Below are 55,670 nucleotides of genomic sequence, written 5' to 3' on the forward strand. Positions count from 1 at the left end.
CGACTTGTCGGTCCCAGCGGCGAGCAGGTCGGGATTGTTCCGCTTGCCAAGGCCCTGGAGCTTGCGCAGGAGTACGACCTCGACCTCGTCGAGGTCGCGGCGAACGCCCGTCCGCCCGTGTGCAAGCTCATGGACTACGGGAAGTTCAAGTACGAGTCGGCCATGAAGGCCCGTGAGGCGCGCAAGAACCAGGCGCACACGGTCATCAAGGAGATGAAGCTCCGGCCGAAGATCGACCCGCACGACTACGACACCAAGAAGGGTCACGTCGTCCGGTTCCTCAAGCAGGGCGACAAGGTCAAGATCACGATCATGTTCCGTGGTCGCGAGCAGTCCCGGCCGGAGCTCGGCTACCGGCTGCTGCAGCGGCTGGCGGAGGATGTCCAGGACCTCGGGTTCGTCGAGTCGAACCCGAAGCAGGACGGCCGCAACATGATCATGGTCCTCGGTCCGCACAAGAAGAAGACCGAGGCGATGGCCGAGGCCCGCCAGGCACAGGAAGCCCGCAAGGCGGAGGCGAAGGCCAACCCCGGCAAGTCGCAGAACGCCGCGGCCGCCGAGGCCACGGCCGAGGCTCCCGCCGAGGCGTGACCCCCGGGGCCGCAGGCCCCAGGAGTATTCGATACAAGTACGACGCTCCACCGTGCCCGGTTTTCGTGACCGGGCACCGGAGCGCCACCGACGAGGAGAGAACGGCGCTATGCCGAAGAACAAGTCGCACAGCGGTGCCAGCAAGCGCTTCAAGATCACCGGCTCCGGCAAGGTGCTCCGCGAGCGCGCCGGCAAGCGCCACCTGCTCGAGCACAAGTCGTCCCGCGTGACGCGTCGCCTCACCGGCAACGCCGAGATGGCCCCGGGCGACGCCGCGAAGATCAAGAAGCTTCTCGGCAAGTGAGGCCGGGCGCCCAGCGCCTGATCCACCGACACCGGGACCCAATCGTTTCCGGGCCGTGTGCCGACCACCACGGCCCCGCTACAAGGAGTTAACAAGTGGCACGCGTCAAGCGGGCAGTCAACGCCCACAAGAAGCGCCGGGCGATCCTCGAGCAGGCCTCCGGCTACCGCGGTCAGCGTTCGCGCCTGTACCGCAAGGCCAAGGAGCAGGTCACCCACTCGCTGGTCTACAACTACAACGACCGCAAGAAGCGCAAGGGTGACTTCCGCCAGCTGTGGATCCAGCGCATCAACGCCGCTGCCCGCGCCAACGGCATCACGTACAACCGCTTCATCCAGGGTCTGAAGGCCGCCAACGTCGAGGTGGACCGCAAGATCCTCGCGGAGCTCGCCGTCAACGACGCGACCGCGTTCGCGGCGCTCGTCGAGGTGGCGCAGAAGGCGCTGCCGGCGGATGTCAACGCGCCCAAGGCCGCGTGAGCACCGCGTTGGCTTGAAGCCGACGTGAGTTTCCAGGACCCGCAGGCTGAAAGCTTGCGGGTCCTGTTGTGTGCGGTTCTCCGGTCGTCGTCCGGCCGCGGGGCCGTGTTGGCTGGCCGCGCAGTTCCCCGCGCCCCCGGGGGAGTTGCGCCTCCGTGTGTCGAGTACTTCCGAAGGTGACGAAGAAGATGGCCCCCGTCAGCCCTGAGCTGATCTCCCCCCGTTCCCCGCGTGTCGCTGCCGCCCGGCGGCTGGGGAAGCGGAACTTCCGGGGGAAGGAACGGCTGTTCCTCGCCGAGGGGCCGCAGGCCGTGCGGGAGGCCGCCGCGCACCGGGGGCGCGACGCCGCCACCCTCGCCGAGCTGTTCGCCACGCCCGAGGCGGCCGAGCGCTACGCCGGCATCGTCGGGGCGGCACGCGACGCCGGCGCCCGGGTCCACCTCGCCTCCGAGCAGGTCATCGCCGACATCTCCACCACCGTCACCCCGCAGGGCCTCGTCGGGGTGTGCCGGTTCCTGGACACGCCCTTCACGCAGATCGTCGCCGCCCGGCCCCGGCTCGTCGCCGTCCTCGCCCACGTACGCGACCCGGGGAACGCCGGCACCGTGCTGCGCTGCGCCGACGCCGCCGGGGCCGACGCCGTCGTCCTCACCGACGCCTCCGTCGACCTGTACAACCCCAAGGCCGTACGCGCCTCCGTCGGCTCCCTGTTCCATCTGCCCGTCGCCGTCGGCGTCCCCGTCGAACAGGCCGTCACGGGACTGCGCGACGCGGGCGTACGGCTGCTCGCCGCGGACGGGGCCGGGGACCGGGACCTCGACGACGAGCTCGACAAGGGCACCATGGGCGGCCCCACCGCCTGGGTCTTCGGCAACGAGGCCTGGGGGCTCCCCGAGGAGACCCGCGCCCTCACCGACGCCGTCGTCCGCGTCCCCATCCACGGAAAGGCCGAAAGCCTGAACCTGGCCACCGCCGCCGCCGTATGTCTCTATGCGTCGGCACGTGCACAGCGCGCCGCCGGAGGGTGCCGCTCCGTCACCATGAACTAGTAGGCTGACCAGCCCGGGGACCCTCCCCAAGCTCTCGGCCGGTCCCGAGCACGGGGCGCCCCGAGGAAGTTCCGAGAGGTGGGGTACGGGGATGAGCGTCGGCACGAGCAGCGCACCGGGAGCACAGCGGGCGGCCCGTCCGCCCGCGCCCCGGCCCGGTGATCTCGCCGAACTCGGCATCGACCCCGACCAGCTGCCCGACGGACTCGTCGTGGCCGACGAGCACGGACGGGTCATCTGCTTCAACCGGGCGGCCGTGCGCATCACGGCCGTACCCGCCGAGCAGGCCCTCGGACAGCCTCTGGAGACGGCCCTGCCGTTAGAGGACCTGGAGGGCCGCCGCTGGTGGCAGCTCACCGACCCCTACGGCGGTCTGGCCATCCGCGTGCGCCAGCCCGAGCGCAACCTGCTGCTGCCCGGCGGCCGCGAGGTCCTCGTCTCCGCGCGCTACGTCCGCACCCGGCCCACCGGACCCGTCCGCCGTCTCGTCGTCACGCTGCGCGACACCGAGGCCCGGCGCCGCACCGAGCGCAGCCACGCCGAGCTGATCGCCACCGTCGCCCACGAACTGCGCTCCCCGCTCACCTCCGTCAAGGGCTTCACCGCCACCCTGCTCGCCAAGTGGGAACGGTTCACCGACGACCAGAAGCGGCTGATGCTGGAGACCGTCGACGCCGACGCCGACCGCGTCACCCGGCTCATCGCCGAGCTGCTCGACATATCGCGCATCGACTCCGGCCGCCTGGAGGTGCGCCGTCAGCCCGTCGACATCGGGGCCGCCGTCGGACGCCACATCCAGGCCCACGTCGCCGCCGGGCAGCCGGCCGACCGTTTCCTGCTGCGGGTGGAGCACCCGCTGCCCGACCTGTGGGCCGACCCCGACAAGGTCGACCAGGTGCTGAGCAACCTGCTGGAAAATGCGGTGCGGCACGGCGAGGGAACCGTCACCATTGACATCGCGCCCTTGGTGTCGCCCCGCGAGCGGGAGGACGCCGGTACGTCGGTCACGGTGAGCGACGAGGGGCCCGGCATTCCGGAGGAGTCCATGAACCGCGTCTTCACCCGCTTCTGGCGGGGCAGCAAGCGCGGTGGCACGGGCCTCGGGCTGTACATCGTCAAGGGCATCGTCGAAGCCCACGGCGGTGCCATCACGGTCGGACGCGCCCCCGGCGGCGGCGCGCAGTTCCGATTTACGTTGCCCGTGGCGGCACCGGCGTATCTCACCTGAGACGCCCACGGCCCCCACGGGCGCCTTCGCGTTCCCTCACCCCGTTAGACTCGGCCTTTGGCACCTTTGCGTCCCGAGGACGAGAGCCGCGACGGCACCACGACGCGCGAGCAGCGAGTCGTCCACGAGTCGATGACGGGGACCATCAGCCAGCCAACGGAAGCACGGGAAGAGATGTCGGCACCCAATAAGTCGTACGACCCTGTCGAGGTCGAGGCGTTGAAACCGGAAGAGATCGAGCGCAGGCGGGACGAGGCGCTCACCGCCTTCGCCGCCGCGGACTCCCTCGACGCGCTCCAGGAGGCCAAGGTCGCCCACACCGGCGCCGCCTCCCCGCTGGCGCTGGCCAACCGGGAGATCGGCGCCCTGCCCCCGCACGCCAAGGCGGACGCCGGCAAGCGCGTCGGCCAGGCCCGCGGCGCCGTGAACAAGGCCCTCGCCGCCCGCCAGGCCGAACTCGAGGCCGAGCGCGACGCGCGCGTCCTGGTCGAGGAGAGCGTGGACGTCACGCTGCCCTACGACCGCGTACCGGCCGGCGCCCGGCACCCGCTCACCACGCTCTCCGAGCGCATCGAGGACATCTTCGTGGCCATGGGCTACGAGGTCGCCGAGGGCCCCGAGGTCGAGGCCGAGTGGTTCAACTTCGACGCCCTCAACATCGGCCCGGACCACCCCGCCCGCGGCGAGGCGGACACGTTCTTCGTGGCGGGCCCCGACGGCGGCGCGGACTCCGGAGTCGTGCTGCGCACCCACACCTCGCCCGTGCAGATCCGCTCCGCGCTCGACCGTGAGCTGCCGGTCTACGTGATCTGCCCCGGCCGGGTGTACCGCACCGACGAGCTGGACGCCACGCACACTCCGGTCTTCCACCAGGTCGAGCTGCTCGCGATCGACGAGGGCCTGACCATGGCGGACCTCAAGGGCACCCTGGACCACATGGTCCAGTCGCTGTTCGGCGCGGAGATGAAGACCCGGCTGCGGCCCAACTTCTTCCCCTTCACCGAGCCGTCCGCCGAGATGGACATGCTCTGCTACGTCTGCAAGGGCACGTCCGTCGGCAACCCCGACCGGCCCTGCCGCACCTGCTCGTCCGAGGGCTGGATCGAGCTCGGCGGCTGCGGCATGGTCAACCCGCGGGTGCTCACCGCCTGCGGCGTCGACCCGGAGAAGTACAGCGGCTTCGCCTTCGGGTTCGGCATCGAGCGGATGCTGATGTTCCGCCACAACGTCGAGGACATGCGAGACATGGTCGAGGGTGACGTCCGGTTCACCCGGCCGTTCGGGATGGAGATCTGATGCGGATCCCGCTTTCTTGGCTGCGGGAGTACGTCGACCTGCCGGCGACGGAGACCGGCCGTGACGTACAGGCCAAGCTGATTTCGGCCGGGCTCGAGGTCGAGACCGTCGAGCACCTCGGCGCCGACCTCAAGGGACCCCTGGTCGTCGGCCAGGTGCTGACCATCGAGGAGCTGGAGGGCTTCAAGAAGCCGATCCGCTTCTGCACCGTCGACGTCGGACAGGCCAACGGCACCGGTGAGCCCCAGGAGATCGTCTGCGGCGCCCGGAACTTCGCCGTCGGCGACAAGGTCGTCGTGGTCCTGCCCGGCGCCACCCTGCCCGGCGGCTTCTCGATCAGCGCCCGCAAGACCTACGGCAGGGTCTCCCAGGGCATGATCTGCTCCAGCGACGAGCTGGGCATGGGCGACGACGGCAGCAAGGGCATCATCGTGCTGCCGCCGGAGACCGAGGTCGGCAAGGACGCCATCGAGCTGCTGGAGCTGGTCGACGAGGTCCTGGACATCGCCGTCACCGCCAACCGCGGCGACTGCCTGTCCCTCCGGGGCGTGGCCCGCGAGACCGCCATCGCCTACGGGCTGCCGCTGCGCGACCCGGCCCTGCTCGACGTGCCCGGCCCGAACGAGTTCGGCTACCCGGTGAAGGTCTCCGACCCCCTCGGCTGCGACCGCTTCACCGCCCGCACCGTCACCGGTCTGAGCCCCGAGGCCCGCTCCCCGATCTGGCTCCAGCGCCGGCTCCAGAAGGTCGGCATGCGCCCGATCTCGCTCGCCGTCGACGTCACCAACTACGTGATGATGGAGCTCGGCCAGCCGCTGCACGCCTACGACCGCGCTCTGGTCCAGGGCACCATCGGCGTACGCCGGGCCGAGGAAGGCGAGAAGATCGTCACCCTCGACGGCGTCGAGCGGAAGCTGCACGCCGAGGACCTGGTCATCACCGACGACCGGGGCCCCATCGGGCTCGCGGGCGTCATGGGCGGCGCCGACACCGAGATCGCCGACCACAGCGACGCCGAGAAGGCCACGCGGGACGTGGTGATCGAGGCCGCCCACTTCGACCAGGTGTCCATCGCGCGCACCGCCCGCCGGCACAAGCTGTCCTCGGAGGCCTCCCGGCGCTTCGAGCGCGGCGTGGACCCGCAGGCCGCCAGCGCTGCCGCGCAGCGCACCGTGGACCTGCTGGTGCTGCTCGCCGGCGGCACCGCCGAGGCCGGCGTCACCGAGGTCGTCACCCCGACAGCGCCGCACACCGTCTCCGTCGCCGCCGACCACCCCGACAAGGTCGCGGGCGTGACCTACGGCCGGGAGACCGTCGTACGCCGCCTCCAGGAGGTCGGGTGCGATGTGTACGGGCAGGACGAGCTGATCGTCACCGTGCCGTCCTGGCGACCCGATCTCAGGGACCCCAACGACCTGGCCGAGGAGGTCATCCGGCTCGAGGGCTACGAGAACCTGCCCTCCACCCTGCCCAGGCCGCCGGCCGGCCGGGGCCTGACCTCCCGGCAGCGGCTGCACCGCCGCGTCGGCCGCGCGCTCGCCGGGGCCGGCTACGTCGAGGCGCCGAACTACCCGTTCGTCAGCGAGCAGGTCTTCGACCAGCTCGGCCTGGAGGCCGACGACCCGGCTCGCCGGGTCGTCAAGCTGGTCAACCCGCTCAGCGACGAGGAGCCCGCGCTGCGCACCTCGCTGCTGCCGGGACTGCTCGGCGCGTTGCGCCGCAACGACGGCCGGGGCTCGCACGACCTCGCGCTGTTCGAGACCGGCCTGGTCTTCCGGCCGCGCGAGGAGCGCACCGTCGCCGCGAACCTGCCCGTCGACCGCCGGCCGGGCGAGGAGGAGATCGCCGCGCTGAACGCCGCGCTGCCCGACCAGCCCCGGCACGTCGCCGTGGTCCTGGCGGGCGCCCGTGAGCAGGCCGGCTGGTGGGGCAGGGGCCGCCCGGCCGACTGGGCCGACGCGGTCGAGGCCGCCCGGACCGTCGCCCGCGAGGCTGGCGCCGGACTGGGCATCCGCAAGGGCCAGTACGGGCCGTGGCACCCGGGCCGCTGCGCGGAGCTGACCGTCACCGTGGACGGCGCCGAGCGCGTCGTCGGCCACGCCGGCGAGCTGCACCCGCGCGTCCTGAAGACCCTGGGCCTGCCCGCGCGCAGCTGCGCGATGGAGCTGGACCTGGACGTCCTGGAGCGGATCGGCGACACGACCCCGCAGGCGCCGTCCATCTCCACCTTCCCGGTCGCCACGCAGGACGTCGCCCTCATCGTCGACGCGTTCGTGCCGGCCGCGGAGGTCGAGGCCGCCCTGCGCGACGGCGCGGGTGAACTGCTGGAGTCCATCCGCCTGTTCGACGTGTACGAGAACGCCGAGCAGCTGGGCGAGGGCCGTAAGTCCCTGGCGTACGCGCTGCGTTTCCGCGCGGACGACCGGACGCTGACGGTCGACGAGGCGTCGGCGGCCCGCGAGGCGGCGGTCGCGCTGGCCACCGGCCGCACCGGGGCGGTACTGAGGAGCTGACGCTCCCTCAACCCCCCTGTCGGCCCTGAACGGGCCTCGTCCTCGAACGCCGGACGGGCTGGTGTGTCAGCCCCTCCGGCGTTTGACAGCGGGGGTCCGGGGGCAGCGACCCCGGGTTCGGGACGGGAAGGGGCGGGGGGCGACACCCTCCAGTGGTCACCTCACTCGTTCGGGTGACTATGGCGGGCGATACGTCCGGATCAGGCCATGCTGTCGACAGAATCGGACCGGCCTCGCGAGGCCGGTCTGCGCTGTCCGGGCCTATATGGGGGGCCATCGGCATGATCCGCTTCAAGCCCGGGGCTTCCCGCAAGGTGCCACCCCGGCTCGTCTCTCGGGCACTCACCCTCGCCGTACCCACGGCCTGGGGCGCCGCCGCGGTCGCCTACCGGCTGACCTGCCCGCTCGCCCGGGACGACGCCCTCGCGGCCCGGCTGGTCAGCAGCGCCGTCCTGTGCACGATCGGGACCGGCCTCGTGATGCACGTCCGGCGGGGCCTGCTGCGCGAACTGCGGCGGGCCCGCCGCATCGCGGAGACCGCGCAGAGCGTCGTACTCAGGCCACCGCCACCGCGGGTCGACGGCATCGCCGCCGCCGCGGTCCATCTGTCCGCCGACCGGGGCGCCCGGATCGGCGGCGATCTGTACGAGGTGATCGCCACCGAGCACGGTGTGCGGGCCGTCATCGGAGACGTCCGCGGACACGGGCTCGGGGCCGTGCGCACCGTCGCCGCCGTCCTCGGCAGCTTCCGCGAGGCCGTGCACGACGAGCCCGAGCTGGCCGGGGTGCTGCGCCGGCTGGAGCGGGCGATGGCCCGGCACCTGCGGGAGCGGACCCACGGCGGACCCGACCCCGGCACCGAGGACGGCGCGGCGGGCGAGGAGTTCGTCACCGTACTGCTGCTGGAGATCCTCCCGGACGGTGAGCTGCGGGCCCTGAACTGCGGGCACCCCTGGCCGCACCTCCTGACCGGCGCCCGGGCCGAACCGCTCGCCCGGACCGATCCGCTGCCGCCCCTCGGCCCGTTCCCGCTGCCGTCCGACCTGTCCGCCGTGCCCTGCGGACGCCTGCTGCCCGGCGACGCACTGGTCCTGCACACGGACGGCGTCGAGGAGGCCCGGGACGCCGAGGGCCGCTTCTTCCCGCTGCCGGAGGTGCTCACCGAGGCCGCGCGGGCGCGTCCCGCCACGCCCCAGTCGGTGCTGGGCAAGATCCTCGCGGCGCTGCTGCGGCACTCGGTCGGTCCGCCCGCGGACGACGTGGCGCTGCTGGTCCTCAGGAACGAGCGGCACGCCCGTCACCCCGTCCCGGAGCTGCGCGCCTGCGTCCGCACCCCGGCCGACCGGCGCCGCTCCGCGCGCCCGCCCGCCCGGTGATCAGCCGCCCGTCCTCCGCACCCCCGGCGTGACCGGACGCCCTGCCGGCCACCGCTCCCGCCCGCCGGGCGCCGGCGGGGCCGTCCGCCCCGCCACGGAGTGTCGGGCAGGCAGCTGGGCGGACGGCGCGAAAACGGGCCACCGCACTGTACGAGGGGGAGCCGGCGGCCCGGCCGGCCTCTTTCGAGGCAATTCAGTCAACCGGCCGAGCACTCTCCGCGACAGTGCGCGCACACTACGGATTCGGGCACTTCGTTCACACCCCGTGTGAACGGCCAGCCACTACCCTGTCCGCACTGAGGCACCGGGGGGTCCGCAATGCAGCCCAACACTCTGCTCGACGCGATCCTGGACGAGGCGGGGATCTCGCACGCGGGACTGGCCGCGCACGTCAATCAGGCCGGACGGGCGCGCGGTCTGTCCCTGAGATACGAGCACACCGCCGTGGCGCGGTGGCTGAAGGGCCAGCGGCCCCGCGGACAGGTGCCCGACCTGATCTGCGAGGTGCTCGCCGCCCGGCTGCGCCGCCAGGTCACCCTCGACGACATCGGGCTCGGCGTGCCCGGCGAACCGGCCGCCCCGCACGCCGGTTCGCTCTCCGGGTTCGTCGAGCGGGCCACCGCGCTGTGGCGCTCCGACCAGCAGCGCCGTCCGCACATACTCGGCGCGCCGGCGGTCACCGGCACGCCCGCGGTGATGCCCGTGTGGGAGTGGGAGAACCCGCCCGAGGACGTGGACGTCTCCCGCGGCGGCCGGCACCGGGTCACCCCCGGCGACCTCGACATGCTGCGCGCCGCCCGCACGCACTACGAGCAGATGTACCGCAAGGCCGGCGGCATGGCGACGCGCGCCCGGATCGTCGGTTTCCTCAACGCCGAGGCCGCCCCGATGCTGCGCGGCAGCTACACCGACGCCACCGGCCGCCAGCTGCACCGGGCCACCGGGGGACTGGTCGCCATCGCCGGCATCTGCGCCTACGACTCGGACGCGCACGGCCTTGCCCAGCGCTACTTCCACCAGGCGCTCCGGCTGGCGAAGGCGAGCGGGGACCGGGGGCTCGGCGCCTATGTGATCGCGCTGCTCGTCAACCAGTCGCTGTTCATGCGGGAGTACCGGCAGGCCGTCGCCTTCGCGGAGTCGGCGCTGCGCGCCGCGGGCACCGACATCACTCCGGCGCTCGCCTCCGACCTGTACGCGATGCAGGCCAAGGCGTACGCGCACCTCGGCGACGGGACGAGCGCCCTGTCCTGCATCCGGCGGGCCGAGCGGTCCGCGGAGCGCATCCGACGTGGCTACGAACCCGATGAGACCGGCTACGTCCAGCCGGGGCTGGTCAACGTCCAGGTGGCGGAGGCACTGCTCAGCCTCGGCGAGCTGGCGGCGGCCGGGGAGCACGCGGCGGCGGCCGTGGACAATCCGGCGCACGACCGGGGCCGGGTGCACCGGCTGGCCATGCTGTGCACCATCGAACTGCGCCAGGGCAATGCCGACAAGGCGGTGGCCATCGCGGTGCAGATGGCCGAGCAGGCCCGGGGCATGGAGTCGCAGCGGCTGCGCGACCGGCTGCGCGCGGTGCGCGAGCACCTCGTGCGCAGCGGCTGCGCGGGCACGGCCGACGCGGCCGGACTCATCGACGGGGCGCTGCGGGTACCGCTCTGACGGCCCGTCACCCCGCCTCGCGTTTGCGCAGGTCAGGGACGCCGCTGCCCGCCGTGCGCCGCCGTCGCGCCTGCCACTGCGCCGCGGGCGGCCTCCCGTGCGCCTGCTGCCGGGACGACCACTGCTGCGATATTGCCCCTGACCCGTCGGAAGGGGGCAGAACCATGCAGTGGACGAAACAGAACGAACAGCCTGTGTACTCAAACCGCTGGTTCAGCGTCAATCTCGCTGATGTCGAACTGCCGGACGGCAGGCACCTCGACCACTTCCTGATACGGCTGCGACCGGTCGCCGTGGCCACGGTGGTGAACGAGGCGAACGAGGTCCTGCTGCTGTGGCGGCACCGTTTCATCACCGACAGCTGGGGCTGGGAACTCGCGGCGGGCGTGGTCGAGGACGGCGAGGACATCGCCGGGGCCGCGGCCCGGGAGCTGGAGGAGGAGACCGGCTGGCGGCCCGGCCCCCTGCACCACCTGATGAGCGTCGAGCCGTCCAACGGACTCACCGACGCCCGGCACCACATCTACTGGTCCGGCGAAGGCGAGTACGTCGGACACCCCGTGGACGACTTCGAGTCGGACCGCCGGGAGTGGGTGCCGCTGAAGGTGGTCCCCGACCTGGTCGCCGCCGGCGAGGTCCCGGCCGCCAACATGGCCGCAGCGTTACTGCTGCTGCACCACCTCAGGCTCGGCCAGGACGGCGCCTGAGGCGTCAGCCGTAGGTGTAGAAACCGGAGCCGCTCTTGCGGCCCAGCCGGCCCGCGTCGACCATCCGCTGGAGCAGCGGGGGAGCGGCGTACAGCGGCTCCTTGTACTCCTCGTACATCGAGAACGCGACCGAGGCCACCGTGTCCAGGCCGATCAGGTCGGACAGCTTCAGCGGGCCCATCGGGTGGGCGCAGCCCATCTCCATGCCGTTGTCGATGTCCTCACGGCTGGCGATGCCCGACTCGAACATCCGGATCGCGGAGAGCAGATAGGGGATCAGCAGCGCGTTCACCACGAAGCCGGAGCGGTCCTGGGCGCGGATCGCGTGCTTGCCCAGCACCTTCTCGGTGAAGACCTGGGCCCGGCTCAGCGTGCCCTCGGAGGTGGTGAGCGCCGGGATCAGCTCGACGAGCTTCTGCACCGGGGCCGGGTTGAAGAAGTGGATGCCGATGACGTGGTCGGGCCGCGAGGTGGCGACCGCCAGCTTCACCAGCGGGATGGAGGAGGTGTTGGAGGCCAGGATCGCGTCCGGCCGCGTCACCACCTGGTCGAGCACCTGGAAGATCTCGGTCTTGACCTGCTCGTTCTCGACCACGGCCTCGATCACCAGGTCACGGTCGGCGAACTCGCCGAGGTCCGTGGTGAAGCTCAGCCGGGCCTGCGTGGCCGTCAGCTCGTCCTCGGAGATCTTGCCGCGCTCGGCGGCCTTCAACAGGGAGTTGAACAGCCGGGTACGGCCGATCTCCAGGGCCTCGCCGGTGGTTTCGGCGACCATGACGTCCAGTCCGGCCCGGGCGCACACCTCGGCGATCCCCGCGCCCATCTGACCGCAGCCCACCACTCCGACGCGTTCGATGTCGGTCACATCGTCCCTTTCGCTGCTGCTTACGGCTGTGGCAGGGTGCCGGGTCCCGGCGCCTGCTCCGCTGGTGCACGTTACTCCGAAGTATCGATGATCGATCGCGGAGGTTTGGCATCCTGGCCGGGAGACAGTATCCGACCAGCTGTCTCGAGGGTGTGCAAGGGGGGAACAATGAGGCAGGTCTCACGCAGGGGCTTCGCGGCGATGACGCTGGCCGCGCTGGCCGCACTGCCCGGGGCGTCGGCCGCGCGGCCCGGATCCGGGGCGTCCGGCAGCCCGGGGCGGGGCGCGGCGACCGGGGAGATGCGGGGCATGTGGGTGGCCTCGGTCACCAACCGGGACTGGCCCTCCCGGCCGGGGCTGAGCGCGGACCGGCAGCGCGCCGAGCTGACCGCGCTCCTCGACACCGCCGTCCGCGCCCGGCTCAACACCGTCGTCCTCCAGGTGCGGCCCACCGCCGACGCGCTGTGGCCCTCGCCGCACGAGCCGTGGTCGCAGTACCTCACCGGCACCCAGGGCGCCGATCCCGGCTGGGACCCGCTCGGCACCGCCGTCGAGGAGGCACACGCCCGCGGTCTCCAGCTGCACGCCTGGTTCAACCCGTACCGCGTGGCCACGCACGGCGACCCCGGCCGGCTCGTCCCCTCCCACCCGGTCCGCCGCAACCCGGGCTGGGCCGTCCGGTACGGGGGCAAGCTCTACTACAACCCGGGGCTGCCGGAGGTGCGTGCCTTCGTGCGGGAGGCGATGCTCGACGCGGTGCGCAAATACCCGGTCGACGCGGTCCACTTCGACGACTACTTCTACCCGTACCCGGAGGCCGGCCAGACCTTCGACGACGACCTCGCCTACGACACCCACGGCGGGGACTTCCCGGACCGCGCGGCCTGGCGGCGGGACAACGTCGACCGGCTGGTGCGCGAGACGGCCGCCGGGATCAAGGAGATCCGGCCGGGCACCCGGTTCGGCATCAGCCCCTTCGGGGTGTGGCGCAACGCCGAGACCGACGAGCACGGCTCCGCCACCCGCGCGGGCGTGCAGACCTACGACGACCTGCACGCGGACACCCGCAGGTGGGCCCGTGAGAACTGGATCGACTACATCTGCCCGCAGCTGTACTGGAACATCGGCTTCGGCCCCGCCGACTACGCCGAGCTGGTCCGCTGGTGGTCCGACGTCGTCCGGGACTCCGCGACACAGCTCCACGTCGGCGAGGCGTTGTACAAGGCGGGCGACCCCGCGCAGCCGGCGGCCTGGCAGGACCCGGCCGAGCTGTCGCGCCACCTCACGCTGGCGAAGACGTACCCGGAGGTGCGCGGGCACGTCTTCTTCGCGGCCAGGGAGGTCGGGGAGGACAAGATCGGGGCCATGGCCCGGGTGGTTGCCGACCACTACCAGCGGCCGGCGCGGACGCCACGATGACGGAGGGCGGGCCCCACTCACCCCGCTGCCCGTGGAGGGACCGACGGCGGCTTCATCTGGCCCGCATTCGCCGTGATCCGCTAACGATTCGCCCCGACGACGAGGCCACCCGGCGCCGGTGCTTTGCCCGCCCGCGCGGCCGCGGACGTCGCGCCCGACGCCTGGCGCCGCGGCCGGTGGGGTGCGAGACACGCGCAGTGTGGCGCGACACAGCCGTCCACGGAGTCGAGGTCCGAGAACGCCAAGGCTCGTCGAACGACCCGACGCGTCAGGAGGAGCTCCTCGGTCCCGTCGGCCCCGGCACAGACGGCCGGTCCCGCTTCGGCCGAGGGGTACTCGTCGGGTCGGCAGAGCGGCTGGACTGCCCTGTGTGCCAGGAGCGCCACTTCGCGGGGCACGGCCCCGGACTCGAGCCCGGTTTCACACCGCCCCGCTCCGGCCACAATCAGGGGAACGGTGGCGGGCCGCGGCGTGACCTGCGCCACGACCGGTCGCGTGGGCCGCGACCAGTCCGTCGCGCACCCGAACCGCGATCTCGGTGAGATCGTCGACCGAGGTGTGGCCGAGGGCCGCGGGGACCGTGCCGGTGTCGTCGACCACGATGCGCGCCCGCGGTAGTCGGTCGGCCGCGAACACTCGGAGCAGGCAGCCGACGAGATCGACGATCCGGAGTCGGGCCAGTCGGCCGATCTCGGCGGGGTCGCTCGTCACGACGACGATCGTCACCTCGTCGTCCGGCCGCGCCGAGCGCACCGCGTCCTCGGCCGCGGACAGGCGTCCCACACCCAGCACGACGACCACTCCGTCGTCGCCGAAGCCGACCGGACGGCCGGTGATCTCGTCGTGCAGACCGCGGGGCGGCACCCACCGGTCCTCGGCCGAGCGCGCCGGAGCGACGTAGGGCAGGTGCGGTGGCTCCGTGTCGTCGCCGAGGGCGATGCAGGCCAGATGCTCGGCGGCGCGGGTCAGGTCGAAGGGGTCGCCGACGCCGGGGGCGTTCTCCGCGAGGCCGGCCGCACCGTGGAGAAGGGTCAGGGCCAGCCCGGCCAGCCGCACGGTCCCGGTGCGCACGGCGGAACGCGGCTCAAGTGTCAGCGCGAGCAACAGGGCTTCGAACCGGACGAGTTCGGCCAGCGCGGTCCGGGCCGACTCGGTGTTGAGCACTCCGGACAGTGAGCGCAGTTGAAGATGGCCGCTTCCCGGAGTGTCGCCGAGGAAGGGCAGTCGTTCGAGCCAGACCCGGGCGAACGAACCGAGCGCTCGTCCGGCGGAGTCGGGGGATTCCGCCGGCGGTTCGGCCGAGGCTCGGGCCTGTTCGGCGGCGTCGACCAGCACCGCGAGGTAGAGGGCGCGCTTGCTGGTGAAGTTGGAGTAGACCGCGCCTCTGGTCAGTTCGGCTCGCTCGGCGATCCGGTCGATCTTGGCCTCGGCATAGCCGTACTCGGCGAACTCCTGCCGGGCCGCGACCAGCACCGCCGCACGGGTCCGCTCCTGCTGCTGCGCGCGGGTCAACCTCGCCATCGTGCTCCCTTCCGCTCCTGCTGTGTCACGATACAACCAGCATCCGGATGGTGATGACATCCGAAAGGCACGAACATCGGAGATGGGTCGTGGGTGACAACGGGTTCGAAGTCGACGGACTGATCAAGAAATCCGGCCGGACGCTGTCCGGGCGATCCGACCTGGTCACTGCCGCTACAGCTGGGCGCGGGACGCCGGACGCGGGAACCATCGGCCGCACCCTGCACCGCCGCCACGAGCCATTGACGACCTTCAACCGCACCGCACCCAGGAGGACAACGCATGACCTGGCCTGAAGCTCGCGCGACGGACACCGGCCTGCTGGTACTGCACGCCCTGCGCTGCGCCGGCACCGTCAGCCTCGCCCGCCTCCACACGATGACCGGTCTCGACGCATCCGATGTCGAGTCAGAGCTCATCGATCTCGGGGCCGACGGTCTTGTCACTCGCATGTCCGGCGACATAGCCGGTTGGAGTCTCACGGACGCCGGCCGCGCCGCGGATTCCGAGCGGATCACCGACGAGCTCGAGTCGGCCCGAGCCCGCGGGGCCGTGACGGCGGCGTACGAGCAGTTCCTCGTCCTCAACCCGGAGCTGCTCGACCTCTGCACGGCATGGCAGCTTCGAGCCGGCGACGGCATCATGAGCGCCAACGACCACAGCGATCCCGCCTACGACTCGCGGGTCCTTGCCCGGTTCGCCGATCTCGACCGACGCGCTGCCGTGGTCTGTGCCGAGTTGTCCGCAGCACTGCCTCGGTTCGGTCGTTACCGAGACCGCCTCGCCAGAGCTCTCGATCGCGCTGTCTCCGGCGAGTTGGAGTACGTGGCCGACAGCACTGCGTCGTACCACACCGTGTGGGCGGAGCTGCACGAAGACCTGCTCGCCACACTCGGGTTGCAGCGATGAGGTGGATTCGCACGATCTCCGCCCAGGCCGAGGAGACGGCGGAGACACTGGGCGGCAAGGCACGTGGCCTGGTCCTTCTGCACCGTCTTGGTCTGCCGGTGCCGGCCGGATTCGTCATCACCACAGAGGCATGTCGCGCCTTCCTCCGGGAAGGGCGCCTTCCCGAAGGACTCGACGACGAGCTCGCGACGGCCATGGCCGACCTCGAACTCTCCACCGGGCGCGCCTTCGGGGGACCGCGGAAGCCGCTGGCAGTATCTGTTCGCTCCGGGGCCGGCGTGTCGATGCCCGGCATGATGAGCACGATCCTCAACCTCGGTCTCACGACCGAAGCCACCGCAGGCCTTGCCGCAGAGACGGACGACCGGACGTTCGCACTGAACTCGCGGCTGCGCTTCCTGTCGAGTTTCGCCTCCGCGATCACGAACTCGGACGGGGACGGCGCAGGAGCCGTCCACGGAGCACATCCCGGGCGAGGAACCGAGGACGAGGAAGCGCGTCTCACCGAGTCGATCGGGGCAGTCGAGAACCTCGTTCGAGAACGATGCGATCAGCCGATTCCGGACGACGCGACCCGCCAGCTGAAACTGGCGGTCGAAGCTGTCTTCTCGTCCTGGGACGCGCCACGCGCGCGAACCTATCGTGAGGTGAACGACATCCCGCACGACCTGGGCACAGCCGTGATCGTCCAGAGGATGGTGTTCGGCAACCGCGACGGCCACAGCGGCACCGGAGTCGCCTTCAGCCGCGACCCCAACACCGGTGAGAACACCCCGTTCGGCGAAGTCCTGTTCGGGTGTCAAGGAGAAGAAGTCGTCTCCGGAACATCGACGACCCGGTCACTGAGCGAACTCGCCGAGCGGGAGCCGGCAGTGTGGACGGAGCTGCTCGACGCCCTGCGTCGGATCGAAGCGCACTACCGCGACGCCTGCTACGTCGAGTTCACGTTCCAGTCCGGTGAGCTCTGGATCCTGCAGGTCCGGCCTGGCCGGTTCGTGGGGGGTGCCGCGGTCCGCGTAGCCACCGAACTCGTCGACCAGCGGGTCATCGGACGTCACGAAGCGCTGCTCAGGGTCTCGTCGCGGCATCTCCGGCACGTCCGCACACCGCGCATCGCGTCGTCCGAGGAGGCCGACATCTTCGCCCGGGGAATCGGCGCCTGTCCCGGTGTCGCCGCCGGCAGAATCGCGACCACGGCGGACGGCGCCGTACGCATGGCCCGGACCGACCCGGTCATCCTGGTACGCCCGGAGACCTCGCCGAACGACATGCACGGCCTTGCCGCCGCCGCCGGAATCGTCACCGCTCGCGGCGGGCCGGCCAGCCATGCCGCGGTCGTCGCGCGGGCCATGGGAAAGCCCGCGGTCGTGGGCGTCGCCGGCCTCGCCGTCGACGGCGACGACGGCTCCGTGACGGTGGGCGGCCGCACCGTCGGAGACGGCGCGTTCGTCACCGTCGACGGGACCAGCGGCGAGGTCGCTCTCGGCAGCCCCCGCGTCGTCGCCGACGCGGCCGACGGGCACGTCCATCGACTGCTCGCATGGGCCGACGACGTCTCGGGCGACCACTCCGCACGCGAGGAAACCCAGCGCCTCGACGCGGCCCATGCGGCACTGCGTCACCGCTGATTCGACTGACTCGACTGCTACGACGACGAGCGCATCCTGACAGGAGATCACCATGGCAACCCGGCATGTGTACCTGGTACGACACGGAACGGCCGACCCCTTCGGCACGCTGACCGACGTCGGGCAACGGCAGTCGGAACTGGTCGGGAAGCGATTGGCGGGACTTCCGATCGAAACGGTCTGGCACTCGCCCCTGCCCAGAGCGGTGCACTCCGCGCGGATCGTGGGCGCCTGTCTGCCGGACGCCGCCGTGCGGGAAGCGCCGGAGCTGGTCGATCACGTACCGCATGTACCGGACGACGTGCCACCGGCGTGGGCGGCGTTCTTCGACGGCTACGGCGCCGAGGAAGCCGCGGACGCGCGACGCCGCGCGGATGCCCTGACCGGCAGGTTCGCGCGCCCCGCCGAAACCGAGACGCATGAGGTCCTGGTCACCCACGCCTACCAGGTGGCCTGGCTGGTCCGGCACGCCCTGGACACGCCACCGGTGCGATGGCTCGGTCTGAACTGCGGGAACGCGGCGCTGACGGCGATCGAGTACCGCGACGGCACGGAGCCGACGGTGCTGCTGTACAACGACATGGGCCACCTGCCGGCCGATCTGCGCTGGACGGGGTTCGGGGCCGGCACGCGGCCCTGAGCCGGGCTGACGTCCCGTGGGACGGGAGGGGCCGCGAACCGATGTCACGCCCCTGGCCGTTCATGCGGCTGCGGAGCGGCTGGAGATGACGCCTTTCCGGCCATGCCTGCCCGGCCGAGCTGTCGCGCCACCTCGCCGGTGCGGACGTACCCGGCGGTGCTCGGGCACGTCTTCTTCGCCGCCCGTGAGGTGACGGCCGATCCGGCCGGGAGCGATGGCGCGGGTGGTCACCGGCCCCTACCGGCGGCCCGTGGAACCCCCGCGCTGACTCAGTGCTGCGTTGCCCGGTGCCGGATCTCCGTGTCCGGGCCGGGGGAGCAGATGCCCTCGTGGCCGTCCTCGAAGCGGACGCGGTAGGGCGGGTTGCCGTCCTCGCCCATGACTTCGACGATCTCTCCGACCTTGTCCTGCTGGCCGACCACCCTGCCGTGCTGGACAAGCTGGTCACCCACGCTTGCGCGCATCGGGGCCTCCTCTCAACCGCGTGCCCGTTGCGTCACGGCGATGCACACGAGCACCGCCGCGGCCGTCACTGGGGCGGCCACCGTCAGGTGCTCGTTCAGCAACAGCACCGACCACACCAGTGTGAGCAGCGGCTGGGCCAGCTGCAACTGGCTGGCCTTGGGAATGCCGATGGCCGCCATGCCCCGGTACCAGACGATCAGCCCCAGGAACTGCGAGCCCGCCGCCACCCACAGCAGGCCGGTCACGCTGTGCGCGGTCAGCCGGACGGGCTCCAGGGCCAGCCCGGCGGCGGCGACGGGCAGCACGAGCGGCAGACACAGCACGAGCGCCCAGCCGATCACCTGCCAGCCCGGCATCACCCGGGCCAGCCGGCCGCCCTCCGTGTAACCGGCCGCGCAGACCAGCAGGGCCGCGAAGAGGTACAGGTCGGCCGTGGTCAGCGCGCCGCCGCTCTGCCGCACGGTGAACGTCACCACCGCCGCAGCTCCGGCGAGGGCCGCCACCCAGAAGGTGCGCGAGGGCCTCGAGCCGACGCGCAGGGCGGACACCAGCGCCGTGGTCAGCGGGAGCAGACCCACCACGACCGCCGCATGCGCCGTGGTGGAGGTCTGCAGCGCCAGGGTGGTCAGCAACGGGAAGCCGAGCACCACCCCCGCGCCCACCACCGCGATCCCCGGCCAGTGCCTGCGCTCCGGTGGCGGGATGCGCAGCGCGAGCAGACAGCCGCCCGCGATCAGCGCCGCGAGCACACTGCGCACGGCCACCAGCGACCAGGGCCCGAAGCCTTCCAGGCCCCACGCAGTGGCCGGGAAGGTGAGCGAGAAGGCGACGACGCCGAGGGAGGCCTGGAGGATGCCGAGGCCGCCGTGGCTTCGGGGAGCGGAGACTGCTATCGAAGGGACGGTAGTAGCGCTACTCTGTGCTCTCATGTATGAGCGTAGCAGCGTCGGTGACCTGGCGGATCAGCTGCGGCGCGAGATGGACCGCTACTCTCCGGGCGGAAAGCTCCCGTCCAGCCGCGCCCTGGTGGAGCGGTTCCGGGTGAGCCCCGTGACGGTCTCCCGGGCCCTGGCGATGCTCGCCGCCGAGGGCCTCGTGGTCACCCGGCCCGGCGCCGGGGCCTTCCGGGCGCGGCCCCGCGCCGCGGCTGCTCCCGCCGGCGACACCTCCTGGCAGGAGGTCGCCCTCAGCGCCGACGGCGCCGGCGACCTCGTACCGCGCTCGGTGGACGCCTCCGGCGTGCTCGTCTCGCTGGCCGCGCCGCCGCCGGGGGTGATCGAGTTCAACGGCGGCTATCTGCACCCCTCCCTGCAGCCCGAGCGGGCCATGGCGGCGGCCCTGTCCCGGGCCGGACGGCGGCCGGGCGCCTGGGGCCGGCCGCCCGTGGAAGGGCTGCCGGAGCTGCGAGAGTGGTTCGCGCGGAGCATCGGCGGCCCGGTCACCGCGGCCGGGGTGCTCGTCACCTCGGGCGGACAGTCCGCGCTCACCACCGCCCTGCGCGCCCTCGCGCCCCCGGGCGCGCCCGTGCTCGTCGAGTCGCCCACCTACCCGGGCATGCTCGCCATCGCCCGCTCGGCCGGACTGCACCCCGTGCCCGTCCCGGTGGACGCGGACGGCGTACGTCCCGCGCTGCTCGCGGACGCGTTCCGGGCGAGCGGCGCCCGGGTGTTCGTCTGCCAGCCGCTGTTCCAGAACCCCACCGGCGCCGTGCTCGCCCCGGACCGGCGCGGCGAGGTGCTGCGGATCGCCCGCGAGGCGGGCGCGTTCGTCGTCGAGGACGACTTCGTACGGCGTCTGGTGCACGAGGACGCGGGCCCGCCGCCGCGCCCGCTCGCCGCCGACGACCCGGACGGGGTGGTGGTGCACGTCTGCTCGCTGACCAAGGTGACCTCGCCGAGCTTCCGGGTGAGCGCCCTGGCCGCACACGGGCCGGTGCTGGAGCGGCTGCGGGCCATCCAGGTCGTGGACACCTTCTTCGTGCCCCGCCCGCTTCAGGAGGCCACGCTCGAACTCGTCGGTTCGGCCGCCTGGCCGCGCCATCTGCGCGCGGTCTCCGCCGAACTGCGCGCCCGCCGGGACGCCATGACCGCCGCCCTCCGCCTGCGGCTGCCCGAACTCGCCCTGCCGCACATCCCGTCCGGCGGCTATCACCTGTGGCTGCGGCTGCCCGACGGCACGGCCGAGCCCGCCCTGACCGGTGCCGCCCTGCGCGCGGGCGTCGCCGTCACCCCCGGCCGCCCCTACTTCAGCGCCGAACCCCCCGCCCGGCATCTGCGCCTCAGCTTCGCCGGGGTGGCCGGCACGGGGGAGATCGCCGAGGGCGTGCGGCGGCTGCGCACCGCCTGCGACGAGGTGCTGGAGCCGGACTAGACGAGTTATTCCGAATGCTGACGGTGCGTCCGGGAACACAGACAGGGCGTCCAAGATCGATCTGTGACGAATGACCTGGACGCCCTGCTGACCGCACTGTACGTGAAGATCGATGACGAGATTGGAGATACCCGATGGCTGGGCCGCCCGCCGCGATTGACGGACTCCGAACTCGTCTGCCTCGCCGTCGCCCAGGCCATGCTGGGTTTCGCCTCGGAGTCCAGATGGCTGCGGTTCGTCCACTCCCGGCTGGGCGCGATGTTCCCGTACGTGCCGAAGCAGCCGGGCTGGAACAAGCGGCTGCGGGCAGCGTTGCCGCTGGTCAAGCGCGTGATACGACTCCTTGCAGCGGACACCGACTTCTGGTTCGACAACCACTGGATCATCGACTCGACCCCGGTGGAGTGCGGCCGCTCGCGGCCCACGGTGAAGCGGTCGGACATGGCCGGCTGGGCCGGATACGGATACTGCGCCAGCCACTCGCGGTTCTTCTGGGGCCTGCGGCTGTACCTGGTGTGCACCCCGACCGGCATGCCGATCCTGTGGGCCTTGGCCAACCCCAAGCTGGACGAGCGCGAAGTGCTGATGGCGATGCTGGATCGCGAGCCGGACGCGGTCACCGGCCGGCCCGGCCTGCTGTTCATCGCGGACAAGGGCTTCGCCTCCAAGGAGTTCGAGGCCGATCTGGCCTTGCGCGGGGCGGCGTTGCTGCGGCCGTCGTTCAAACGGGAGAAGCGCCGCGCGGGCGAGTCGCTGCTGAAGTCGGTGCGGCAGCTGATCGAGTCGGTGAACGACACCCTCAAGGGCCAGCTCGACCTGGAACAACACGGCGGCCGGACCTTCGAGGGCGTCGCTACCCGCGTCGCTCAGCGCGTCCTCGCGCTGGCTGCGGCGATCTGGCACAACCACAAGACCGGACAGCCGGTCATGCGATCCCTGATCGCCTACGACCACTGATCACATCGGAATGACTCGTCTAGGGGTGCTGGAGCCGGATTACGGGTTCGACGCCGGCCCGCCTGCCCTGCGAGCATCCCGCCATGACCGACACCCCGCGCCTGCCCGAGGGCTACGAGATCTCCACCGACCCCGCCAGGATCGACGCGGCCCGTGTGCACCGGTGGCTGTCCACCGACGCGTACTGGGCGCTGGGCCGGTCCCGGGAGAAGCAGGACCGGGCGATCGAGGGCTCGCTCAACTTCGGCGTCTACGCGACACCCTCGGGTGACCAGGTGGCCTACGCCAGAGTCGTCACCGACCGGGCGACGTTCGCCTGGCTGTGCGATGTGTACGTCGACCCCCCGGTGCGCGGCAAGGGAGTCGGTACCGCACTGGTCGCGGCCGTACGGGAGGAGCTGCTCGGCTTCGGGCCCAAGCGCGTCATGCTCGCCACGCACGACGCGCACGGGGTCTACGAGAAGCTGGGGTTCCGCCCCCTCGACCGGCCGGACCACTACCTGGCGCTCACCTCCGGGTGAGACCGGCGGACCGGCGTTTCGGGCGACTTGTCCGACGCGTCCTTACCAGCCAGTAAGGCAGGGGCCACCTGGAGTGACGGCACGACGGCACCCCTTGACCAGTTGACTCCGGCGACTGACGATCGCCGCATGGCACTTCGGGTCACGTTCGTCGCCGCCGCGGGGAGCTCATCGGTGCTCGCCGAGCGATTCGAGGACGCCCGTCCGCTGGACCAGGCCGCCTGGTACGAGGTCCGGCGGGCCGCGCCCGAGCTGCTGCCGCTCGCGGCGGCCGATCTGCGCTACTGCTCCCCGGCCCCGCGCAGCCGGGCCACCGGGGAGGGACTGGGCTACGCGCCGCTGGTGCAGCTGGCCCTGCGCGACTGCGACATGGGCCGGTGGCGAGGGCTGACCCTGGGTGAGGCGATGGCCCGGGAGCCGGAGTCCGTGGACGCCTGGCTCGCCGATCCGCGCGCCACACCGTACGGCGGGGAGTCGCTGCTGGACTTCATCCGGCGCGTCGGCGGCTGGCTCGACACCCGGCCGGTCGAGGACGGCTGCCGGGTCGTCGCCGTGGCCGAGCCGTCGGTGATCCGCGCGGCGCTGGTCTACGTGCTCAAGGCGCCGCCGTCCGCCTACTGGAGCATCGACGTCCGCTCACTGTCGACGATCAGCGTCGCCGGGCGGGCGGGCCGCTGGAGCCTGCGCCTGGAAGGGGTCTCCGCTCAGCCGACGCGCGCGTAGTCGGTGGTCAGCTCCAGATCCTTGGCGGGGCCCCGTACGCGCCAGACCGCCCGCCAGTGGCCGGCGTCGCGCACGGTGAACTCGCCCCGGTAGAGGTCCGCGGAGCAGGGGTGGTCGGCGACGTACCGGCCCGTCGTGAGGTCCAGGCCGTGGAACGGGCGCCCGTCGGCGAACCGCACGTCCGCCGTACCGCCGGGCCCGGGCAGGAAGCGCAGGGTCCGCTCCGCGGGCCGGGTCACACCCCGCCAGGTGAAGTCACCGGACTCCCGCTGCAGCAGCCCGCCGCCCTCCAGAGGGCCGAAGGTCACCGCCCCCGCGAAGCGCCCCTCGTCCCCGCTCGCCAGATCCCGCACGGTCCGCTCCGCCCGCCAGCGCCCCTCCAGATACACCAGCACATCGGGCACCGCCCAGTACTCACCCATCACACCCGTCCCCGCCTGCTCTCGCTTCCTCTCCCATCTTGCCGTCCGCCCTCAAGGCACCTCTCCGCCGGCCGGGTATGGCGTTGCATAAAAGTGCATTGCTACGTATAGTCATGCCATCCAGGAGGAGGTTCCATGACCGTACGTACCGCAGTGGCCGGAGCGAGTGGATACGCGGGCGGAGAACTGCTGCGTCTGCTCCTGGCCCACCCCGGTGCCGAGATCGGCGCTCTGACCGGCAACTCCAACGCCGGACAGCGGCTCGGCGCGCTCCAGCCGCATCTGCTGCCGCTCGCCGACCGCGTACTGGAGCCGACCACTCCCGAGGTCCTGGCGGGACACGACGTCGTGTTCCTCGCCCTGCCGCACGGGCAGTCCGCCGCCGTCGCCGAACAGCTCGGCGACGACGTGCTCGTGATCGACATGGGCGCGGACTTCCGGCTGCGGGACGCCGACGACTGGGTGCGGTTCTACAGCTCGCCGCACGCCGGTACCTGGCCCTACGGCCTGCCCGAACTGCCGGGTGCCCGTGCCGCGCTGGCGGGGTCCAAGCGCGTCGCGGTGCCCGGTTGCTACCCCACCGCCGTCTCCCTGGCCCTCTTCCCGGCGTACGCCGCCGGCCTCGCCGAGCCCGAGGCGGTCATCGTCGCCGCCTCCGGCACCTCCGGCGCGGGCAAGGCGCTCAAGCCGCATCTGCTGGGAAGCGAGGTCATGGGCTCCATGTCGCCGTACGGCGTGGGCGGCGGACACCGGCACACCCCCGAGATCGTGCAGAACCTCAGCGCGGCGGCCGGCGAACGGGTCTCCGTCTCCTTCACCCCGACCCTCGCGCCGATGCCCCGCGGCATCCTCGCCACCTGCACCGCGAAGGCCGCGCCCGGCGTCAGCGCCGACGCGGTGCGCGCCGCCTACGAGAAGGCCTTCGCCGACGAGCCCTTCGTCCACCTCCTCCCCGAGGGACAGTGGCCCGCGACCGCCTCCGTGTACGGCTCCAACGCCGTGGCCGTGCAGGTCGCGTACGACGACACCGCCGGCCGGATCGTCGCGATCAGCGCCATCGACAACCTGACCAAGGGCACCGCGGGCGGTGCCGTCCAGAGCATGAACCTCGCCCTGGGTCTCGACGAGACCCAGGGGCTGACGACGATCGGAGTCGCGCCTTGAGTGTGACGGCAGCACAAGGCTTCACGGCGGCGGGCATCGCCGCCGGGATCAAGGAGAACGGCAACCCCGACCTGGCCCTCGTGGTCAACAACGGCCCCCGCCGCGCCGCCGCCGGCGTCTTCACCTCCAACCGCGTCAAGGCCGCCCCCGTCCTCTGGTCCGAGCAGGTGCTCAAGAGCGGGCAGCTGGCCGCCGTCGTCCTCAACTCCGGCGGCGCCAACGCCTGCACCGGGCCGAAGGGCTTCCAGGACACCCACGCCACCGCCGAGAAGGCGGCCGAGGTGCTCGGCACCGGCGCGGGCGAGATCGCCGTGTGCTCCACCGGCCTCATCGGCGTCCTGCTCCCCATGGACAAGCTGCTCCCCGGCGTCGAGACCGCCGCCGCTCAGCTCTCCGAGCACGGCGGTGAGAAGGCCGCCATCGCCATCAAGACCACCGACACCGTCCACAAGACGTCCGTCGCCGTCGGGGACGGCTGGACCGTCGGCGGCATGGCCAAGGGCGCCGGCATGCTCGCCCCCGGCCTCGCCACCATGCTCGTCGTCCTCACCACCGACGCCGACGTCGGCAGCGAGACCCTGGACCGGGCCCTGCGCGCGGCCACCAGGGTCACCTTCGACCGCGTCGACGCCGACGGCTGCATGTCCACCAACGACACCGTGCTGCTGCTCGCCTCCGGCGCCTCCGGCACCACCCCGCCGTACGAGGAGTTCGCCGAGGCCGTCCGCGCCGTCTGCGACGACCTCGGACAGCAGCTCATCCGCGACGCCGAGGGCGCCAGCAAGGACATCAGGGTCGAGGTCGTCAACGCCGCGACCGAGGACGACGCCGTCGAGGTGGGCCGCTCCATCGCCCGCAACAACCTCCTCAAGTGCGCCATCCACGGCGAGGACCCCAACTGGGGCCGGGTGCTCTCCGCGATCGGCACCACCGGCGCCGCCTTCGAGCCCGACGCGCTCAACGTCGCCATCAACGGCGTCTGGGTGTGCAAGAACGGCGGCGTCGGCGAGGACCGCGACAAGGTCGACATGCGCTACCGCGAGGTGCACATCGTCGCCGACCTCGCCGCCGGCGACGCCACCGCCACCATCTGGACCAACGACCTCACCGCCGACTACGTCCACGAGAACAGCGCCTATTCCTCATGACCGCCACACGCAAGCACACCGCGCTGCCCAAGGCGCAGATCCTCATCGAGGCGCTGCCCTGGCTGACCCGGCACCACGGCAGGACCGTCGTCATCAAGTTCGGCGGCAACGCCATGGTCGACGAGGAGCTGAAGGCCGCCTTCGCCCAGGACGTCGTCTTCCTGCGGCACGCCGGCCTCAAACCGGTCGTCGTGCACGGCGGCGGCCCGCAGATCAGCGCCGCCCTCGACAGGCACGGCATCGTCAGCGAGTTCAAGGCGGGCCTGCGCGTCACCACCGAGGACGCCATGGACGTCGTCCGCATGGTGCTCGCCGGACAGGTGCAGCGGGAACTGGTCGGGCTGCTCAACCGGCACGGGCCGCTCGCCGTCGGCCTCACCGGCGAGGACGCGCACACCCTCACCGCCACCAAGCACCGGCCCCGGATCGACGGCGAGGCGGTCGACATCGGGCGGGTGGGCGAGATCACCGACATCGACACGGGCGCCATCGAGGCACTCCTGGCCGACGGCCGCATCCCCGTCGTCTCCTCGATCGCCCGCAGCCAGGACGACCACCATGTCTACAACGTCAATGCTGATACGGCGGCTGCGGCACTCGCTGCGGCACTGGGCGCCGAAACCCTCATGGTCCTCACGGACGTCGAGGGACTCTACGAGGACTGGCCGCACAGCGACGAGGTGATCAGCCGCCTCACCGCGTCCCAGCTCGAGAAACTGCTGCCGGAGCTGTCCTCCGGCATGGTGCCGAAGATGGAGGGCTGTCTGCACGCCGTACGCAACGGCGTGACCAACGCCCGCGTCATCGACGGCCGGGTCCAGCACTCGATCCTGCTGGAGATCTTCACGGACGAGGGCATCGGCACCATGGTCGTGCCCGACGAACAGGGGAAGTCGTGAGCAACGAAGAGCTGACGCAGCGGTGGCAGGGCGCGCTCATGAACAACTACGGCACCCCGCGGCTGCCGCTGGTGCGCGGCGAGGGCGCGCGGGTGTGGGACGCCGACGGCAAGGAGTACGCCGACTTCGTGGGCGGCATCGCGGTCAACGCGCTCGGCCACGCCCACCCGGCGGTCGTCGAGGCCGTGAGCCGTCAGATCGCCTCCCTCGGCCACGTCTCCAACCTGTTCGTCGCCGAACCGCCCGTCGCGCTCGCCGAACGGCTCGTGCGGCTCTTCGGCCGGGACGGCAGGGTCTACTTCTGCAACTCGGGGGCCGAGGCGAACGAGGCCGCCTTCAAGATCGGCCGGCTGACCGGACGCGGCCACGTGGTCGCCACCGAGGGCGGCTTCCACGGCCGCACCATGGGCGCCCTCGCGCTCACCGGTCAGCCCGCCAAGCGGGAGCCCTTCCTGCCGCTGCCCGGGGACGTCACCCACGTCCCCTACGGCGACGCGCAGGCGCTGGCCGCCGCGGTCACCGAGGACACGGCACTGGTGGTCATCGAGCCGATCCAGGGCGAGAACGGGGTCGTGGTGCCCCCGCCCGGCTACCTGAAGGCGGCCCGCGCGATCACCGCGGCCACCGGAGCGCTGCTGGTGCTGGACGAGGTGCAGACCGGCATCGGCCGCACCGGGAACTGGTTCGAGTACCAGGCCCACGAGGGCGTGCTGCCGGACGTCGTCACGCTGGCCAAGGGCCTCGGCGGCGGACTGCCGCTGGGCGCGACGGTCGCCTTCGGACGGGCCGCCGACCTGCTGGCGCCCGGCCACCACGGCACCACCTTCGGCGGCAACCCGGTCGCCTGCGCCGCCGGACTCGCCGTCCTCGACACCATCGACGACGACGGACTGCTGGAGAACGTCAAGCGACAGGGCGAGAAACTGCGCGACGGGATCGAGGCGTTCGGCCACGCCTTGATCGGCCATGTCCGGGGCGCGGGCCTCCTCCTGGGTATCGTGCTCACCGAGCCGCTCGCACCCCAGGTGCAACAGGCGGCCCAGGACGCCGGTTTCCTCGTGAACGCGCCGGCCCCCGACGTCGTACGGCTCATGCCGCCGCTGAACGTCGGGGACGACGTGGTGGACGCCTTCCTCGGGGCGCTGCCCGGCATCCTGGACACGGCCGGTACGGCGGGCGGGGAAGGACGATCCGGAGAATGAGACGACGATGAGCCAGCAGCAGGACCAGGGCCAGCACGCCGGACCTGCCGTGCCGCAGACCCGCACCGCACGCCACCGCCGGATCGTGGACATCCTCAACCGGCAGCCGGTGCGGTCGCAGAGCCAGTTGGCGAAGCTGCTCGCCGACGACGGGCTGAGCGTCACCCAGGCGACGCTCTCACGTGACCTGGACGAGCTCAACGCGGTGAAGATTCGCAACAACGACGGCGACCTGATCTACGCGGTGCCCAGCGAGGGGGGATTCCGCACTCCTCGCGCGCCGCTGGGGGAGTCCGCGAAGGAGGAGCGGATGCGGCGGCTCTCGCAGGAGCTGCTGATCTCCGCGGAGGCCTCCGCGAACCTGGTCGTGCTGCGCACCCCGCCGGGTGCGGCCCAGTTCCTGGCCTCGGCCATCGACCAGGCGGAGCTCCACGACATCCTGGGCACGATCGCCGGCGACGACACGCTGCTGCTGATCAGCCGAGACCCCACGGGCGGCCAGTCCCTGGCCGACCACCTGCTCCGCCTGGCCTCGCAGAACGGCCACTGAGCGCTCCGCGGGCGGGTGGGAAGGGCCGGTGGTGCGACAGCGGCCCGTCGATGGCCGGTCGCGCTGAGCCGCGGGCAGTCGTGCCGCTGGGGCGGCACGGGTGGGCGCAGGCGGCACCTGGCGAACGCCGCCGAGTGAAGCGCCGGTACCTCAGCCGCAGCGCCGGTCAGCCCAGCCAACCCGCCAACCCACCCGTGCACCGCACCTCGTCCCCCGCCGTGATCAGCAGGCCCTCCACCCCCGGCAGCGACTCCAGCCACCGCAACCCCTCCCGCGACCCCATCGCGAACGCCGCCGTCGCCCAGCAGTCCGCCCACGTCAGCCGCGGCGCCACCACCGTCACCGCCACCAGATCCGTCACCGCCGACCGCCCCGTACGCGGGTCGACGATGTGATCACCCCGCTCGGCCGTCCCGGACGTCGCCACGGCCAGTTCGTCCGCCCCGGCCGCGGAGACCACCGCCGCCAGCCCGCCCGGCCGCAGCGGATCGGACACGCCCACCCGCCACGGCCGCCCCGCCTCCGGCGCGCCCAGCAGCTGGACATCGCCGCCGCCGTTGACGCTCACCCCCGTCGCCCCCGCCGCGGCGAGCCGGCGCGCGGCCCGCTCCGTGGCCCAGCCCTTGACGATCCCGGTCGGGTCGAGCCGCCCCCGGTAACGCGCGCTGAACCAGCCCTCGCTCACCCGCTCCGCCTCCGCGGCCAGCTCCAGCACCTCGGCGACCTCGGGATCGCACTCCCCGACGTCCAGCTCCCCCCGGGCCAGCCGGGAGACCTGGCTGGCGTCGCGGTAGGTGCTGAACACCTCGTCGACCCGGTGCAGTCCGGCGACCGCCTCGCCCAGCGCCGCGTGGACCGCGTCGGGTTCCCCGCCACGGACGTCGAGGGAGAAGACGGTCCCCATCGTCTCCTCCGCATGACGCACCGCGGCGGGAGTCCCGGCCCGCTCGGCCACCGTGTCAGCCACCGGCCTTGTCCAGCGCCGACTGGAGGGACTGCTTGTAGCCGGCGGTCGTGTACGTGGCCCCGGAGACCGCGTCGATCTCCGCGCTGCCCGCCGCCACCGCCGCCTGGTTGAGCTTCGGTACGGCGTTGGAGGTGACCTGGTCGCTCTGTCCGCCCTTGGGGGCCTGGACGGCTTCGGCCTTGGTGATCTTCCCGCCGCTGACGGTGATGCGGACCTGCACCGGCCCGTACTGCGTCTGCGCCGCGTCCCCGGTGACCGTGCGCGCCTGCTCCTCACCGGCGTTCCCGCCGCCCCCGCCGTCACCCGCGCCCGCTTCCGGCGCCCCGGCCGCCCGCGCCTTGTCCAGCGCCGACTGGAGCGACTTCTTGTACCCCGCGCTGGTGTAGGTCGCCCCGGACACCGCGTCGATCTCCGCGCCCTGCGCCTGCACGGCCGCCTGGTTGAGCCTGGGCACGGCGTTGGAGGTGATCTGGTCGCTCTGTCCGCCCTTGGGGGCCTGGACGGCTTCGGCCTTGGTGATCTTCCCGCCGCTGACCGTCAGCCGGACCTGCACCGCCCCGTACTGGGTGTTCGCCGCGTCCCCGGTGACCGTGCCGTCGCCGATGGGCCGGGAACCACCCTGCGGGGACTCGGCCGCCGCGGGCGGGGCCGCGCCGCCGACCGCCTCGGCCGAGCCCGGATCGGACCCCGGCTTGAGCGACAGCAGCAGCACGATCCCGGAGACGGTGGCGGCGGTCGCGAGCACGGCGCGCCGGACGGGGTGACTCTTCCTCATCGCTTCTCAAGCTCCTGAAGGGTATGAATGGCCCGGGTGGATGACCCGTCGCTCACATCTCGAACGACTCGTGGTGGATACGGCGGGCGGGGACCCCGGCGCCGCGCAGTGCCTCGTACACCGACTGCGCGAACCCGGGCGGCCCGCACATGAAGACGTCGTGGCGGTCGACGTCCGGAATCTTCCGCCGCAGGCTCTCCGCCGAGATGTCGGGGCGTTCCCCGTCGGGGCTGTTCACCGCGTACATCAGCCGTGCGCCGCGCTCGTCGGCGATCTTGGCGAGCTCGCTCCACAGGGCCAGGTCCTGGGTGCTGTTGGCCCGGTAGAGCAGGGTGATGTCACCGGCGGCACCGGGCAGTGTCTCGAACAGGGCGCGCATCGGGGTGATGCCCACCCCGCCGGCCACCAGCAGCACCTTGCCGCGGCTGCGGCGCTGCGCGGTCAGCGCCCCGTAGGGGCCCTCCGCCCACACCCGGGTGCCGGGCTCCAGCTCGCGCAGCCGGGAACTGTGGTCGCCGATCGCCTTCACGGTGATCCGCAGCATGTCGGGGCGGGGCGCCGCCGACAGCGAGTACGGGTGGGAGCTGAACCGCATCCCGGGCGCCAGGAACCGCCAGCGGAAGAACTGTCCCGCCTCGGCGCCCATCCGGTGCAGCCGGCGCCCGCTGATCAGCACCGACACGATGCCCGGCGTCTCCTCGATGACCGCCGCGACCCGCATCCGGTGCCGCAGGTTGAGCCGCACCGGCGTGATGATCCGGTACCACACCACCAGCGCGGTCACGGTGCCGTAGAGCGCGTACCAGAAGGTCTTCGCGGTCGGTTCGACGGCGAACTCGTTGCCGGTGGTGATCTGGTGCCAGAACGTCAGGAAGACCGCCGCGTAGGTCAGCAGGTGCACGTGGTACCAGCCGTCGTAGGGCAGCCGGCGCCGGACGGGACCGACGGAGAGGAAGGCGATCAGGAACAGCAGGCCGGTGCCGATGGCGGCCTTGCCCATGTCGGGCAGCGTGTCGATGGAGGTCATCGTCTGGCTGACGATGTCGCCGAGGCTCTTGCCGGCCTGGCGGGCGTAGCCCCACATGATGAGGAAGACATGCGCGATGACCAGGCTGACGGTGTAGCGCCCGCTCATCGCGTGCCAGCGGGCGACCCGGTCCGAGCCCACCCGACGCTCCAGGGCGGGCACCCGCGCCATCTGCAGCACCACCAGGGCCATCAGATAGCCGGCGAGCAGCCCGGTGATCCGGCCCGCGGCGATGATCCTCCCGGTGGTGTCCGCGATGGACGGCGTACTGGTCCACCACAGCCACAGCACGGCCACGGCGCCCGCGCCCACGGCGAGCAGCAGGGGGACCGCGGGGGAGCGGCGCGGGCGGATGCGGCGCATCGTCTGGCGGCGGGCGGCACGGCCGCCGGCGAGCGTGGTGGTCACGGTTCCTCCGTCGGGACTTGACCCTTGGCCCACACATACGTGCCGCACCGCCTGCGCGTTCAGACGAATTCCGGGTGGTGCCCGCAGCCGCCGGGAGGGGCGTGGCCGGAACCGGCCGAGACGCCCGGAGACGGGGGCTCAGAGGCCGGACGGGGGAAGCGGCAGCGGCAGTCCGGGCAGTCCGTCCAGGCTGGTCGCGACGTGCTCCTTCTTGGTGAAGTACGCGTCGAGTGAGGCGTCGTCCTCCCGCTCGAACCGCTTCTGGTGCAGGTCGCGCTCCCCTTCGTACGCCATGTAGGGCACGGCGAATCCGCAGGTGTCGCGGATCAGGTCGGCCGTCACGACGATCACGGCGCGCAGGCCGTGCGAGGCGGGGTCGATGCCGGGGAAGCGGGCGACCAGGCCGGCGAAGCGGGGGTCGTCACGGAAGACGGGCTCGCCGCGGCCGTGGACGCGCACGATGGTGGGCGGGCCATGGAAGGCGCACCACATCAGGGTGATGCGGCCGTTCTCGCGCAGGTGGGCGATGGTCTCGGCGTTGGAGCCGGCGAAGTCGAGGTAGGCCACCGTGAGCTCGTCGAGGACCGCGAAGGATCCCTTGAGCCCCTTGGGGGAGAGATTGACCGTGCCGGCGGCGGACAGGGGGGCGGTGGCGGTGAAGAAGACCGGCTGTTCCTCGATGAACGTGCGGAGGCGGCCGTCGATGCGCTCATAGGTCTTTCCCATGTGCAGCGATTATCGACGCAGACCTTTTGTTTGTCTAAGGAATTTTCTCCCCCGGCCACGCGAATTGACGAACCATGCGGGACCCTGCATACTCATGCATACCAGCGAATGCAGTGTGAGGAGAAACCCGTGACCGAGCGCGTCGTACTCGCCTACTCAGGCGGTCTGGACACCTCCGTCGCCATCGGCTGGATCGCCGAGGAGACGGGCGCCGAGGTCATCGCCGTTGCGGTCGACGTCGGCCAGGGCGGCGAGGACCTGGACGTCATCCGCAAGCGCGCCCTCGCCTGCGGGGCCGTCGAGGCCGAGGTCGCGGACGCCAAGGACGAGTTCGCCGACGAGTACTGCCTCCCGGCGATCAAGGCCAACGCCCTCTACATGGACCGCTACCCGCTGGTCTCCGCGCTCTCCCGGCCGACGATCGTCAAGCACCTCGTCGCCGCCGCGCAGAAGCACGGCGCCACCACCGTCGCCCACGGCTGCACCGGCAAGGGCAACGACCAGGTCCGCTTCGAGGCCGGCATCGTCGCCCTCGCCCCCGACCTCAAGTGCATCGCGCCGGTCCGCGACTACGCCATGACCCGCGACAAGGCCATCGCCTTCTGCGAGGCCAAGGGCCTGCCGATCGCCACCACCAAGAAGTCCCCGTACTCCATCGACCAGAACGTCTTCGGACGCGCGGTGGAGACCGGCTTCCTCGAGGACATCTGGAACGCGCCGATCGAGGACGTCTACGAGTACACGCAGAACCCCGCCGTGCCGCGTGAACCCGACGAGGTCGTCATCACCTTCAAGGAGGGCGTGCCGGTCGCCATCGACGGCAAGCCCGTCACCGTGCTCCAGGCGATCCAGCAGCTCAACGAGCGCGCGGGCGCCCAGGGCATCGGCCGGATCGACATGGTCGAGGACCGTCTCGTGGGTATCAAGTCCCGCGAGGTGTACGAGGCGCCCGGCGCCATCGCCCTGATCACCGCCCACCAGGAGCTGGAGAACGTCACCGTCGAGCGCGAACTCGCCCGCTACAAGCGGCAGGTCGAGCAGCGCTGGGGCGAACTGGTCTACGACGGCCAGTGGTTCTCCCCGCTCAAGCGCGCCCTGGACGGCTTCATCGCCGAGGCCAACCAGCACGTCAACGGCGACATCCGGATGACCCTGCACGGCGGCCGCGCCGTCGTCACCGGCCGGCGCTCCGAGTCGTCGCTGTACGACTTCAACCTCGCGACCTACGACACCGGCGACACCTTCGACCAGGCGGCCGCCAAGGGCTTCATCGACATCTACAGCCTGTCGTCGAAGATCGCGGCCAAGCGCGACCTCGCCTGAGCCGCAGCGCCTGACGACCCCTCGCACGCACTAGCCTGACAGCCGCCTCTCCACGCGCCCGTGGGGAGGCGGCGGCACATCCGGAACCCTCGAGGAGCACGCAAGTGAGCAGCAACAGCGGTGACGTACGGCTCTGGGGCGGCCGATTCGCCGACGGTCCCGCCGAGGCCCTGGCGAAGCTGTCCGCGTCCGTCCACTTCGACTGGCGGCTCGCGCCGTACGACATCGCCGGCTCGCGTGCCCACGCCCGCGTGCTCCACCGGGCGGGCCTGCTCACCGAGGACGAGCTGACGCGCATGCTGGCCGGGCTCGATCAGCTCGAGGCGGACGTCGCCGACGGCTCGTTCACCGGAACCATCGCCGACGAGGACGTCCACACCGCCCTCGAACGCGGCCTGCTCGAGCGCCTCGGCCCCGACCTGGGCGGCAAGCTGCGCGCCGGCCGCTCCCGCAACGACCAGGTCGCCACCCTCTTCCGCATGTACCTGCGGGACCACGCCCGGATCATCGGCGGTCTGATCGCCGGCCTCCAGGACGCGCTGACCGGCCTCGCCGAGGCCCACCCGGACGTGGCCATGCCCGGCCGCACCCACCTCCAGCACGCCCAGCCGGTGCTCTTCGCCCACCATGTCCTCGCCCACGTCCAGGCGCTGTCCCGGGACGCCGAGCGGCTGCGCCAGTGGGACGAGCGCACCGCGGTGTCGCCGTACGGCTCCGGCGCGCTCGCGGGCAGCAGCCTCGGCCTGGACCCGGAGGCGGTCGCCAGGGACCTCGGCTTCGAGCACGGCAGCGCCGCCAACTCCATCGACGGCACCGCCAGCCGGGACTTCGTCGCCGAGTTCGCCTTCATCACCGCGATGATCGGGGTGAACGTCTCCCGGATCGCCGAGGAGGTCATCATCTGGAACACGAAGGAGTTCTCCTTCGTGACCCTGCACGACGCCTTCTCCACCGGTTCGTCGATCATGCCGCAGAAGAAGAACCCGGACATCGCCGAGCTGGCGCGCGGCAAGTCCGGCCGCCTCATCGGCAACCTGACCGGCCTGATGGCGACGCTCAAGGCGCTTCCCCTCGCGTACAACCGCGACCTCCAGGAGGACAAGGAGCCGGTCTTCGACTCCATCGACCAGCTGGAGATCCTGCTCCCGGCCTTCACCGGCATGATGGCCACCCTCACCGTGCACCGCGAGCGCATGGAGGAACTGGCCCCGGCCGGCTTCTCCCTCGCCACCGACATCGCCGAGTGGCTGGTCAAGCAGGGCGTGCCGTTCCGTGTCGCCCACGAGGTGGCCGGCGAGTGCGTCAAGGCCGCCGAATCCGAGGGCAAGGAACTGGACGAGCTGACCGACGAGCAGTTCGCCAAGATCTCCGCCCATCTGACCCCGGAGGTGCGCACGGTCCTCAACGTGCCGGGCGCCCTCGCCTCGCGTGACGGCCGGGGCGGCACGGCGCCGAGCGCGGTCGCGGTGCAGCTGGCGGAGGCGAAGGCGGACGTGGCGGCCCAGCACGTTTGGGCGACGGCCAGGAACCGGAGCTGACGAACCCCTCAGGGGCGGCCGACCGCAGGGGCGCGGGGCCGTACCGATGTGCGGCTCCGCCGCGTGGGCGGTGGGCGCGACGCACCACAGGGCACCCGCGCTCGCGCACCAGCCGAACGGACCGAGCCCTTGGGCCGGCCCGGGCGCATCACGGGTTACGTTGGTCACCACGCCGATCCGGTCCCGACCAACGGAGCCCGCGATGCCCTTCGCCCGACTGGCAACAGCGACGACCCCCACCTGCCACATCGGCCTCGGCCTCGCCGCGGTCGGCCGCCCCGGCTACATCACTCTCGGCCGGGAGCACGACCTCGGGGAGGACCGCAGCGTCGAGACTCTGCGCAGCCGCACGCACGAACTCCTCGACGCCGCCTACGCCCAGGGCGTGCGCTACATCGACGCCGCCCGCTCCTACGGCCGCTCCGAGGAGTTCCTCGCCGACTGGCTGAAGAAGCGGCCCGACGTCGACGACGTCGTCATCGGCAGCAAATGGGGCTACACCTACACCGCCGACTGGTCCACCGACGCCGAGCGGCACGAGGTCAAGGACCACTCACTCGCCGCGTACGAGCGGCAGCGCGCCGAGTCCGCGGAACTGCTCGGGGACCGGCTCGACCTCTACCAGATCCACTCGGTGACGCCGGAGAGCCCCGCCCTCACCGACAAGGAGCTGCACGCCCGGCTCGCGGAGGCCGCGGAGCAGGGACTCACCGTCGGCTTCTCCACCAGCGGCCCCGCCCAGGCGGACGCCATCCGCGCCGCCCTCGCCGTCACGGTCGACGGCGCGCCCCTCTTCCGTACCGTGCAGTCCACCTACAACCTGCTGGAGACCTCCGCCGGTCCCGCGCTGGCCGAGGCACACGACGCCGGGCTCACGGTGCTCGTCAAGGAGGGCATGGCCAACGGCCGGCTGGCCGCGCCGAACGCCCCCGAAGCGCTGCGCGCCGTCGCCGACGAGACCGGCCTGGGCCCCGACGCCGTCGCCCTCGCGATGATCCTGCGGCAGCCGTGGGCCGGTGTCGTCCTCTCCGGCGCGGCGACCGTCACCCAGCTCGCGTCCAACCTGCACGCCGCCGTCGTCGACCTCACCGAGGAACAGGCGGCACGCCTCGACGCCCTGGCCGAGGATCCGGACGCCTACTGGGAGCGGCGCGGCCGGCTGCCCTGGCACTGAACCCGGGCGCGCGCAGACCCCGCGGCACCCCCTCGCACAGCCGGCGCTACGCCGCCTTCGCCTTGCTCGCGTACATGTCGACGTACTCCTGCCCCGACAGCCGCATCACCTCGGCCATCACCGAGTCGGTCACCGCCCGCAGGACGTAGCGGTCACGGTCCATCCCCTCGTAGCGGGAGAACTCCATCGCCTCGCCGAAGCGGACCGTGACCCGCCCCGGCCGGGGCAGACCCGCGCCCCCCGGCTGGAGCTTGTCCGTGCCGATCATGGCGAACGGCACCACCGGCGCGCCGGTCATCAGGGTGAGCCGGGCGATGCCGGTGCGGCCCCGGTACAGCCGGCCGTCGGGGGAGCGGGTGCCCTCCGGGTAGATGCCGAAGACGTTGCCCTCGTCCAGCACCCGGCGCCCCGTCATCAGCGCCGCCACCCCGCCCCGGCCGCCGTCGCGGTCGACCGGGATCATGCCGACGCCGGTGAAGAACCACGCCATCAGCCGCCCCTTGAGGCCCTTGCCGGTGACGTACTCGTCCTTGCCGATGAAGAAGACCTGGCGGTCGCAGACGATGGGCAGGACGATCGAGTCGATGAACGTCAGATGGTTGCCGGCGAGGATCACCGCACCGTCGCCCGGAATGTTCTCCGCGCCCTCCACCCGTGGGCGGAACATCAGGCGCATGATCGGACCGAGCACTGCCTTGATGAGCGCGAAGCGGGACAACGGGCCCTCCGGTGGGAAGCGGACGTCGGCGCATGACGAATGCCGTATGTGTCTGTGCAGGTGAGGACATTACTCGCGGCCCGGGGGTTGCGCACATCGGGCGCATGGGAGTTCACCGAGGTCTTACTCACTCTTGACCCGGGCTCACCTGCGGCACCCGGCCCGCCATGGTGACGCAACACGGCCGTCACGCTGTGACGCACCTCGCCCGGCCGGGCACGCCGCACGCGTGCCCGTGTTCGGCCGGGCCCAACCGGACGAGCCGTCACATCCCCGCAGCAATACGACAGACGTACGTCATCCGTATGAGGGGCGTACGCCATTCAACGTCACCCGTGTGTTCGGCCCGGGGTCTCCCACAGGTCATCGACGCCCCCCTACGATCGGCCCGCACCGGACCAGCCGACACCAGGAGGACACTCATGGCAACGCGGGAGTCGAACGAAGAGACGAGCGGGACCGGGCGGCGCGCCCTCCTCGGCGCGGCGGTGCTCGGCGCCTCCGGAGCGGTCCTCGGCGCGGCCGGTACGGCGAGCGCCGCCGGTGCCCGCCACGGCCGGGGCGGAGGGCTGCGGAGCCTTCCCGTCCCGACGGTCATCGGCCACCGCGGGGCCAGCGGGTACCGGCCCGAGCACACCCTCGGCTCGTACCAGCTCGCCCTCGACATGGGCGCCGACGTCGTGGAGGCCGGCGACCTCGTGCCCACCAGGGACGGTCACCTCGTCTGCCGGCACGAACCGGAGATCGGCGGCACCACGGACGTCGCCGACCACCCGGAGTTCGCCGACCGGCGGACCACCAAGACGCTGGACGGCGACCCCGTCACCGGATGGTTCACCGAGGACTTCACCCTCGCCGAGCTCAAGCGGCTGCGCGCCGTCGAGCGCATCCCCGCCAACCGCCCGCACAACACCCTCTACAACGGCCGCTGGGAGATCCCCACCTTCGAGGAGGTGCTGCGCTGGCAGGACGAGCAGACCCGCAAGCGCGGCCGGCAGGTCTGGATCTACCCCGAGACCAAGCACCCCACCTACTTCCGCGCCCTCGGCCTCGGCCTGGAGGAGCGGGTGGCGAAGATCCTGCGCAGGCACGGCAAGCACCGCAGGAACTCGCCGGTCATCCTCCAGTCGTTCGAGCCGACCGGCGTCCAGCGGCTGAGCAGGCTGGTGGACAACCCGCTCGTGGTGCTGCTGTCCGACGCCGATTCCCGTCCCTGGGACTTCGTGGAGTCCGGCGACCCGCGCACCGTCGCCGACCTCATCACCCCGAAGGGCCTGCGGGAGATCGCCTCCTACGCACAGGGCATCGGCCCCACCCTCGACCTGGTCATCCCCCGTGACGCGAGCGGCAGGCTCACCGAGCCGACCACCCTGGTCCGCGACGCCCACCGGGCCGGCCTGCTCCTGCACCCCTACACGATGCGCAACGAGAACCCCTTCCTGCCCGCCGACTTCCGCACCGGTACCGACCCGGACGCCTACGGCGACGTCTTCGGCGCCTACCGGACCTACTTCGCCACCGGCATCGACGGCGTCTTCACCGACCAGCCGGACACCGGGCTGCTGGCCCGCGAGGACTTCGTCAACGACTGAGCGCTCCGCCCCCCGGTGGGGGTGAATCCACGCCCGCCCCGGGCAACCCTGCCCGGGGCGGGCGAGTCGTCGCGCGTATGACACACGAGCCGGTCACGGCGTACGAACTGATCGTCTCCCTGCGTGCGCTGCTCAGTGCGGAGGCCTCGGCCGAGGCGCCCGGCTGCGGGGCCGAACCGGGCGACCTGGAACAGGCGGTCTGGCTGCGCCTGCTGGAGCGCCTCACCACGGACGGCCCGCCGCCGGACCCGCCGGGCTGGCTGCGCCGGGCCGTACGCACCGAGGCCCGCCGCACCCGCCGTACCGCCCGCCGGGAAACGGCGTTGACCGGCGAGCCCGCGGACGCCGGCCACCACGACCCCGAACGCCTCGCACTGGCCGCCGCCCGCCGCCGCGCCCTGCGGGACGCCGTACGGCGGCTGCCCGGCCGCTGCCCGCGGCTGATGGAGGCGATGCTGTCCCCGGGAGACCCGACATACCGGGAAATCGCAGGGGAGTTGGGTATCTCACAAGGCAGTCTTGGCCCGGAACGTTCCAGATGCCTGGGATGTCTGCGGCGTTTGCTCACACGGGAGGTTGCGGCGCGCTGAGGACGGGGATAGGAGTGAGGGACGACAGGTGATCAGGTGAGCGGGAGGCGTGCGCACATGGGCATGAGCGTGACCATCTCTGCGGCGACCGGGCAGGACGCTGAGCAGATCTTCAGGTTGCAGTACCTGTGCTTCCAGAGCGAAGCGGCCCTCTACGGCAACTACCGCATCGACCCCCTCGTCCAGACCCTCGACTCGGTGCGCGAGGAGGTCGCCGGGGACTGCGTCTTCGTCGCCCGGCTCGGCGACGAGATCGTCGGCTCGGTGCACGGCAGGGTCACCGAGGACGGCGCCGCCGCGATCGGCAAGCTCTGCGTCCATCCCCGCCTCCAGGGGCACGGCATCGGCGCCCGGCTGCTCAGGGCGGCCGAGGACGCCCTCGCCGGCGAGCGCGGAGCCAGGACGTTCCGCCTGCACACCGGGCACCGCAGCGAAAGCAATCTGCGGCTGTACAGCAAGGTCGGCTACCAGCGGGTGGGCACGTCCCAGGGCGCGGACGGCGTACCGATGATCGTCCTGGAGAAGACGGCGGAGGCGTACGCGACGACCGCCTGATCAGGCCCCGGACCGCCGCGGCCGCGCCCTGCGCAGCCAGTACAGGGCGGTCAGGGGCAGCAGCACGGGAATGAAGAGGTACCCCATCCCGAAGTCCGACCACACGGTCGCGTCGGGGAAGGCGGACGGCTCCACCATCGTCCAGGTGCCGACGGTCAGGACGCCCACGAGCTCGGCGGCGCAGCACACCAGCGCCGCCCTGCGGGCCGTCTCCCCGCCGCGGACCAGGGTGTAGGTGATGAAGCCGTAGACCACGCCGGCCAGCGCGGAGAGCGTGTAGGCGAGCGGCGCCCGGTCGAACTCGGTGGCGATCTGGTACGCGGAGCGCGACACCGCGCCGACGACCATCACCCCGTACAGCCACACCAGCAGCAGCCCGGGACCGCCGATCAGCCGTGTCCGCCGTGGCTCGTCCTGCGTCACGGTCACCTCAGCCTCCCCAGATGTCATACAGCCGCACCTCGAGCACGGCGAGCACGACTCCGCTCGCGGCGACCGTGAGCGACCCCCAGCGGGAGCGCTCGCCCAGTGACAGGAAACCCGCCGCCGGGACGCACGCGAACGAGCCGAGCAGATACGCCACGAAGACGGTCGTGCCCTGCTCCGGCTTCTCGCCCCGCGCCAGCTGCACGATCCCGACGATCAGCTGGACCAGCGCCAGCAGCGTGACCACGGCCATCCCGATGAAGTGCCAGTCCTTCGTCGGCTGATCACGGTAGGCGGCCCACCCGCACCAGGCGGCGAGAAGCAGCGCGGCGACACCGGTCACCACCGTCAGGACATCAAGCATGCCAGCGACCTTATTACGGCGGAAAAGCCCCGGTGCGCCCGCCCCCGGCGGCGTGCGGGCCGACGCCGTGCGTGACCGGTCCCGCGGCCCCGTAGGGTCGATGGCATGACCATTCATGCGCGTGCCCTGCTGTTCGACAACGACGGGACCCTGGTGTCCTCCATCGAGTCCGTCAACCGGTGCTGGACCCGGTGGGCCGCCGAGTACGGCGTCACCGCCGAGCAGTTCGGGCGGATCCAGCTGCACGGCCGGACGGCCGCGGAGGTGGCCGCCGACCTGCTGCCCGCCCATGTCGTGCCGGAGGCCGTCGCGCGGATCGAGGACCTGGAGGTGGAGGACGTGCCGGGCGGCGGGGTGCATCTGCTGCCCGGGACCCGGGACTTCCTCGACGCCCTGCCCGCCGAGCGCTGGGCCGTGGTGACCTCCGCCACCCGCAGGCTGGCCGAGGTCCGTCTGGGCGCCGTCGGCGTCCTGCCCAAGACGTTGATCGCCGCCGACGACGTCACCCGGGGCAAGCCCGACCCCGAGCCCTACCTCCTGGCCGCCCGCACCCTCGGCGTCGACCCCGCCGACTGCGTCGTCTTCGAGGACGCCCCGGCCGGGCTCCGGGCCGGCCGTGCCGCCGGCATGACCACCGTGGCCTTGGCCACAACCCACCCGGCACACGAGCTGACCGCGGACCTGGTGGTCGATGACCTCTCGGCCCTGTCCGCACTGGTCACGGACGGGGGAGTGGAGATCTCCGTACGTCCCTGACGTGCGCGCGACGCTGTCCACGGCTGTCCAGCATCCGGACAGCCGGGGCGGGTAAGGACCAAACGTCTGCTTTACTGATCGCATGACCACGACGAGCGACCGCATCCCTGCGACCGAGGCGACCATGACGCCCGGTGCTCGTCGCACGTGTCCGTGCCGAATGTGCGCCTTCTAGAGGGCCCCTGCACCATCTGAGCCTCGCGCCCCGAAGCGAGAGCCCGCTCGCGCCCGTCCGCGTGACCCTCATGCGTGACCGGCCCACGCCCCCGCGCGCACGATTCCCCACGGTTTCCTCCGCCGTGTCCGAAGAGCCGTGCCGCCCGGCTGCTTTCGACCCTGATTGCCCCGTGCCCGGCGCCCACGACGCGCCGTGCACTCGACAGTGACGGATATCCACGTGATCACCACCTCGGGCCTCACCAAGGTCTACCGCTCACGCGGTCGCGAGGTCACCGCCCTGGACGGCGTCGACCTGCACGTCCGCGAAGGCGAGGTCTACGGCGTCATCGGCCAGTCCGGCGCCGGCAAGTCCTCCCTCATCCGCTGCGTCAACCTGCTGGAACGCCCCACCTCGGGCACCGTGACCGTGGCCGGGCAGGACCTCACCGCCCTCGCCGGGCGCGGTCCGCGCGCCGGCCGGGAACTGCGGCAGGCGCGCAGCCGCATCGGCATGGTCTTCCAGCACTTCAACCTCCTGTCCTCACGCACCGTGCGGGACAACGTCGAACTGCCCCTGGAAATCCTCGGCATCTCGGGGAAGGAACGTTCCCGCAAGGCGTTGGAACTGCTCGACCTGGTCGGCCTCGCCGACAAGGCCAAGGCCTACCCCGCCCAGCTCTCCGGCGGACAGAAGCAGCGGGTCGGCATCGCCCGCGCCCTCGCCGGCGACCCCAAGGTGCTGCTCTCCGACGAGGCCACCAGCGCCCTCGACCCCGAGACCACCCGCTCGATCCTCCAGCTCCTGCGCGACCTCAACCGTGAGCTCGGCCTCACCGTCCTGCTCATCACCCACGAGATGGACGTCGTCAAGCAGGTCTGCGACTCGGCCGCCCTCATGGACCGCGGCCGCATCGTCGAATCCGGCACCGTCAGCGACCTGCTCGCCACCCCCGGCTCGGAACTGGCCTCCGCGCTGTTCCCGGTCGGCGGCGAGGCCTCCGGCGACGACCGCACCGTCCTCGACGTCACCTTCCACGGCGACAGCGCCACCCAGCCGGTCATCTCCCAGCTGTCGCGCACCTACAACATCGACATATCGATCCTCGGCGCCGCCATCGACACCGTCGGCGGCCTCCAGGTCGGCCGGATGCGCATCGAACTGCCCGGCCGCTACGAGGACAACGTCGTACCCGTCGGCTTCCTGCGCGAGCAGGGCCTGCAGATCGACGTCGTGCACCACGACCGTCCCGCGCTGGTGAAGGAGGGGGCCAAGTGACCTGGTCCGAGATGCAGCCGCTGCTCGAACAGGCGTGTATCGAGACGCTGATCATGGTCGGCTGGTCCACCCTGATCGCCGTCGCCGGCGGCCTTCCGCTCGGCATCCTGCTCGTCCTCACCGACAAGGGCGGACTGCTGCGCAACACCGTGGTGAACAAGGTCATCGGGCAGGTCGTGAACATCGGCCGCTCGATGCCGTTCATCATCCTCATGGTCGCCCTGACGAGCTTCACCCGCTGGGTCACCGGCACGTCCATCGGCAGCGAGGCCGCCATCGTCCCGCTCGCCATCAGCGGCATCCCCTTCTTCGCCCGGCTCGTCGAGACGGCCGTGCGGGAAGTGGACCACGGGCTCGTCGAGGCCGTGCAGGCCATGGGCGGCAGCACCTGGACGATCGTCCGCAAGGTCCTGATCCCCGAGTCGCTGCCCTCCCTGATCGCGAGCACCACGACCACGGTCATCGCCCTCATCGGCTACTCGGCCATGGCCGGCGCCGTCGGCGGCGGCGGACTCGGCGACTTCGCCGTCCGCTACGGCTACCAGCGCTTCGACAGCGAACTGATGTGGATCACCGTCGCGATCCTCGCCGTGGTCATCTCCGTCATCCAGTTCGCCGGCGACCTCGCGGCCCGCACCCTGCACCGCCGCGGCGCCCGCTCAGGAGCCGCACCGAAACTGCGGCTCCTGAAGTCCGACGAGCCCGCCGCGGCCGACGTCGGCAAGGTCGCCTGATCCCAGAACTCCCCGGCACCCCGGGGTCGTACCACCGCATCACCGCAACACCCCAAGGAAAGGCACTTTTCGTGCGTAACACCGCCAAGATCACCACCGCCGTCCTCGCCACCGGAGCCCTCACCCTCGGGCTCACCGCCTGCGGATCCGACCAGGACGCCGCCTCCGACACCTCCGCCCCGCTGATCGTCGCCGCGAGCCCCGTGCCGCACGCCGAGATCCTCACCTTCGTCAAGGACAACCTCGCCGAGAAGGCCGGCCTCGACCTCGAGGTCAAGGAGTTCACCGACTACGTCACGCCGAACACGGCCACCGAGGACGGCTCCGTGGGCGCCAACTTCTTCCAGACCCAGCCCTACCTCGACGACTTCAACAAGAAGAACGGCACCCACATCGTGTCCGTCGTCGACGTCCACCTGGAGCCGCTCGGCCTGTACTCCAGCAAGGTCGACAAGGCCGACGCCCTGAAGCAGGGCGCCACCGTCGCCGTCCCCAACGACACGGTCAACGAGGGCCGCGCCCTGCAGCTGCTCGCCGCCAACGGGCTGATCACCCTCAAGGAGGGCGTCGGCACGGCCGCGACCCCCGCCGACATCACCAAGAACCCCAAGGACCTCACGTTCAAGGAGCTCGAGGCCGCCCAGACCCCCCGCTCCCTGGAGGACGTGGACGCGGCGGTCGTCAACGGCAACTACGCCATCGAGGCCGACCTCAAGCCAGCCGAGGACGCGCTCGTCCTCGAGACCGCCGAGGGCAACCCGAACAACAACCTCCTCGCCGTCAAGGAGGGCCGGGAGGACGACCCGCGCGTGAAGAAGCTCGCCGAGCTCCTCACCTCCCCCGAGGTGAAGAAGTTCATCGAGGACACCTACGCGGGATCCGTCCTCGCCTCCTTCTGATCCGGCCCGCCCGCCACCCGTCGGGGGCCCACTGTCCGCGCAGTGGGCCCCCGTGGTGCGGTTCAGTGCTTTCATGCTGCATGCTGGGCAGTTCAGCAGCACCCGACGGTTCCTCAGGTTACGGAGCGGCGCATGACGAGCACCTTCCCCGACATCTCCATCAGCACGGAGCGGTTGGTGCTGCGTCCCCTCGACACGGACGACGTCCCCGCCCTCGCCGCGATGATGAACGACGAGCAGGTCGCCGCCTGGACCGGCGTCCCCCACCCCTTCGGCGAACGGACCGCCCGCACCTGGATCACCGAGGACGCCCCCGCCCGGCGCGCGGCCGGCCACGGCCTCGACCTCGCCGTCACCGAGTTCCTCACCCAGCGCCTGGTCGGCCTCATCCGGCTCACCAGAACCAACTGGCACGTGCGGTCCACCGAACTGTCGTACATCGTCGCCCCCTGGGCACGCGGCGAGGGCTACGCCTCCGAGGCCGCGCTCGCCACCGCACAGTGGCTCTTCGGCGACCAGAAACTCGAACGCGTCGAACTGCGCACCGCCGCCGACAACACCGCGGCCCAGCAGGTCGCCCAGAAGATCGGCTGCATCAGCGAGGGCGTGCTGCGCAACGCCTGCATAGCCCGCGTCCGCACCGACGACGGCGGCTGGAGCGACGTACGGACCGACTACATCGTATGGAGCCTGCTGCCCGAGGACATCGAGGGTGCGGACGGCCAACTGGCCGACACCGGCGGGTTCACCGCCTACCCGGACTGGAACTGACCCGCCGGGGACCCGCGGGCCGGGGCCACCGCCGGAGCGGCCCGTGGCCGCACCAGGTAATCTCAGCAGACCGCCCCCGGGCGGAACAGCCGACGACGACCTGCGCAAACCCCAGGAGACTGACGACGATGGCCGACCGGGTCACGGTGATCGGCTGGGACGGCTCGCCGCTGACCGACGCGGCCCGCGCCGCACTGGGCGCCGCCACGCTGGTGGCCGGTGCCGCCCACCACCTGGCGCTCCCCGAGGTGCCCGCCGGCGCCGAACGCATCCGGCTCGGCTCCGTCGCCCTCGCCGCGCGCCGCATCGCCGCCCACCGCGGCACCGCCGTCGTCCTCGCCGACGGCGACCCCGGCTTCTTCGGCGTCGTACGGACCCTGCGCGCACCGGAGTTCGGCCTGGAGGTCGAGGTCGTGCCCGCCGTCTCCTCCGTCGCCGCCGCCTTCGCCCGTGCCGGCATGCCCTGGGACGACGCGCACGTGGTGGTCGCCCACCCTCGCACCCTGCGCCGCGCCGTGAACGTATGCCGGGCCCACACCAAGGTCGCGGTCCTCACCTCACCCGGCGCCGGGCCCGCCGAACTGGGCCTGCTCATGGAGGGCATCCACCGCACCTTCGTCATCTGCGAGGAACTCGGCACCCCGCGCGAGCAGGTCAGCGTCGTGACCTCCGACAAGGCCGCCGACCACACCTGGCGCGACCCCAACGTCGTCATCGTCGCCGGCGGCACGGCCGGGACCGGCGAGTCCGGCGGCTGGATCGCCGGACGCGACCCCTCGCGCGGCCCGCGCGGCTGGACGCTGCCCGCCGAGGAGTACGGCGGCGCACTCGGCGAAGGGGAACGTGAACCCCTGCGTACTTCCCAACTCGCCCGGCTCGCCCCCCGACTGGGCGACCTCGTCTGGGACATCGGCTGCGGCAGCGGCGCCTTCGCCACCGACGCCGCCCGCGCGGGCGCCGCCGTCATCGCCGTCGACAGCGACCCGCGCGCCTGCGCCCGCACCGACGCGGCCGCCCGCCGGCACCAGGTCCAGCTCCAGGTCGTGCACGGCACCGCGCCGCATGTCCTGGAGAACCTCCCGGAGCCCGACGTCGTCCGGGTCGGGGGCGGGGGAGCGGAGGTGGTCTCCGCGGTGGCGGACCGCCGCCCGCAGCGCATCGTCGCGCACGCCGCCACCCGGGACGGGGCCGAACTCATCGGCAGGAACCTGACGGAACACGGCTACCGGGTCGAGTGCGCCCTGCTGCAGTCCGTCGAACTCGACACCCGGGTCTGGACGGAGAAGGAACGGAGCGTCGCGTTCCTGCTCAGCGGGGTGCTGCCCGCGCGCGGCAAATGATCCGATTGCCGTCCCCGTGATCGGGTTGTCGTACCGCGCGCGGTAGGCTGGCCGATCGTTGTGCCACGCCGGACGCCCGACGCTTCGTCGGTCAATGTCCGGAAAACGCGCCCGGTTTGGGGCGGGGCGTGGTACGGCGGAAACCGGAGGACGCGCAACGTGGCGCAGTCCACAGCGGAACCGTCGCCGATCAAGCTGACGCGACGGCCGTGCGACCGCGACAATGCCAGTGAATGGCTTTGTCGCCTTTTTCGGGCGGGCCGTTCGTGCCGCTGGGGACGCACGCTCGTTCTCCAGTGTGGGGCGGTCGGTGCGCCGTTCCGGGTGAGCTGGTCGTAGGAGCACTAACCGATGGGCGAGGGGTACGCATGACCGACACCGGCCAGGTCCCGGGCGAGGGACTGCCGGAGAACGCAGGCATGGTGGAGCAGCAGGGCGTCTCCGCGCCCGACGCGTACACCTACCTCTCCGACAGTCCTGCCGAGGACGAGGACCTGTTGCTGCCCGGCGCCCAGGGCGCCTGGGGCAACGAGATCGCTCCGCCCGCACCCGAGCCGGTCGTGGAGACCGTGCACGAACCGGGCCCGCACGAGACGGCCGGCCGCGACAGCGGCTCCGTCGACCTCGGCGGCGTCCGGCTCCCCGAACCCGAGCCGGGGCGCCCGGCGCCCGCACCGGCCGCGCCGCGCCGCCCGTTGCACCTCGGCCCGCCCATCCCCGACGTCTCGGCCAGCCCGGTCCGCTCCCTCGCCGACCGCGGCCCCGCCGACCTGCCGGCCCGCCAGGCGGGCCCGCCGACCCTCGGCCCGGAGTACCTCGACATCCCGCGCGCGCGGGAGGCGGCAGCGCCGCAGGCGGCAGCGCCCCAGGTGGCACCGCAGGCCGCGGCGCAGGCTGCGGCGCCCTGGGGAGCGCAGGCCACGGTGAGTGCGGGGGTCCCGGCCGGCGAAACGGTTGTTCCACCGGCGGAGCGGATGGACGCCGCCCAGGCGGTCGTCACCCGCGTCGCGACGGAGGCGGTCGCGGCGCAGGACACCGACGGCGCGGGCGCCGCGGTCGCGGAGCCGGCGGCACCGGAGGCGGGGACACCGGAGGTGGGGACATCGGACGCGGGTGCCGATGCCGCGGCCGTCGTGCCGGAGCGGAACGGGGTGGGGGAGACGCCCGAGGCCGTTCAGGTACCGGTTTCGGAGGGCCACCCGGCCGCGGAGGTTCCCGCAGGGTCCGCGGAAACCGCGGAGTCCGTGGAGGTTCCGCCCGGGGAGGGCACGGCGCCGGAGCACGCGCCGGAGCCGGACGCAGCAGCCGGTCAGGTGCCGGGTGCGGTACCCGCCGACGCACCCCGGGACGACGGTGTCCAGGTGTCCGAGGACCCCGGTGCCGCCCCCGCCCCGGAGGCGGAGGCCGCCGTGGCGGAGCCCACCGTCCAGGAGCCGGAGGCGCCCCAGGGCACGCCGGCGCCCGAGACCGCCCCGGCGGTGGAGGAGCCCCACGCCGCCGACGTACCGGACGCCGGGAACACCGTGCCCGCCGCGGTGCCGGCCGCCCCGGTGTCCGAGGAGCCCGGTGCCGCCCCGGTGCCGCACGCCGAGCCTCCCGCGCGGGAGCACACTGCTGCCCACGACGTACCGGACGCCGGGAACACCGTGCCCGCCGCGGTACCGGCCGCCCCGGTGTCCGAGGAGCCCCCCGCGCCGGAGCACACCCCCGCCGACGGCCTGCCGCAGGCACCGGACCTCGAGGCCGCCACCGCCGAGCCGGACGCCGCCTCGCCCGGCACCACCCCAGCCGCACCCGCCCCGGCGGCCGGGGCGCGCCCGGACCCGGAGCCGACGCCCGCACCGGAAGCGGCCCCCGTCGCGCCCGAGCCTGTCGCGGCCCCCACCGGTACGACGGAGAACGCGGCCTCCGACACCCCCGCACCGCAGCCCCCCGCGGCCGACGGCCCCGACACCCCCGGCGCCGGCGCCCACCCGGTCCAGGGCCCCCAGCAGACCTCCGACACCCCGCTCCCCGGCACCGTCCCCCTCGTGCCCGAGCCGGACCAGCCCCTCGGCCGGTTCGTCCCCGTGGACGGCACGGTGCCCACCGGGCCCCGGCTCGCGCCGACCCCGCCGCAGGGCGTGACCGTCCCCGGGCAGGAGCCCCACGAGGCCGGCGCCGACGCCGTACCGGCCGTGCCCGACCCCGAAACCGCCCAGAGCCCCGACGACCTGGACACCCAGGGCGCCGGTGTGGAGCCGGAGGCGGCACCGCCCGCGGGTCCGGCCGCCCCCGGGTACGCCGACGCCGAGCGCGAGGCCGTGCTGAAGGTGATGCGCGAGCGCCGGGACATCCGCAACGGCTTCCGCAGCGACCCCATTCCGCACGAGGTGCTGCTGCGCGTCCTGGAGGCCGCCCACACCGCACCCTCCGTCGGCCACTCGCAGCCCTGGGACTTCGTCGTCATCCGCTCCGCCGAGTCCCGGCGCGCGATGCACGAACTGGCCGTGCGCCAGCGCGACGCCTACGCCAAGTCCCTCCCCAAGGGCAGGGCGAAGCAGTTCAAGGAACTGAAGATCGAGGCCATCCTCGACACCCCGGTCAACATCGTCGTCACCGCCGACCCCACCCGCGGCGGACGCCACACCCTCGGACGGCACACCCAGCCCCAGATGGCGCCCTACTCCTCCGCGCTCGCCGTGGAGAACCTCTGGCTCGCCGCCCGCGCCGAGGGCCTCGGCGTCGGCTGGGTCAGCTTCTTCGACGAGCGCGAGATGGTCCGGGCACTGGAGCTGCCCGAGCACCTGGAGGTCGTCGCCTACCTGTGCGTCGGCTACGTCGACGAATTCCCGGCCGAGCCCGAGCTGATGCAGGCCGGCTGGTCCAAGCGCCGCCCGCTGTCCTGGGTCGTGCACGAGGAGACGTACGGCCGTCGCGCCCTGCCCGGAGAGGACCCCCACGACCTGCTCGCCGAGACCGTCGCCCAGATCCGCCCGCTCGACGCCAAGGCCCTCGGCGAGGCATGGGAGCGCCAGAAGCGCATGACCAAGCCGGCCGGGGCGCTGGGCATGCTGGAGATCATCTCCGCCCAGTTGTCCGGCCTGTCCCGCCAGTGCCCGCCGCCCGTCCCGGAACCCGCGGCCGTCGCGATCTTCGCCGGCGACCACGGTGTGCACGCCCAGGGCGTCAGCCCCTGGCCGCAGGAGGTCACCGCCCAGATGGTGGCCAACTTCCTCGGCGGCGGAGCGGTCTGCAACGCCTTCGCCGCCCAGGTGGGCGCCGAGGTCTGCGTCGTCGACGTGGGCGTCTCCTCCGACCTCCCGGCGACCCCCGGACTGCTGCCCCGCAAGATCCGCGCCGGCACGTCCGACATGACCAACGGCCCCGCGATGACCCGCGAGGAGGCCAAACAGGCCGTCGAGGTCGGCATCGAGACCGCCCGGGACCTGGTGGCGGCCGGCAACAAGGCGCTGCTCACCGGCGAGATGGGCATCGCGAACACCACCGCGTCCGCCGCCCTGATCTCCGTCTTCACCGGCGCCGACCCGTCCGAGGTGACCGGGCGCGGCACCGGCATCAACGACGAGACCCTCGCCCGCAAGACCGACGTCGTGCGCCGCGCCCTCGAACTCCACCAGCCGGACCCGGCCGACCCCCTTGGCGTCCTCGCCGCCATCGGCGGCTTCGAGCACGCGGCCATGGTCGGCCTGCTCCTCGGCGGGGCCTCGCTCCGTACGCCGGTGATCCTGGACGGCGTCAGCGCCGGCGCCGCCGCGCTGGTGGCCCGGGCCATCGCACCCGAGGTGCTCGCCGCCTGCATCGCCGGCCACCGCAGCGCGGAGCCCGGCCATGTCGCCGCGCTCAACAAGCTGGGCCTGCGCCCCCTGGTCGACCTCGACCTCCGCCTCGGTGAGGGCACGGGCGCCCTGCTGGCCCTGCCGCTCGTGCAGAGCACGGCGCGGGCCATGCACGAGGTGGCGACCTTCGATTCGGCCGGAGTGACCGAGAAGTAGCGCCGGGCCGCGGGCGGCCGGTCCGCGGGGCCGCGGACCGGCCGGGGTGGCCGTGGGGCGGACACCACACCCACCCCGTCCCCGCACGCGCATAAAATTCCCACGTCAGGCCCGCTCCGAAGCCGCAGCGTGCCCGCTGACCCATCGCTTCTCCGAGGAGCCCGTCCTGATGGCCGAACACCCCGCCTATCCCGTAGGCCTCCGCCTCGCCGGCCGCCGCGTGGTCGTCCTCGGCGCCGGCCAGGTGGCCCAGCGCCGCCTCCCGGCCCTCATCGCCGCCGGCGCCGACCTCCACGTGGTGTCCCCCGAGGCCACCCCCTCCGTCGAGGCCATGGCGGACGCCGGGGAGCTCACCTGGCACCGCCGCCGCTACACCGAGGGCGACCTCGCGGACGCCTGGTACGCCCTCATCGCCACCAGCGACCCCGACGCCAACACCACCGCGTCCGCCGAGGCGGAGCGCCACCGCGTGTGGTGCGTCCGCTCCGACGACGCCGACGCGGCCACCGCGTGGACCCCCGCCACCGGCACCAGCGAGGGCGTCACCGTCGCCGTCCTCACCACCCGGGCACGCGGCCGCGACCCCCGCCACACCGCCGCCATCCGCGACGCCGTGGTCGAAGGCCTGCGCGACGGCACCCTCGTCGCCCCGCACCACCGCACCCGCACCCCGGGCGTCGCCCTCGTCGGCGGCGGCCCCGGCGACCCCGACCTGATCACCGTGCGCGGCCGCCGCCTGCTCGCCGAGGCGGACGTCGTCATCGCAGACCGGCTCGGCCCCCGCGACCTGCTCGCCGAACTCCCGCCGCACGTCGAGGTGATCGACGCCGCGAAGATCCCCTACGGCCGGTTCATGGCCCAGGAGGCCATCAACAACGCGCTGATCGAACACGCCCGCGAAGGCAAGTCCGTGGTCCGCCTCAAGGGCGGCGACCCGTATGTGTTCGGCCGCGGCATGGAGGAGCTCCAGGCACTCGCCGAAGCGGGCATCCCCTGCACCGTCGTCCCCGGCATCTCCAGCTCCATCTCGGTCCCCGGCGCGGCCGGCATCCCCGTCACCCACCGCGGCGTGGCACACGAGTTCACGGTGGTCAGCGGGCACGTCGCCCCCGACGACGAGCGCTCCCTGGTCGACTGGCCGTCCCTGGCGAAACTGACCGGCACCCTCGTCGTCCTCATGGGCGTCGACAAGATCGGCCGGATCGCCGAGACCCTGGTGGCCCACGGCAGATCCCCCGACACCCCGGTGGCCCTGGTCCAGGAGGGCACCACGGCCGCCCAGCGCCGCGTGGACGCCACGCTCGCCACGGTCGCCGAGACCGTCGTCGCGCGGGAGGTCAAGCCGCCGGCCGTCATCGTCATCGGCGAGGTCGTCGCCGTGGGCCCGCGTGAGGTGGCCTGACATGGCCGAACCCGTCGTCGTCGACGATCCCGCCGACCCCCGCCTGCACGACTACACCGGCCTGACCGACGTCGAACTGCGCCGCCGGCGCGAGCCCGCCGAGGGCCTGTTCATCGCCGAGGGCGAGAAGGTCATCCGCCGGGCCCGGGAAGCCGGCTACGCCATGCGGTCCATGCTGCTGTCGGCGAAATGGGTCGACGTCATGCGGGACGTCATCGACCGGTCCGAGGCCCCGGTGTACGTGGTGGAGCCCGCGCTCGCCGAGAAGGTCACCGGCTACCACGTGCACCGCGGCGCGCTCGCCTCCATGCGGCGCACCCCGCTGCCCGGCGCGTCCGACGTGCTCCGCACCGCCCGCCGGGTCGTGGTCATGGAGTCCGTCAACGACCACACCAACATCGGTGCGATCTTCCGCTCGGCGGCGGCCCTCGGCATGGACGCCGTCCTGCTCTCCCCGGACTGCGCGGACCCCCTGTACCGGCGCAGCGTGAAGGTCTCGATGGGCGCGGTCTTCTCCGTGCCGTACGCCCGGGTGGAATCCTGGCCCCGGGGCCTGGAGACGGTGCGCGAGGCCGGGTTCCGGCTGCTCGCCCTCACGCCCGGTGAGGACGCCAGGATCCTGGACGAGGTGGGAGCGCACCGCATGGAGCGGGTCGCCCTGATGCTCGGCGCGGAGGGGAGCGGGCTTTCCGCCCGGGCCCTGGCCGCAGCCGACGAGCGGGTCCGCATCCCGATGGCGCACGGCGTCGACTCCCTCAACGTGGGAGCCGCCGCCGCGGTCGCCTTCTACGCGGTGACCACAGGGCGTCCGCGGTAGCGCTCGGGGCTTCTCTCGCTACCCCGGGCCCTGGCAGCCCTGCACCAGGGCGATGCCCGCGGCGACGACCAGCGTCACGACGACGAACACGAACAGCCGCTGCCGCAGCAGCCGCGGATTGGCCGGCCGCAGGCCGGTCCCCGTCGTCCGGGGGCCCGGGCGACGGGCACCGCTGCCGGACCGGGTGGTGTTCCGGGACGCCGGTGTGGGGCGCGACCCGTTGCGCGACGGTGTGCCTCCGCGCGGGGCGCCGTCGCGCTCGCGCGCGGAGCCGCCGCCTCGCGACGGCGGCACACCGCGGCTCTTGCGTCCGGGGGACGAACCGTCGTTCCGGGGGGCCGGGCCGCGTCCGCGCGGCGGGGTCTGCTGGCCGTTCTGCCCGCCCGGTCCGGCCGGCCCGCCCTGCCGGCGCTGTGTCCGCTCCGGGTAGGTGTCCGCGAGGCGCCCCGTGGGCCGGTCCGGCTCGGGGGCGCGCGGCGCGGGCGTCCGTACGTCCGCCAGCCCCTGCGCCTCCCGCGCGGCGATCTCCTTGAGCCGCAGCGACAGTTGCAGTGTGCTGGGCCGCTCCTCGGGGGCCTTGGCCAGGCACGCGCGGACGAGCGGGGCGAGCGCGTCCGGGACGCCCTGCAGCTGGGCCTCCTCGTGCACCACGCGATACAGCATCACCTCGGAACTGCCGTGCCCGAAGGGGGAGTCGCCCATCGACGCGTACGCGAGCGTGGCACCCAGGGAGAAGACGTCCGTGGCCGGGGTGACGGCCGCCCCGCGCACCTGCTCGGGGGCGAGGAAGCCGGGCGAGCCCACCGCCGTACCGACGTGCGTGAGCGTCGAGGCGCCCGTCGCCCAGGCGATGCCGAAGTCGATGATCCGCGGCCCCTTCGGGGACAGCAGGATGTTGGACGGCTTGAGGTCGCGGTGCACCACGCCGGCCTCGTGCACGGCGACCAGTCCCTCGGACAGGGCCGCGCCGACGGCGGCGACCTCGGCCGCGCCGAGCGGACCCTCCTCGGCGACCTTGTCGTGCAGCGACGGGCCGGGAACGTACTGCGTGGCGAACCAGGGCCGGTCCGCGTCGAGGTCGGCGGCCACCAGCCGGGCCGTGCAGCCGCCGCGGATGCGCCGGGCCGCCGAGACCTCGCGCGCGAAACGTGAGCGGAACTCCTGGTCCTCCGCCAGGTCGGGTCGGATGACCTTCAGCGCGACCCGCTGCCCCTTCTTGTCGGAGCCCAGGTAGACCACGCCCATCCCGCCCGCGCCGAGCCGTCGGTGAAGCCTGAAAGAGCCGACGACGCGCGGGTCCTCGCGCCTCAGGCGCATCATCGCCATGTTCATCCCCGCTGCCCGGTCCTGTGACGTGCCACAGCTTACGTTTCCACGGCGGCCCGTGCGCAGAGGCCGCGCCCTCTCGAACCGATGGATTGTCAGTGGTGGGTGGGAGACTTGAAGAGTGGTCAGGGAGCGTGCGGGCAGGCCGGGTTCGCGCGGCGGATGATCCCAACCACCCGACACCGTAGGGGGATTGATCGCGTGAAGGGTGACCGTGTGGAGATCGTCGTGGATGCGGGCGACACGACGCGTACGTACGAGATGGTGGCGAGCAGGGCGGGGCGCAGAGTGGAGACCGCGGTGCGCCGGGGGGTGGTCGAAGTGAGCGAAGTCACCCGGACCGGGGCCGTCGTGCGTACGGCGCGGTTCATGGCGAACCGGGTGCTGGCGCTGGTGGAGCAGCCGGTGCCGGGGGAGGACGGGAGGGAGGACGGGTCGGAGAAAGGGGGACAGAGTGGGCGGTCCTTGGGGGATGTCCCTGACACCTAGGAGCACGTCTCCACCCAGGGGAGTACGGCGCAGGAGGAGGCTCATCCTCCGGGAGGCCCGGAGATCGGTACGAGGGCATGACGTCCGGGGAGTGCCGGGCCCCTAGATTTGAGGTCAAGCGGCGGGTGCAGCACTCGTCCCCCGAGGTCAGACGCCCGCCGCTGCCAAAGACAGTCAGACAACGGAACGGGTCAGGAGAAGGGGTCATGGCGTACACGGCACCGCGGACAGAGGTCCGCAGGCGGGAGCGCGGCGAGGGCCGGCGTCACCCGCTGGTGGCGACGCTGATGGCACTTCCCCTGGCGGTCCTGCTCCTGCTCGTCTTCGACGGGTGGGAGACGGTGACCATACAGGCGTCGTCCGTGGGAGAGATGCTGGGGCGCTGAACAGCGACCCCAGGCCCGGAAGAGCGGTCCGGGCGGGGACATCCACCCATGAAACCCCGTGGGGACGGGGGTGCGGCGGACGGCAAAATGCCGGCGCAGCTGGGGAGCTGCGCCGGCATTGCTTTTTGCCCGCGGGCCGGTGGCCGTATGCCTGCGGCGCAGCGTGCGGTGGGGTGGGGTGCGCGTAGCGCCCACGGGGGGTGGGTGGTGCGGGGGCGGGGCGGGGGTGTACGTCCTCGGACTGGCGCGATGGAGCTTGTTGGTGGGGCTGCACGGCGCGGACGCGCCAGCCACTGCGGGCGCACACCCCCGCCCCGCCCCCTCCCCGCCGTCGGCGCCTGCCGCGCGCTGCGGCTGCGGGCTGCGGGCTGCGGGCTGCGCGCCGCGGGCCGCAGCTCCCGTGATCCGCGCCGCTCCCGTGATCCGCGCCGTCCGCGTGATCCGCGCCGTCCGCGTGATCCGTGCGATCCGCGTGATCCGTGCCGTCCGTGCGATCCGTGCGATCCGCGTGATCCGTGCCGTCCGTGCGATC

Annotated in this window: 54 protein-coding genes (1 of these 54 running past the window's edge); 41 read left to right on the plus strand and 13 right to left on the minus strand. The window is 72.4% G+C overall.

The features are described 5' to 3' along the window. From infC to AC5L3C_RS30965, 10 genes are all read left to right on the plus strand, one after another. Positions 1–591 carry the 3' portion of a translation initiation factor IF-3 gene (gene infC, locus AC5L3C_RS30920; protein WP_125510465.1) on the plus strand. 48 nt of this gene lie to the left of the window's left edge, so only the last 591 of its 639 coding nucleotides appear in the window; its start codon lies beyond the left edge, outside the window; its stop codon occupies positions 589–591. A 109-nt stretch (positions 592–700) separates the two neighbouring features. Further along, the gene (gene rpmI, locus AC5L3C_RS30925; RefSeq protein WP_003977225.1) at positions 701–895 is read left to right on the plus strand and encodes a 50S ribosomal protein L35; all 195 of its coding nucleotides are present in this window, start codon (positions 701–703) and stop codon (positions 893–895) included. 95 nt (positions 896–990) lie between these two features. Beyond that, positions 991–1,374 (plus strand): 50S ribosomal protein L20, encoded by a 384-nt coding sequence (gene rplT / locus AC5L3C_RS30930; RefSeq protein WP_004933571.1) that lies wholly within the window; start codon positions 991–993, stop codon positions 1,372–1,374. A gap of 188 nt (positions 1,375–1,562) precedes the next feature. Next, positions 1,563–2,423 carry a TrmH family RNA methyltransferase gene (locus AC5L3C_RS30935; RefSeq protein WP_493652308.1) on the plus strand — a complete coding sequence of 287 codons (861 nt, stop codon included), beginning with the start codon at positions 1,563–1,565 and terminating at the stop codon, positions 2,421–2,423. 91 nt (positions 2,424–2,514) lie between these two features. Next, positions 2,515–3,651 carry a sensor histidine kinase gene (locus AC5L3C_RS30940; RefSeq protein WP_493652309.1) on the plus strand — a complete coding sequence of 379 codons (1,137 nt, stop codon included), beginning with the start codon at positions 2,515–2,517 and terminating at the stop codon, positions 3,649–3,651. Positions 3,652–3,825: 174 nt separating this feature from the next. Beyond that, positions 3,826–4,947 (plus strand): phenylalanine--tRNA ligase subunit alpha, encoded by a 1,122-nt coding sequence (pheS, locus tag AC5L3C_RS30945; RefSeq protein WP_493654097.1) that lies wholly within the window; start codon positions 3,826–3,828, stop codon positions 4,945–4,947. Continuing rightward, the gene (pheT, locus tag AC5L3C_RS30950; RefSeq protein ID WP_493652310.1) at positions 4,947–7,460 is read left to right on the plus strand and encodes a phenylalanine--tRNA ligase subunit beta; all 2,514 of its coding nucleotides are present in this window, start codon (positions 4,947–4,949) and stop codon (positions 7,458–7,460) included. Before pheS ends, pheT begins: the two co-directional genes overlap by 1 nt. A gap of 281 nt (positions 7,461–7,741) precedes the next feature. Beyond that, complete coding sequence (locus AC5L3C_RS30955; RefSeq protein ID WP_493652312.1) at positions 7,742–8,836, plus strand: PP2C family protein-serine/threonine phosphatase; 1,095 nt, start codon at positions 7,742–7,744, stop codon at positions 8,834–8,836. Positions 8,837–9,154: 318 nt separating this feature from the next. Further along, entirely contained in the window at positions 9,155–10,495 is a 1,341-nt protein-coding gene (locus AC5L3C_RS30960) for an NsdA family TPR-like regulatory protein (RefSeq protein ID WP_493652313.1), read from the plus strand. A gap of 164 nt (positions 10,496–10,659) precedes the next feature. Then, positions 10,660–11,202, plus strand: a complete 543-nt coding sequence (locus AC5L3C_RS30965) for an NUDIX hydrolase (RefSeq protein ID WP_493652315.1) — start codon at positions 10,660–10,662, stop codon at positions 11,200–11,202. 4 nt (positions 11,203–11,206) lie between these two features. On the opposite strand, the gene AC5L3C_RS30970 is transcribed toward AC5L3C_RS30965, so the two are convergent. Next, positions 11,207–12,067, minus strand: coding sequence for a 3-hydroxybutyryl-CoA dehydrogenase (locus tag AC5L3C_RS30970; protein WP_493652317.1), 861 nt, complete (start codon positions 12,065–12,067; stop codon positions 11,207–11,209). Between the two features lie 168 nt (positions 12,068–12,235). On the opposite strand from AC5L3C_RS30970, the gene AC5L3C_RS30975 reads away from it, so the two are divergent. After that, the gene (locus AC5L3C_RS30975) at positions 12,236–13,486 is read left to right on the plus strand and encodes a glycoside hydrolase family 10-like protein (RefSeq protein ID WP_493652318.1); all 1,251 of its coding nucleotides are present in this window, start codon (positions 12,236–12,238) and stop codon (positions 13,484–13,486) included. 420 nt (positions 13,487–13,906) lie between these two features. Here AC5L3C_RS30975 and AC5L3C_RS30980 read toward each other — a convergent pair whose 3' ends face one another. Beyond that, on the minus strand, positions 13,907–15,007 hold the full coding sequence (locus tag AC5L3C_RS30980; RefSeq protein WP_493652320.1) for a TetR family transcriptional regulator: 1,101 nt from the start codon (positions 15,005–15,007) through the stop codon (positions 13,907–13,909). Between the two features lie 89 nt (positions 15,008–15,096). Here AC5L3C_RS30980 and AC5L3C_RS30985 point away from each other — a divergent pair, with 89 nt between their 5' ends. Genes AC5L3C_RS30985 through AC5L3C_RS31000 form a run of 4 tightly spaced genes read left to right on the plus strand, consistent with a single transcriptional unit; the run spans position 15,097 to position 18,184 of the window. Then, a complete protein-coding gene (locus tag AC5L3C_RS30985; RefSeq protein ID WP_493652321.1) occupies positions 15,097–15,303 on the plus strand; it encodes a hypothetical protein in 207 nt (68 codons plus the stop codon). Then, a complete protein-coding gene (locus AC5L3C_RS30990; protein WP_493652323.1) occupies positions 15,290–15,916 on the plus strand; it encodes a transcriptional regulator in 627 nt (208 codons plus the stop codon). The genes AC5L3C_RS30985 and AC5L3C_RS30990 overlap by 14 nt, the downstream gene beginning before the upstream one ends. Beyond that, a complete protein-coding gene (locus AC5L3C_RS30995) occupies positions 15,913–17,544 on the plus strand; it encodes a pyruvate, phosphate dikinase (RefSeq protein WP_493652324.1) in 1,632 nt (543 codons plus the stop codon). The genes AC5L3C_RS30990 and AC5L3C_RS30995 overlap by 4 nt, the downstream gene beginning before the upstream one ends. 52 nt (positions 17,545–17,596) lie before the next feature. Further along, entirely contained in the window at positions 17,597–18,184 is a 588-nt protein-coding gene (locus AC5L3C_RS31000; RefSeq protein ID WP_493652326.1) for a histidine phosphatase family protein, read from the plus strand. A 269-nt stretch (positions 18,185–18,453) separates the two neighbouring features. On the opposite strand, the gene AC5L3C_RS31005 is transcribed toward AC5L3C_RS31000, so the two are convergent. Both AC5L3C_RS31005 and AC5L3C_RS31010 read right to left on the minus strand, forming a co-directional pair. Continuing rightward, positions 18,454–18,648, minus strand: a complete 195-nt coding sequence (locus AC5L3C_RS31005; RefSeq protein WP_493652327.1) for a DUF1918 domain-containing protein — start codon at positions 18,646–18,648, stop codon at positions 18,454–18,456. 12 nt (positions 18,649–18,660) lie between these two features. Further along, positions 18,661–19,578, minus strand: a complete 918-nt coding sequence (locus AC5L3C_RS31010) for a DMT family transporter (RefSeq protein WP_493652329.1) — start codon at positions 19,576–19,578, stop codon at positions 18,661–18,663. On the opposite strand from AC5L3C_RS31010, the gene AC5L3C_RS31015 reads away from it, so the two are divergent. From AC5L3C_RS31015 to AC5L3C_RS31030, 4 genes are all read left to right on the plus strand, one after another. Continuing rightward, positions 19,577–21,019: an aminotransferase-like domain-containing protein gene (locus AC5L3C_RS31015; protein ID WP_493652331.1), complete on the plus strand. Its 1,443-nt coding sequence runs from the start codon at positions 19,577–19,579 to the stop codon at positions 21,017–21,019. The genes AC5L3C_RS31010 and AC5L3C_RS31015 overlap by 2 nt on opposite strands. 63 nt (positions 21,020–21,082) lie before the next feature. Continuing rightward, positions 21,083–21,976: an IS982 family transposase gene (locus AC5L3C_RS31020; RefSeq protein WP_493651354.1), complete on the plus strand. Its 894-nt coding sequence runs from the start codon at positions 21,083–21,085 to the stop codon at positions 21,974–21,976. Positions 21,977–22,059: 83 nt separating this feature from the next. Next, the gene (locus AC5L3C_RS31025; protein ID WP_493652333.1) at positions 22,060–22,497 is read left to right on the plus strand and encodes a GNAT family N-acetyltransferase; all 438 of its coding nucleotides are present in this window, start codon (positions 22,060–22,062) and stop codon (positions 22,495–22,497) included. Positions 22,498–22,626: 129 nt separating this feature from the next. Next, positions 22,627–23,220 carry a histidine phosphatase family protein gene (locus AC5L3C_RS31030; protein WP_493652335.1) on the plus strand — a complete coding sequence of 198 codons (594 nt, stop codon included), beginning with the start codon at positions 22,627–22,629 and terminating at the stop codon, positions 23,218–23,220. Here the strand turns inward: AC5L3C_RS31030 and AC5L3C_RS31035 are convergent. Continuing rightward, complete coding sequence (locus tag AC5L3C_RS31035) at positions 23,202–23,642, minus strand: DUF6314 family protein (protein ID WP_493652336.1); 441 nt, start codon at positions 23,640–23,642, stop codon at positions 23,202–23,204. The genes AC5L3C_RS31030 and AC5L3C_RS31035 overlap by 19 nt on opposite strands. 135 nt (positions 23,643–23,777) lie before the next feature. On the opposite strand from AC5L3C_RS31035, the gene argC reads away from it, so the two are divergent. Genes argC through AC5L3C_RS31060 form a run of 5 tightly spaced genes read left to right on the plus strand, consistent with a single transcriptional unit; the run spans position 23,778 to position 28,605 of the window. Continuing rightward, complete coding sequence (gene argC / locus AC5L3C_RS31040; protein ID WP_493652337.1) at positions 23,778–24,806, plus strand: N-acetyl-gamma-glutamyl-phosphate reductase; 1,029 nt, start codon at positions 23,778–23,780, stop codon at positions 24,804–24,806. Next, positions 24,803–25,954, plus strand: a complete 1,152-nt coding sequence (argJ, locus tag AC5L3C_RS31045) for a bifunctional glutamate N-acetyltransferase/amino-acid acetyltransferase ArgJ (RefSeq protein WP_493652338.1) — start codon at positions 24,803–24,805, stop codon at positions 25,952–25,954. The genes argC and argJ overlap by 4 nt, the downstream gene beginning before the upstream one ends. Beyond that, positions 25,951–26,853 (plus strand): acetylglutamate kinase, encoded by a 903-nt coding sequence (argB, locus tag AC5L3C_RS31050; protein ID WP_493652340.1) that lies wholly within the window; start codon positions 25,951–25,953, stop codon positions 26,851–26,853. Before argJ ends, argB begins: the two co-directional genes overlap by 4 nt. Continuing rightward, positions 26,850–28,055: an acetylornithine transaminase gene (locus tag AC5L3C_RS31055; protein ID WP_493652342.1), complete on the plus strand. Its 1,206-nt coding sequence runs from the start codon at positions 26,850–26,852 to the stop codon at positions 28,053–28,055. Before argB ends, AC5L3C_RS31055 begins: the two co-directional genes overlap by 4 nt. A 7-nt stretch (positions 28,056–28,062) precedes the next feature. Then, positions 28,063–28,605 (plus strand): arginine repressor, encoded by a 543-nt coding sequence (locus AC5L3C_RS31060; RefSeq protein ID WP_125508046.1) that lies wholly within the window; start codon positions 28,063–28,065, stop codon positions 28,603–28,605. A gap of 166 nt (positions 28,606–28,771) precedes the next feature. Here AC5L3C_RS31060 and AC5L3C_RS31065 read toward each other — a convergent pair whose 3' ends face one another. The 4 genes from AC5L3C_RS31065 to AC5L3C_RS31080 form a co-directional block, all read right to left on the minus strand. Further along, entirely contained in the window at positions 28,772–29,509 is a 738-nt protein-coding gene (locus AC5L3C_RS31065; protein ID WP_493654099.1) for an FAD:protein FMN transferase, read from the minus strand. A 55-nt stretch (positions 29,510–29,564) separates the two neighbouring features. Next, positions 29,565–30,347, minus strand: a complete 783-nt coding sequence (locus tag AC5L3C_RS31070) for an FMN-binding protein (RefSeq protein WP_493652344.1) — start codon at positions 30,345–30,347, stop codon at positions 29,565–29,567. Positions 30,348–30,399: 52 nt separating this feature from the next. Next, the gene (locus tag AC5L3C_RS31075; protein WP_493652346.1) at positions 30,400–31,782 is read right to left on the minus strand and encodes a ferredoxin reductase family protein; all 1,383 of its coding nucleotides are present in this window, start codon (positions 31,780–31,782) and stop codon (positions 30,400–30,402) included. 138 nt (positions 31,783–31,920) lie between these two features. Then, complete coding sequence (locus AC5L3C_RS31080) at positions 31,921–32,508, minus strand: pyridoxamine 5'-phosphate oxidase family protein (RefSeq protein WP_493652348.1); 588 nt, start codon at positions 32,506–32,508, stop codon at positions 31,921–31,923. A gap of 129 nt (positions 32,509–32,637) precedes the next feature. On the opposite strand from AC5L3C_RS31080, the gene AC5L3C_RS31085 reads away from it, so the two are divergent. The 3 genes from AC5L3C_RS31085 to AC5L3C_RS31095 all read left to right on the plus strand — a co-directional run bounded on the left by AC5L3C_RS31085 (position 32,638) and on the right by AC5L3C_RS31095 (position 36,543). Next, positions 32,638–33,831, plus strand: coding sequence for an argininosuccinate synthase (locus AC5L3C_RS31085; protein WP_493652350.1), 1,194 nt, complete (start codon positions 32,638–32,640; stop codon positions 33,829–33,831). A 104-nt stretch (positions 33,832–33,935) separates the two neighbouring features. Continuing rightward, positions 33,936–35,369 (plus strand): argininosuccinate lyase, encoded by a 1,434-nt coding sequence (gene argH / locus AC5L3C_RS31090; RefSeq protein WP_493652351.1) that lies wholly within the window; start codon positions 33,936–33,938, stop codon positions 35,367–35,369. Positions 35,370–35,571: 202 nt separating this feature from the next. Then, positions 35,572–36,543, plus strand: coding sequence for an aldo/keto reductase (locus tag AC5L3C_RS31095; RefSeq protein ID WP_493652352.1), 972 nt, complete (start codon positions 35,572–35,574; stop codon positions 36,541–36,543). Positions 36,544–36,589: 46 nt separating this feature from the next. On the opposite strand, the gene AC5L3C_RS31100 is transcribed toward AC5L3C_RS31095, so the two are convergent. Then, positions 36,590–37,261 (minus strand): lysophospholipid acyltransferase family protein, encoded by a 672-nt coding sequence (locus AC5L3C_RS31100; protein WP_493652353.1) that lies wholly within the window; start codon positions 37,259–37,261, stop codon positions 36,590–36,592. Positions 37,262–37,683: 422 nt separating this feature from the next. Between AC5L3C_RS31100 and AC5L3C_RS31105 the strand changes: the two genes are divergently transcribed. The 3 genes from AC5L3C_RS31105 to AC5L3C_RS31115 all read left to right on the plus strand — a co-directional run bounded on the left by AC5L3C_RS31105 (position 37,684) and on the right by AC5L3C_RS31115 (position 39,998). After that, on the plus strand, positions 37,684–38,853 hold the full coding sequence (locus tag AC5L3C_RS31105) for a glycerophosphodiester phosphodiesterase (RefSeq protein WP_493652355.1): 1,170 nt from the start codon (positions 37,684–37,686) through the stop codon (positions 38,851–38,853). 77 nt (positions 38,854–38,930) lie between these two features. Next, positions 38,931–39,443, plus strand: a complete 513-nt coding sequence (locus AC5L3C_RS31110) for a sigma-70 family RNA polymerase sigma factor (protein WP_493652357.1) — start codon at positions 38,931–38,933, stop codon at positions 39,441–39,443. Between the two features lie 57 nt (positions 39,444–39,500). Continuing rightward, positions 39,501–39,998, plus strand: a complete 498-nt coding sequence (locus AC5L3C_RS31115) for a GNAT family N-acetyltransferase (protein WP_493654101.1) — start codon at positions 39,501–39,503, stop codon at positions 39,996–39,998. On the opposite strand, the gene AC5L3C_RS31120 is transcribed toward AC5L3C_RS31115, so the two are convergent. Together AC5L3C_RS31120 and AC5L3C_RS31125 are read right to left on the minus strand one after the other, a co-directional pair. Then, positions 39,999–40,448 carry a hypothetical protein gene (locus tag AC5L3C_RS31120; protein WP_493652359.1) on the minus strand — a complete coding sequence of 150 codons (450 nt, stop codon included), beginning with the start codon at positions 40,446–40,448 and terminating at the stop codon, positions 39,999–40,001. It abuts the gene before it with no gap. Further along, positions 40,429–40,788, minus strand: a complete 360-nt coding sequence (locus tag AC5L3C_RS31125; RefSeq protein WP_493652361.1) for a hypothetical protein — start codon at positions 40,786–40,788, stop codon at positions 40,429–40,431. Before AC5L3C_RS31125 ends, AC5L3C_RS31120 begins: the two co-directional genes overlap by 20 nt. 105 nt (positions 40,789–40,893) lie before the next feature. Between AC5L3C_RS31125 and AC5L3C_RS31130 the strand changes: the two genes are divergently transcribed. From AC5L3C_RS31130 to AC5L3C_RS31170, 9 genes are all read left to right on the plus strand, one after another. Continuing rightward, on the plus strand, positions 40,894–41,544 hold the full coding sequence (locus AC5L3C_RS31130; RefSeq protein ID WP_493652363.1) for an HAD family hydrolase: 651 nt from the start codon (positions 40,894–40,896) through the stop codon (positions 41,542–41,544). Positions 41,545–41,941: 397 nt separating this feature from the next. Beyond that, positions 41,942–42,979 carry a methionine ABC transporter ATP-binding protein gene (locus tag AC5L3C_RS31135; RefSeq protein WP_125508070.1) on the plus strand — a complete coding sequence of 346 codons (1,038 nt, stop codon included), beginning with the start codon at positions 41,942–41,944 and terminating at the stop codon, positions 42,977–42,979. Beyond that, positions 42,976–43,713 carry a methionine ABC transporter permease gene (locus AC5L3C_RS31140; protein ID WP_493652365.1) on the plus strand — a complete coding sequence of 246 codons (738 nt, stop codon included), beginning with the start codon at positions 42,976–42,978 and terminating at the stop codon, positions 43,711–43,713. The genes AC5L3C_RS31135 and AC5L3C_RS31140 overlap by 4 nt, the downstream gene beginning before the upstream one ends. A 71-nt stretch (positions 43,714–43,784) precedes the next feature. Beyond that, positions 43,785–44,612 carry a MetQ/NlpA family ABC transporter substrate-binding protein gene (locus tag AC5L3C_RS31145; protein ID WP_125508072.1) on the plus strand — a complete coding sequence of 276 codons (828 nt, stop codon included), beginning with the start codon at positions 43,785–43,787 and terminating at the stop codon, positions 44,610–44,612. A 132-nt stretch (positions 44,613–44,744) separates the two neighbouring features. Continuing rightward, positions 44,745–45,383, plus strand: coding sequence for a GNAT family N-acetyltransferase (locus tag AC5L3C_RS31150; RefSeq protein ID WP_125508073.1), 639 nt, complete (start codon positions 44,745–44,747; stop codon positions 45,381–45,383). 128 nt (positions 45,384–45,511) lie between these two features. Then, positions 45,512–46,723, plus strand: a complete 1,212-nt coding sequence (gene cbiE, locus AC5L3C_RS31155) for a precorrin-6y C5,15-methyltransferase (decarboxylating) subunit CbiE (RefSeq protein WP_493652368.1) — start codon at positions 45,512–45,514, stop codon at positions 46,721–46,723. 368 nt (positions 46,724–47,091) lie between these two features. Beyond that, complete coding sequence (gene cobT, locus AC5L3C_RS31160; protein WP_493652371.1) at positions 47,092–50,718, plus strand: nicotinate-nucleotide--dimethylbenzimidazole phosphoribosyltransferase; 3,627 nt, start codon at positions 47,092–47,094, stop codon at positions 50,716–50,718. Positions 50,719–50,887: 169 nt separating this feature from the next. Then, entirely contained in the window at positions 50,888–52,120 is a 1,233-nt protein-coding gene (gene cobA, locus AC5L3C_RS31165; protein WP_493652372.1) for a uroporphyrinogen-III C-methyltransferase, read from the plus strand. A gap of 1 nt (position 52,121) precedes the next feature. After that, positions 52,122–52,937 carry a TrmH family RNA methyltransferase gene (locus AC5L3C_RS31170; RefSeq protein ID WP_493652374.1) on the plus strand — a complete coding sequence of 272 codons (816 nt, stop codon included), beginning with the start codon at positions 52,122–52,124 and terminating at the stop codon, positions 52,935–52,937. A gap of 18 nt (positions 52,938–52,955) precedes the next feature. On the opposite strand, the gene AC5L3C_RS31175 is transcribed toward AC5L3C_RS31170, so the two are convergent. Then, positions 52,956–54,269 carry a serine/threonine-protein kinase gene (locus AC5L3C_RS31175; RefSeq protein ID WP_493652376.1) on the minus strand — a complete coding sequence of 438 codons (1,314 nt, stop codon included), beginning with the start codon at positions 54,267–54,269 and terminating at the stop codon, positions 52,956–52,958. Positions 54,270–54,464: 195 nt separating this feature from the next. Between AC5L3C_RS31175 and AC5L3C_RS31180 the strand changes: the two genes are divergently transcribed. Both AC5L3C_RS31180 and AC5L3C_RS31185 read left to right on the plus strand, forming a co-directional pair. Next, complete coding sequence (locus AC5L3C_RS31180; protein WP_493652378.1) at positions 54,465–54,752, plus strand: DUF8836 family protein; 288 nt, start codon at positions 54,465–54,467, stop codon at positions 54,750–54,752. Between the two features lie 206 nt (positions 54,753–54,958). Beyond that, on the plus strand, positions 54,959–55,138 hold the full coding sequence (locus AC5L3C_RS31185) for a hypothetical protein (protein ID WP_125508088.1): 180 nt from the start codon (positions 54,959–54,961) through the stop codon (positions 55,136–55,138). Positions 55,139–55,670: the final 532 nt, after the last annotated feature.

This window comes from Streptomyces speibonae (assembly GCF_984686075.1).

Excerpts from the sequence above, each read along its gene's own strand:
- pheT (WP_493652310.1), top strand. The coding sequence starts at position 4,947 with ATGCGGATCCCGCTTTCTTGGCTGCGGGAGTACGTCGACCTGCCGGCG.
- AC5L3C_RS31170 (WP_493652374.1), top strand. The coding sequence starts at position 52,122 with ATGGCCGAACCCGTCGTCGTCGACGATCCCGCCGACCCCCGCCTGCAC.
- pheS (WP_493654097.1), top strand. The coding sequence starts at position 3,826 with ATGTCGGCACCCAATAAGTCGTACGACCCTGTCGAGGTCGAGGCGTTG.
- AC5L3C_RS30955 (WP_493652312.1), top strand. The coding sequence starts at position 7,742 with ATGATCCGCTTCAAGCCCGGGGCTTCCCGCAAGGTGCCACCCCGGCTC.
- AC5L3C_RS31095 (WP_493652352.1), top strand. The coding sequence starts at position 35,572 with ATGCCCTTCGCCCGACTGGCAACAGCGACGACCCCCACCTGCCACATC.
- AC5L3C_RS31025 (WP_493652333.1), top strand. The coding sequence starts at position 22,060 with ATGACCGACACCCCGCGCCTGCCCGAGGGCTACGAGATCTCCACCGAC.
- AC5L3C_RS31080 (WP_493652348.1), bottom strand. The coding sequence starts at position 32,508 with ATGGGAAAGACCTATGAGCGCATCGACGGCCGCCTCCGCACGTTCATC.
- AC5L3C_RS30980 (WP_493652320.1), bottom strand. The coding sequence starts at position 15,007 with ATGGCGAGGTTGACCCGCGCGCAGCAGCAGGAGCGGACCCGTGCGGCG.
- AC5L3C_RS31070 (WP_493652344.1), bottom strand. The coding sequence starts at position 30,347 with ATGAGGAAGAGTCACCCCGTCCGGCGCGCCGTGCTCGCGACCGCCGCC.
- AC5L3C_RS31000 (WP_493652326.1), top strand. The coding sequence starts at position 17,597 with ATGGCAACCCGGCATGTGTACCTGGTACGACACGGAACGGCCGACCCC.
- AC5L3C_RS31130 (WP_493652363.1), top strand. The coding sequence starts at position 40,894 with ATGACCATTCATGCGCGTGCCCTGCTGTTCGACAACGACGGGACCCTG.
- AC5L3C_RS31150 (WP_125508073.1), top strand. The coding sequence starts at position 44,745 with ATGACGAGCACCTTCCCCGACATCTCCATCAGCACGGAGCGGTTGGTG.
- AC5L3C_RS31030 (WP_493652335.1), top strand. The coding sequence starts at position 22,627 with ATGGCACTTCGGGTCACGTTCGTCGCCGCCGCGGGGAGCTCATCGGTG.
- AC5L3C_RS31185 (WP_125508088.1), top strand. The coding sequence starts at position 54,959 with ATGGCGTACACGGCACCGCGGACAGAGGTCCGCAGGCGGGAGCGCGGC.
- argB (WP_493652340.1), top strand. The coding sequence starts at position 25,951 with ATGACCGCCACACGCAAGCACACCGCGCTGCCCAAGGCGCAGATCCTC.
- AC5L3C_RS30965 (WP_493652315.1), top strand. The coding sequence starts at position 10,660 with ATGCAGTGGACGAAACAGAACGAACAGCCTGTGTACTCAAACCGCTGG.
- AC5L3C_RS30990 (WP_493652323.1), top strand. The coding sequence starts at position 15,290 with ATGACCTGGCCTGAAGCTCGCGCGACGGACACCGGCCTGCTGGTACTG.
- AC5L3C_RS30975 (WP_493652318.1), top strand. The coding sequence starts at position 12,236 with ATGAGGCAGGTCTCACGCAGGGGCTTCGCGGCGATGACGCTGGCCGCG.
- AC5L3C_RS31035 (WP_493652336.1), bottom strand. The coding sequence starts at position 23,642 with ATGGGTGAGTACTGGGCGGTGCCCGATGTGCTGGTGTATCTGGAGGGG.
- AC5L3C_RS31015 (WP_493652331.1), top strand. The coding sequence starts at position 19,577 with ATGTATGAGCGTAGCAGCGTCGGTGACCTGGCGGATCAGCTGCGGCGC.
- cbiE (WP_493652368.1), top strand. The coding sequence starts at position 45,512 with ATGGCCGACCGGGTCACGGTGATCGGCTGGGACGGCTCGCCGCTGACC.
- AC5L3C_RS30960 (WP_493652313.1), top strand. The coding sequence starts at position 9,155 with ATGCAGCCCAACACTCTGCTCGACGCGATCCTGGACGAGGCGGGGATC.
- AC5L3C_RS31115 (WP_493654101.1), top strand. The coding sequence starts at position 39,501 with ATGGGCATGAGCGTGACCATCTCTGCGGCGACCGGGCAGGACGCTGAG.
- AC5L3C_RS31105 (WP_493652355.1), top strand. The coding sequence starts at position 37,684 with ATGGCAACGCGGGAGTCGAACGAAGAGACGAGCGGGACCGGGCGGCGC.
- rpmI (WP_003977225.1), top strand. The coding sequence starts at position 701 with ATGCCGAAGAACAAGTCGCACAGCGGTGCCAGCAAGCGCTTCAAGATC.
- AC5L3C_RS31060 (WP_125508046.1), top strand. The coding sequence starts at position 28,063 with ATGAGCCAGCAGCAGGACCAGGGCCAGCACGCCGGACCTGCCGTGCCG.
- cobT (WP_493652371.1), top strand. The coding sequence starts at position 47,092 with ATGACCGACACCGGCCAGGTCCCGGGCGAGGGACTGCCGGAGAACGCA.
- AC5L3C_RS30995 (WP_493652324.1), top strand. The coding sequence starts at position 15,913 with ATGAGGTGGATTCGCACGATCTCCGCCCAGGCCGAGGAGACGGCGGAG.
- cobA (WP_493652372.1), top strand. The coding sequence starts at position 50,888 with ATGGCCGAACACCCCGCCTATCCCGTAGGCCTCCGCCTCGCCGGCCGC.
- AC5L3C_RS31110 (WP_493652357.1), top strand. The coding sequence starts at position 38,931 with ATGACACACGAGCCGGTCACGGCGTACGAACTGATCGTCTCCCTGCGT.
- AC5L3C_RS31005 (WP_493652327.1), bottom strand. The coding sequence starts at position 18,648 with ATGCGCGCAAGCGTGGGTGACCAGCTTGTCCAGCACGGCAGGGTGGTC.
- AC5L3C_RS31010 (WP_493652329.1), bottom strand. The coding sequence starts at position 19,578 with ATGAGAGCACAGAGTAGCGCTACTACCGTCCCTTCGATAGCAGTCTCC.
- AC5L3C_RS31120 (WP_493652359.1), bottom strand. The coding sequence starts at position 40,448 with ATGACATCTGGGGAGGCTGAGGTGACCGTGACGCAGGACGAGCCACGG.
- AC5L3C_RS31065 (WP_493654099.1), bottom strand. The coding sequence starts at position 29,509 with ATGGGGACCGTCTTCTCCCTCGACGTCCGTGGCGGGGAACCCGACGCG.
- AC5L3C_RS30935 (WP_493652308.1), top strand. The coding sequence starts at position 1,563 with ATGGCCCCCGTCAGCCCTGAGCTGATCTCCCCCCGTTCCCCGCGTGTC.
- AC5L3C_RS31175 (WP_493652376.1), bottom strand. The coding sequence starts at position 54,269 with ATGAACATGGCGATGATGCGCCTGAGGCGCGAGGACCCGCGCGTCGTC.
- AC5L3C_RS31125 (WP_493652361.1), bottom strand. The coding sequence starts at position 40,788 with ATGCTTGATGTCCTGACGGTGGTGACCGGTGTCGCCGCGCTGCTTCTC.
- AC5L3C_RS30940 (WP_493652309.1), top strand. The coding sequence starts at position 2,515 with ATGAGCGTCGGCACGAGCAGCGCACCGGGAGCACAGCGGGCGGCCCGT.
- argC (WP_493652337.1), top strand. The coding sequence starts at position 23,778 with ATGACCGTACGTACCGCAGTGGCCGGAGCGAGTGGATACGCGGGCGGA.